Source organism: Streptomyces sp. NRRL F-5135, assembly GCF_000719775.1.
GTDB classification, from domain to species: Bacteria; Actinomycetota; Actinomycetes; order Streptomycetales; family Streptomycetaceae; genus Streptomyces; species Streptomyces hebeiensis.
Map to the genome: position 1 here is coordinate 1 of NZ_JOHR01000031.1, position 51,361 is coordinate 51,361.

The following is a 51,361-nucleotide window of genomic DNA, read 5'->3' on the forward strand; positions in this document are numbered from 1 at the left end:
ACTTGCGGTCCCAGTAGGCGTTCTCCACTTCGATGCGGTCCTGGAGTTCGGCGCGGGTCAGCGTGGACAGGTCCGCGCGGGTGAGTCGCTTGAAGGCTGACACAGCTTCCTCCCTGTATTGGATAACTGTCATTATCAACCATCGAGTTGCGTGATCGCCAGAACTTCCAACGCGACGAAGGGCCCCGCCCGTCGACCGGAACGGGGCCGGCGACACGGTTCGCTATAGCCCGATGTCTTCGCTAGCTGCGTCGGTCCACTTGTCGGCTTCGCGGATGTAGCCCCAGAAGGCCGGAGAGTTCTCGGCGTGCCCGGACTGCTCGCGGATCTTCTCTTCGCGCTTCCCGGCCCGGCGCGAGGTGGTGATGAATCCAGCCCGCATCGAGTGACCCGTCAATCGGACGGAGAGCCCGGCGCGTTCGGCGTTGCGGGCGATAATCTCGCGGACGGCCTCGGGCGACAGGTGTCGTCTGTTGACGTTGCCCCAGACGTCGATGGGCAGGAACGCGGGCCCCGCGATGTAACCTGCGGCGGCGTGCCAGGTGAGCCAAGCGCGGACAGGGCACGTATCGGGGTTGCGGCCGTAGCTGACGACGACGTCGCGGGGCGGTCGACCCTTCACTGCGGGGACGTGGACTTCGAGCCCTTGGCTGACTTGGATGATGCCGTCTGAGCGGAGAGCCGCCACCTCGGCCGAGCGCCCGGCGACGCTGAAGGCCATGAGCCAAAGGGCGCGGTCGCGGAGTCCAGTGAGCCCGTCGGCGACGGCGGCGTTCATCTGCCGGAGCTGTTCGGGGGTGACGGCTGCTGCCTTGCCGCGTCCGCGCGCCTGCCGCTCGGGGTCGTGCTTCAGCGGCTTGAGGGCTTGCCGGGCGGCAACGGTGGCAGCCTTCGGCACTTCGATGCCGTGTTCGTTTCGGGCGGTGACGGTGACGCCGGTGATTCGTCGGTCGATGCTGTTGGGTGCGGCGAGTTTGATGGTGTCGAGCCAGACGACGAACCCAACGAGCGTGCCCTTGGTGACAGCGGTCAAGGGCAGTGGCTGGCCGGAGCGTTCGGCGAGCCAGCCGTGGAACTCGGCCCACAGTGCCCAGTCGTTGGCGTAGCCGCGCTTCGTGTTGTGGGGGCGGATGGCGTCGAGGTGCTTCTCGGCTGCCTCTTCCATGGCGGCGAGGACGGCGAGCGTCGCAGCGTCGTAGACGGCCGGGGCGGCGTCCGGCTGACGCGGGGCGAGGTCGGTCACGACGGCATCCTCTCGTCGCCGACCCGAGTCAGATGGTCTCCGAGCTGCTCGATGACATCGCGGTGCGCAAGGTCGCCAGAGCTGGGCTCCCGGATGCCGCGCCGACTGGAGGTGAGTCGGGCGCTGTACAGAACGGCTTCCTCGTCGAGCCAAGCCGCGACTTCGCGACAGACGGCATCGGCTACTTCCGATCGCGTCGCACCCGGACCTGCCGCCTCGGCGGCGGCGTAGACACGTCTCGTCAACTCTCCGTTGGGCATGTCTAATTGTACCGTTTTTTCGCCCCCGATACGGCATGTTATCGGGGGCACCCATGCCCATCCGCTCGGAGTCAAACCCGGGCTGCGTCAGCCCGGGGAAGCCGACCGAAGGAGCACCGCGGCGGTGGCGTCGTCCCGCTCTCCGTTGCAGCCCTCGCGGGCGGCAGCGGTCAGGGCGTCGGCGAGAGCCTGCGGATCCCGATGCGCGTGCACCAAGGCCTCCAGCTCGGCCTGGTTGACGGTGTCGTGGATGCCGTCGGTAGTGAGCAGCACCAGCGGGTCGGAGATCTCCGCTTCGCGGACGGTGGCCACGACGGCGGTGGAAAGGGCAGCCCGAACCCAGGCGTCATAATGGTGGGCCCGCTCCGGCGGGCCGTCTGGGTGTACCCGCCGGAGGAACTGGCCCATGGTCTGGTCGGTGGAGTACTGGCGGAGCCGCGTGCCGTCCCAGCCCCACGCGCGGGCGTCACCGACCCAGGCGATCCGGGTGGTGTCGTCTCCCGGGTCGGTGACGGCGACTACAGCGACGGCGTCCGGTTCGGGCTCCTCGTCGGCTCCGGGGTCGGCCACCAGTTCGCCGGCACTCAGGAGCCCGGCCAGGGCGCCGCGTCGGGCGGCGACACGGGCGACCACCTCGGCGAGCAGTGCGGACACAGAAGCCACGCGTTCGGAGTGCCCGATGCCGTCCACGACGGCGACCGCCGCGGTTTGGTCGGCCAGTGTGTGCACTGCGGCGGCATCGCCGCTGAGGCCAGCCGTACCCGGTCGGGTCGACAGGGCGACGGTGACACTGATGGGCTCGATCGCTGTCATGCCAACAGCCTACGGAGGCGACCGACGGTGCCCTCAACGTTCGGCTAACGCTTGCGGGGTTGACAGGGTGGGGCGGTGAAGGTCACCGCCCCACCGGCAGCGCATAAGGGAACGTTATGCGCTACCTGGCGCTCAGCTGTCATACCCGGCCGCTACGCTCCCCGTCATGCCTGAAGAGCAGCCGATACAGTTCACCGTCCCCATGAAGCCGTCGTTCAGAGAGGTCGCTACACCCGAGACCGCCGTCGGTAAGCCGATGCGGTGGCGGATGGACGACAGCGTGATGATGCAGGGCGTCGTGGTCGACTGGGCAGACGAACCCGACGGGAGCGTCACGCTCACAGTCGAAGCGTCCGCGCCAGAAGACTGACATGACGAAGCCCCGCCCTCCCGTAGGAAGGCGGGGCTTCTTTCTGCCAGTCAGGCGGCCTTCGACGCCCACGGCCACGCGGCATTCCGCCCGGCTTCGAGGAGCGGCACCATCCGGAAGGCGGCGTCGGTGAGCCCACCGAACGTGTGCCGCTGCCCGCGCCCGGACGGGGCGTGCCCGGCCTGGTAGCCGACGAGGTTCCAGGTGTACAGCGGAGTCGTCTGCGGGATGGACTGGTCGACTTCGACGTGGTCGTGGCCGGCCTGCTCGTCGGTGACGATGACGACGCGGTCATGACGATGGAACTCCTGGCGGAGCGCTGCTGCGGTGTCAGTGCCGCCACCAAGGAACCATCCTCCGTCGCGCCACTTCTTCACGTCGCCGAGGACTGAGCCGCCGCGGGTGAGCGGGAAAGCCTTCGTCTTTGCCCCGGGTGCGTCGTTCATGTAGTAGCTGGCGGAGGAGAAAGAGACGACGTCGGCATCGCTGCATCGCTGGCCAAGGGCAATGCCGAAGAGGGCGGCGGCGTCCCAACGCATGAGGCTGCCGTCGCGGGAGAAGGACTCGTTCATCGAGCTGGACGTGTCGACAAGGATGAGCGTTCGGCCGCCGAGTTGCGGGATGTTCGCTAGGGACGCGGTGAGCGCCTTCTCCAGAGCATGCCCCCAGCTCAGCGAAGGGGCCGCGTTGAACGCGGAGTAGAACCGCATCGGCAGCTGGCGGGACTTGGCGACCTGTTCCGGGTCGGCGAGCCTGGCCGCGACCTGGGCTGCGACGTCGTCCGAGACGCCCGCCTCGTCGAAGTTGCGGAGGTTCCGCAGCAGGGCCATGTAGCCCATGGACGGAATGAGCGCCTCCCACAATTCCGCCTTGTCGACCTTCATGCCAGCCATGGACAGAGCGGCTTCCCACGTGAGGCCGGCGGCCTGCAACTGCTCCGGGTTGAGGAGGATGTTCGGGTCCTGCTGCACGAACTCGGCGAAGGCCAGGTTGCGCGCCAGGGTCGGCAGGCTGTCGGGATCGGGTACGGTGCCGCGCTTGTGGCGCCGGTCGAGCGAGTACTGGAACAGGTCGCCCTGCCAGGGCTTCGCCGGGTCGGGGCTGGCGTGGACGAGGTTGAGGACGTCGCCGAAGCGGTAGCCCTTGGAGTCGGTGTCGTACTTGAGGAGCGACCGCTCGTTGTAGAGGCGCTGTACGGCGTCGGCGATGCCCCGCTTCACCGGCTTGGGGAGCTTGCGGCCGTACTTCGACGTCCAGTAGCCGAGCATCTCCCCCGGCTCGTCGGCCCGCTGGAGTACGGAGTCGATGGCCTGCCGAGAGTAGCCAGCCACGCCGGCTTCGAGGCGGGCCTTCGTGAACTCGGCGGCGCCGACGAGGGATGCGGTGCGCATGTTGGCGTCCGAGCGGAGCCAGCGGAGGAAGGCGGTGCACCAGTCGGGGTCGATGACGGCGACCTGGCGGATGAGCTGTGTGTACCGGTCATCGCGCTGGCCGCCCTTCTCGTAGAAGGTGTCGGTGCCGACGAAGTTGTCGACGGCGAGGAGGAACAGCTCAGACTTGGTGTCGCGGAGGTAGCCGGTGCCGCCCTGGTGGTTGGTAGTGCGCTCCCCGGTTGTGGTCACGGGCGAGTGGGCGGCGGGTCGTGCGCTGCGGTGGTTGAAGCGGGACATGAAAAACCCCTCACGTGGAGGGGAGGTCCAGCAGTGGGGGTGCCCGAGATCAAGGTCGGTGACGGGAACGTAGGTGCTCTACCGATTGAGCTACGGGGGCCGAAGCCTCCGGCGGGACTCGAACCCGCAACCGCCCCATTAACAGTGGAAGTAACCGTCGCCTGCGCACCGGGCACCCCGGTGCTGTGCCTCCCGAGATCAAAGTCGGCGTGCGGCGTGATTCACCCAAAGAAGTAGCCGCGGCCTGCGCACCGGGAGGTGCATGAAGTTGTGCGATCAGAGTACACACAGGCGGCGGCATCAGCGTTGAGTTTTCTGGCGCGCCATCAACCACCCCTCCACTCTTTGGTCACAACTCAGTCACCTCTTGACTGCACACGCAACGCTCCCCCTACATCGCTCGTTACGGTCATCGCTCACGTACCACCCAGGGGGGACCATGAAGACCCGTATCGGCATCGCCGCGCTCGCATGCGCCGCGGCCCTCACACTCGCCGGCTGCAATCCAGAACCCGCCGATAGTCGCAACCCCGCTACCGAGGCACCGCCCAAGGAGCCAGCCAGCGCTACTCCCAGCGCCACGGAGAGCCAGGAAGCAGAGCCCGCCGCCGTGCCCGACTTCGTCGGCATGGGCCTCCAGTCCGCGCAGGACACCGCACAGGCCCAGGGCTTCTACAGCCTGGAGTCGCACGACAGCACCGGGCGAGCACGTCTCCAGGCACTCGACCGGAACTGGAAGGTCTGCAGCCAGAGCGTGAAGGCCGGCAGGACCGTGCCCGTCGACACGACGCTCGACTTCGGCACGGTCAAGCTGGAGGAAGAGTGCCCGGCGGCCGACGAGAAGGAGCCCGAGGCGACGGGCGGGAAGATGCCTGATCTGGGGGGCAAATCGGTGAAGGCGGCTCGCACGGCCCTCGACCCGGGCACCTCGATCACGGTCACGGACGCGAACGGCGACCGGATGGTGCTGATGGAGAGCAACTGGCAGGTGTGCACGCAGGATCCGTCGCCCGGCAAGGCTCTCACCGGGCAGCCGGTTGAGCTGACCGCGGTCAAGTACGAGGAGAGCTGCCCGTGACCCCCCGGAGAGTTCTCCCCGTCGTCGTGCTGGCCCTCATGCTCACCGGGTGCGGCGGAGGTTCCGACAGCAGCGACGCGAAGCCGAAGACCGCAGCGACGGCGAGCGAGCCGGCTGCCGAAGAGTCGCCGACTGAGATGCCGACTGACTGTTCCAATGAGGATCTGAGTCAGGCGGAGTGGATGGAAAGCTGCTCTGGCACAGAAGGGAGCAAGGGCGGAAGTTCGCAGCCCACCACTGCGGGCCCGCTTGAACTTGGCACACCGGTACCCACGACGGGCGACGGTGGGACGGGGGTCCTGGAGATGACGCCCACGACGGTCGTGTACTCGAAGGACGGTGCCGGGAACGATCCGGACAAGGACGTGTTCGCTGTGGTTACGGTGAAGCAGCGGCCGACGACTGCCGCTCCGGCTGCGGAGGTCCCGCCGATGAGTGGCGGTGGCTGGTCGTGGATCGCGCCAGACGGGCAGTCGATCGACGAGGGCAACGGCCAGTCGTTCAACGTCGTCATGGACGACTTCGGCGCGGCCGGCCCCGTGCAGCCGGGCTCGTTCGTATGGGATGCAGCGGTCTTCGATCTCACCGCGGCGCAGGCGAAGGGCGGCACGCTCGTGTACGTCGACAGCGAGGAGACCGCCTTCCGGTGGAAGATTCCTGCCGCAGACAGTGGCCCACAGGTCGCTGAGGTGAAGGAACAGCTGAAGTTCTGACCGGGAGCGCGGCAATGCCCCCACCGCCCGCCGGATGGCGAGGGTGGGGGCATCGTCATGCGATGTTCTCGGGCGGCTGGCCTGGCTCGGGCGGCGGTTCCTCGGCCGGTACGGGCGGCGGGTCGACAACCCCCAGCTCGACCAGGCTTCCTGTGTCTGCGGCCGTCGGGTCTACCTCGGGCATTGCCGGTTCGAAAGGCATGTCGTCGTCACACTCCAGTTCGGTTGTACTCGTCCACCAGGGACGGCGGCTCGGCAGGTGTCACTCCGGCCTGCCTCATCTGCATTGACAGCTCTCCCACATAGCCCGCGAAGGCACGCACAATGGACCGGAGTCTGGTCGTCTCGGTACGCAGCTCCCGTACCTCCGACTGAAGGTCGTCGCGGATCGTCTTGAACGCTTCGAGGTCGACGCGCCGCTGCTCCGGCTCGGCCTGAGCGCGGGCCGCAGCCTGTGTGGCTTCCGCCGTAGCCGATGCGGCAGCCTTCGTGGCCCTCGCCGCGAACAGCCCGGCCAACACCATGCCGACCGTTCCGAATGCCGCCACGAGCCCAGCCCAAACGCTCACGGGCCCTTGCCTCTCCGGGCGCGCCGCGGCACTGGGGGGACCGAATGCTCGGGAACCGTGGCCGCCCACATGATGACCCCGACATGCGAGGTGAGGTACCAGATTGCGACGTAGGCGCCGCGGGAGTAGTGGCCGCTTACCACAGCGGCCGTGTAGGCGACCGCCCACACGGTGGGGGGAATGACTGCAGCAACGAATCCCCAGCGGTCGCGCCCGATCCGCAGGAATGCTGAGCCGCCAGTGATCAGGCCGGCGGCGATCCAGAGCAGCGCCCAGTGGCGGAGCGATCCCGCCATCGTCAGCAGTTCCAGCCCGTCCGGGCGGGGAGGGGCGAGGAGGAAGCTCATGCCCCAGGAAGTTTTGCCGATCCCGAGTATCAGCAGGAAGATGCCGCGGCGTCCTAGCCGGTGGTGCAGCCATTGGGCCGCACGGCACGGCATCTACTACACGTCCGTCGGCCGAGACGCCGCTGCGAGGGGACGCGTCTTGGTGGGCGCAACCTGGGCTCGGGTCAGCAGGGTCAGGGTTGCGAGAACGACGGTGTTGATCGCGCCGACGGTCTCCTGCGAGACCTCGTAGCCGAACGTGGCGACGAGGACGGCGCCAGACGCGACGACTGCGGTGAATGCCTGCGGTGCAATCGGCCGGGTCATCGCTGCAGCAATGGCGCCGAGGATGGCTGTGGCGACGCCGACAATCGCTCCGGCGGTTTCGGCGGACAGGCTGGTGACACCGAGGGCCACGATGAGGCCGAGGACGGCCGACAGGGTGTTCAGGATGACGACAGGCTCACGCCCAAAGATCTGCATGGAGGTCTCGATTCTGCGAGGTCAGGACTTGGCGAGGGTTGCGATGAGGGCGTCGAGCTTCTTCTCGATGCGAGCGAGCTGGACTCCGAGGTCGGTGGTGTCCTTCTCGATGTGGGCGAGGTAGTAGCCGGCCGCATGGTTCACCCGCTCGCCCTTGCCATCGATCTCGGTCAGGGATCCGATGGTCAGAAGGTTCGAGTGGAGTGCGTTGATCTGCTTCTCCGTGGTGGCCGTGGGCGTCTCCTTGGGCGGAGCGGTGGGCGGCGGCTTCGGAGTGGACGGAGTGCTGGCGCCCGGTGACCAGTTGGCGGGGTGCTTAAGCCGCTCGGCGACGTCTGCGCGGAGGGTGGGCATGGAGATGCCGCGAGGGTCGATCTTGTCGGAGGACCATTCCAGGTGCCCGATCACGGAGCGGGCGCCCCAGCCGTGCGCGCGGCAGATCGCGGCCTGCACGCGGACGATCGCGTCGTACTGTGCCCCGGGCCACGGGTCCTTACCGTCGCCGAGGTTCTCGCACTCCCAGCCGTAGAACCTGCTGTTGCCGTCAACGCCGTTGGTGTTGCCCTTGGTCGGCGGGGTGGGCCGGGATCCGAAGGACTCGGCCGTCACCTGCTCCAGCACGCGCGGGTCGCCACCGCCAGCGTGATTGGTGCGGCCCCAGCCGACCATGTGGACAGTTCCGTCTTTGGCGATCATTCCGTGGCAGAGCGGGCCTGGCAGGCTGCTGTAGCCGTCGCGAACGATGCCGACGGTCTTGCTCGTGCCGGAGGTGACGGTGTGGTGAACCATGCTGCCATTCACCGGCCCCCACGCACCCTTCGCGTTGCGGTTGTGGGTGCGCCAGTTGCCGACCTCGACCACCTTCACGCCCTCGGCGCGGAGAGCAGTGAGGACCGCCGCAGCGGACAAGGGTTGCGCCATGAGCCCTCCCAGGGCATGAAAAAGGCCCCAGCCTTCGGCTCGGGGCTCCGGATGTGGCTGTTCAGAGGCTGTAGGTGATGTTGTTGAGGGACACCCAGGGAGGTTGCACTCCGCTCTGGGTGACGATGGCGACGGTTCCGTCCGTGTTGAAGTCGAGCTTCACTGAGAGGGAGTCCGAAGCCACCGCCGAGCACGCCGCTGTGACCGTCCTCCGAGACGCCGGGCGGGCCCCGACCGGCAACGGAGAGTTGAGGAAGTTCCCGTTACTGACCGGGGCGCCACCGCTGTAGGTGACGTTGAGGCCGCCTTTCCACATGACGACCGCCTCGCCGAACAGGTTCACGATTCGGTACTGGGGCACTCCGTTGGAGTTGCCGTTGGCTGTGTAGCCGCTCCTCAGCGTGGGCGTAGACCACGCCTGTGTGCCCGAGGCGACCGCCACCCACGCGGTCCCGTCGTAGACCGTGAGGAGCTTCTCACTGTTCAGCCAGGCCGTCATCCCCGCGACAGGCGCGGTGAGGGCCGCGTTCCTGGCAGTGGCGGAAACGAACCGCATCACGCTCTGGCCGGCCATCAGAAGAAGCCCGTCCCCCATGATCTTCAGATCTGGGGTCTCGCCGTAGTCCAGACTGGTGAACCCCTGCCCGTACTTGTCGGTGATCGACACGATGCCTCCTAGGCGCGGCGAGTCAGGGTGAGGTACGAGTTGGCGTACAGCGTCAAGCCGACAGCGTCCGACGTGTTCTGAGACCAGTTCACCGATACGGACCCGGCGGTGGCTGAGGTCACCACCAGGCCATGCAGGAGCATCGCTCCGTTCGCCGATGACCAGCCGGCGCCGTAGGTCCGTTCGGTTGCGAGGTCTTGCGCGAGGGGGCGCAAAGTGGAGGGCTCTGCGGTCGCAGAGATTGACGGGGCATAGGTACCCCACCATCCCGTCGCCCCGCTTGGGCCAGTGATGCCGAGCTTGAGGTCCCCTGTGAGGCCGGTCGAGTTGTAGACGAGCATCCCGCTGATCTCGTAGGTAGCCGACGCCGCCACGGGTAGCACTAGGTGCGGATCCGCCGATGTAGTGGCCGTGGAAGCCCGAGTGGTGTTCGCGGTCTTGCGGGCGAAGACGCTCTGCCCGACAAGCTGGCCGCCTGACGAAGTGCGGCCGAGCGCGATCCAGTTCCCGGACCCCGCCTGGCTGATGATGATCTGATCCCCGACGGTTGGTGCCGTGTACGAGTCGAGGCAGCGGGCGACGATCGTGCCGACGGCTACCGTGCCGTCGCCCGGGGCCGCAGTGACAGTGCCGGTGCGCCAGTCCGCGCCGCGCACCTGGGGGTCGGTGGCGCCGGCAGTCCGGGAGGCTTGGATGAGGCCGGTCGCAAAGTTGGCGCCGCTCACTTCGGCGGGCATCAGGCGTCTTCCTTCCCGCCGATGGTCTCCAGCGTCGTGGAGCTGAGCCCCAGGTCGATCGAGAAGGACTGGATCTGGTGGAGCTCGCGGTCGCCGTTGCCGTAGGTGACACGGATGACGTCGCCCGGCTCAAGGCACGGGTTCGGGGCGGCCTCGATCGAAACGGTCGCCGCCGGCTTCACGGCGTCCCGTAGGAGCTTCGATGCCGCGGCCACGCACTGCCCGCTCGTTACGAGGAGCGACGACGAGTAGAAGCGGGGCACCCGGCCGAATGGTCCGGCCCAGTAGGTGGGGCTAGTCGGATCGTCGTCCTGGGCGGTCGCACTGACGGCGACGACGTTGTCCTCAGTGTTCTCGCCGGACGCGACGACGACGTTGTAGATGCCGTCCCGGGTGTAGGCACGGTTCGCAGAGATCAGGACCCCGCCTGCACCGGCATCCACAGTCCAAGCGATCGGCGCCGTGGCGATGTCTGGCAGTTCGGCGATGATGAACTGGCCGTCGGCGTCGCAGTACACCTCGGCGCCGATTGCGGTGGCACATGCCTGGACCGCTGCCCATCGGTCCCCCTGTGCGTCCCACGTGGTGGTGCCGAGCGTCGCATCCGACGCCCGGTTGACGATGACCGCGCCCGGCAAGGTCGCCTGGATGAGACCGGTGATCGCGGTGACGGCTGCGGTGCCGCCGCGGGTGCTGTACGGGGTGACGAACCGGTCGTCGACGACGATCGCTTCGAGGCCGCTGCCGCCGATGGTGATGGGCCCGTAGTCCGGGTCGCCCTCGACAGAGTCGACCCTGAATTCGCCGAGCGGCACCGACTCGATGGTGCCGTCGGCGTAGCGGATCCCCCGCAGGATCCTCAGCCGGGCGCCGTAGATAGCCAGCTGCTCCGATGGGCGCACCGGAATGAGGGAAGTGTCCGGCACCGTGACCGTGCACGTCCGACGCACGGCCTGCCCGCGGTCGACGCTGACGCTGCCGCCAGTATGCGGCAGCGTCTGGACAGTGCCGTCACCTCGATGCAGTTGCACCTCCGTGTACGGGGTGTGCGACATGGCCAGAGTCGGCAGGAACCGTGCCGAGGGTGGGCTGTACACAACCGTCCTCCCGTCACACGGTGCGCTGGTCCAGGGCCAGATCCAGAACGGTTGCGTAGCGGGCCAGCAGCGACAGGACGGTCGCGTTCTCCACTAGGACGTCCTGCACGGTCCACGTGGCCGAGCCGGCCACACCGGTCAGTGGCCGGTCCACCTCAATAAGGGGCAGTGTCCATTCCCGCCATGGCTCGGGCGCGTAGGTGGTCACGCGGGGGAAAGCGCTGTTGCCGACCGACACGTACACGTCGCTTTCGCCCATGCCGGGCGCGGCCTGCCACAGCAGCGGGCTCCCGGAGGACAGCAGCAGTCGCAGCGCCTCCCGCTCGCCGTCTATCTGAGACCACAGAACGAGCGGCCCCTCCCTCCCGGACCTCTCGCCCGAGAGGACGATCGCGGTCTGCCGACCGCGAATCCTCATCACGCTCTGCTCGATCGGCTGCTCCCAGTCCGGCGCGGACTTCACCAGCAGCCGCATGTTGAGCTGCGGCCGGGACGGATCCTTCAGCCAGCAGTAGTTCCGGTCCCCGGGATCCACGGTCACCGGGTCGGTCAGCCACCAGCTCACCAGCGTGCCAGTTGAGGCCCTCACCTGCTCGACCCGGTAGGCGACAGGGATACCGAGGGGCGCCTCGTAGTCCTCTACGGAGAACGTGTCATCCGTGACGGGCACCGAGTCCAGCAGCCCCTGGCGTCCGCGGACCAGCGACCTAGACCCGTCGGGCAAGATCCGGTAGACGGTCATCAAGTTCGCGGTGCTCAGTCCCCGCAGGACGAGCAGGATGCTGGCCGTGTCGTTTCTGCCGGTGACCTGGGTGGACGGCAAGACCTGCTGGAGGCGCACATCGTCTACCTGAATGGTGGAGGATGCTGCGGTGGCCGTGAGGATCAGGTCGATCTGTCCAGCGACCGCGCCCGCCGGCGCCGTCATGTCGACGTCGAACCAGTACCACTGCCCGTCGGAGGGCAGGGCCGCAGTAGCGCTGGTGATGGTGCCAAGGTAGGTGTCGGAGGCGTCGTACCAGCGCATAGCCAGGGCGGCTGTCCAGCCTCCCGCCACCCGCTTCAGGCCCGCTCGGGGCTTGAAGTTCAGGAGTTCCTGCACCGGGTACTTCCCGGACCGGAGTGTGCTGGCTGTGGCGGTCACGGAGGTGACGGTCAGGCTGTATGCGTTGCTGAATGCCTGGGCGCCCCAGGGCGTGGACCGGGCGATCGCCGCTGCGCCGGACGCCACCGTCCACTGGCCGATGCCCTGCTCAAAGTTGCTGTCCGAGAAGGTGACGACGTTGTCGTTCGGCTCGCTACTCAGGACGGTTGCGGTACGCGCTTTGACGACCAAGCCGTCGCCACGCACGGCCTGCCCCGCTGTTCCCGACGTGATACCGAACGCCAAAGACGCGGTCGCGGCGGTTGTCGGTGCAACGGCCGACGCGATCTGCCGGTAGGCGCCGGTGCCAGGCGCCGCCAGGATGCTGCGGCTGGCGGAGATCTGGGCGCCGCCGGCATCGTAGAAGCGGAGCTCCACCCACACGCTCGCCGTGGACGTCGGAGGGGACAGGTATCCGAATGCGACGTACTCGGTTCCGGGTGTTACGGGGGGCCGCTCGGTACAGAGAGCGGAAGCGTCGCCGTTGGCGGTGACGGTCAGGGTGACCATCTCGCCGCCGGAGTAGTACCAGTTCACCGGCCACGAGATCATCGGCGCCGTGCGGGACACGGTCCCGTTCGACTCCACGGCCCAGCCCGATGTGTCCACCTCGTACTGCTCGGCATTGAAGCTCAGCAGGTTGCCGGGCAAACGGAGCGGCCAGCCGAAGTACACGTTCTCGTAGAAGGTGTTGACGCCGGCCCCCGTAGGGCTTGACGACAGCAGCACCTGGGCGGCAGTCGCCCCGACAGGAGCAACGCCGCCGACACTGATCCGGTGCCACGTCGATGACGCGGACGCGGTCGTCAGCCCCCAGGTGATGTTGATCTCGCCGCCGCCTGCGTTGAGCCAGCGGATCCCGATCCGTTCGGGGACGCTTGCGCAGGACGCGTCGGCGAACGCCGCATATGTCGTACCCGTCACGACGGGATACGACGAGTAGGTGCGGGCCTGCATCTCCCCCGCAGCCACGCTCTTGACGACCAGGCACCCGTCGCCGCTCCGCCCTCCCGTGCCCAGGTTCAGCGTGCAGTTGGTCTTGGCGAGCCAGCCCGATGTGTTCGGGTCGATCGTCTCCGTCGTCAGCGACAGGAAATTCCCGGGGATCGCCACAGCATCACCTCCGCGGTCGAGCTCTGAGAGCGGTGAGCACCTGGGCGTTCTCCTGCCGGACCACGCCCTTGAAGGTGCCCATGAGCTCCCCCGAGTCGAGGACGAGGGTGCCTGTCATCTCCATCGGCCCATCGGCCCCGCCGCCTCGGGCGGCCATCGACGTGAGCGCGTTCGCCTGCGCCGTGGTGAACACGGGCTCCGGGCGGCCGGTTCCGTTGTTGACCAGACTGATCCCAGGGGGCAAGTAGCCGCCAGAGTCATAGCCCTTGGGCGGCAGGCTCGCGTTGGCCTGCTGAACATTGGTGATGTTGCCGTACCGGCTGACGATGTACCTGATCGAGGCGGCGACGTTCGCCACCGGGTCCAGGATGCCGCGCGACTTCAGCGCCTTCGGCACGTAGGCGTTGAACGTTGGTGGGATCGTCTGGGTTAGCCCCTGGGAAGGGATGCCGTTCTTGGCGTTGATGTCCCACAGATTGATCGCCCGGGGGTTCCAGCCCGACTCGCGGGTGATGAGGGTGTTCATGCCGGCTTGCCACTGGGCTGTCGTGCCCGGAGGCGGTACCCGGGCCGCTGCCAGCGCAGCATTGATGATCGCCAGGTGCTGGCCCTTCGGAATGGTGCCGCCGATACTCCCGAGCGCGGTGACCGATTTCTCGTCGGCCTTCTTCGCGTACCCGAAGATGCTGTCAATGATCTTCGCGGGGATGCGGCGGATCATCTTGCCGAAGCCGGTCTCTCCGCCAGGGAGCTTCTTCAGCAGCGGATCGACGAGATGCTTCACTCCGGCACGCGCCGACGATTCGATGCTGTCCTTAAGCCAAGAAGCACCCTTCTTGATCGTGTCCCAGGGCGCCGAGCCAGCGCCCGCTGCCTTCTTCCCGATCCACGAGAAGATGCCGCCGTCCTTGAACTGCTGGCCCCCAAGGGCTTCTCGGACGCCGGACACGCCTCGGGTAGAGGCAAGCCGGTTCATAGCGGCCACGAAGCCCGGGCCGACAGCGCGCGTCCACTCCGGGCGCATGATGGCCTCGCCGCCACTGAGGGCGAGGCCGCCCCCAGTTGGCGAGTAGAACTGGTGGACGTCCTTGCCCGGCGTGTAGCCCGGGAGCACGCCGCCAGTGGCCCAGCCCTTGGTCTTCATAGGGTCGATCTTCGGGGCCCCGAACGCTGTAGCGATCTTGTTCCAGGTAGGGACGATGCCCGCGTTGTACACCTTGTCGATAACGAAACGGACAGGCCGCTTCGCAATGTTCTGCACCTGAGTCCACTGCTTGTCGATGAACTCCTTCGCAGACCGGAAACTATCGCCGACCGACTTGACCCCCTTCTTGATCCAGTCAAATGCAGGACGCAAAGCCTTGTCCCACAGCCAGCGCCCCTTGTCCGCGATCCACCCGAACACCGGGCGCGCGTACTTGTCCCACAGCTCACGGAACTTGGCACCCAGCAACCGGGATCCTGCTTGGATCGCATTCCAAGCAGGCTTGATGGCGTTGTTCCAAAGCCACAACGCCCGGGAACCGATCCACCCGAAGACGGGGCGGGCGAACTTGTCCCACAGCTCCCTGACCTTCGCGCCGACTGCTCCTGTGCCGGCGCGCCAGGCATTCCAGACAGGCTTGATCTTCGACTGCCAGAGCCACACGGCCTTCTCGCCGATCCAGCCGAAGACTGGACCGAGAACGTTGCTCCACAGCCACGTCGCCCACCGGCCGACTGTCTGAAGCGCCGACCAGATGCCGGAGAAGACGGGCTTGAGCACGTTGTTCCACGCCCATAGTGCGGCCGTCTGAATGCCCGCCCAGACCGCCTGGACGAGGTTCCTGAACCATCCGAAATTCTTGTACGCGTAGACGACTGCCGCGACGAGCGCAACAATCCCAATGATGATCAGCGTGATGGGGTTCGCGTTCATCACAAGGTTGAACGCCAGCATCGCCAGCGTCCACACACGAGTTGCAATGAATGCGAGATACAGGCCCTGGATCAGCCACGGCAGCGTTTCAGCAATCGACGCAATCCCCCGCCCCAGAGCACCAAGAATCTCCAGCACCGGCCCCGACAAAGGGGCGAGTGCCTTCGACACCTGGTAGAACGCAGAGCTGATGTCACCGATCGCCCGAGCAAGGATCGGCCCCTGCCCAGACGCATACGCGAGGAAGCGTTCGAACTCAGGGCTGCCCTTGAGGCCCGTACCCCACTCGGCGAACCGGCCCGTGATCCGCTGCATCGTCGCAGAGATCGTGTCCATGTGCGGCAGAAACGCCTGCACAACACCGGCCATGCCGACGAAGACTCGGCCGAAGCTCGTTCCGAGCCCGGTAACAGCTGGCTCGACCGAGCCCGCCAAATCGGTCTTGAACGACTTCCACCATGGCGACTTGAAGCCCTGGCTCACCTTGTCCTGGAGCTTCGTGATGGCGCGGACCGCGCCCTCAACGAACGGCGTGAGGCCGGGCAGCGAGTTCTTCAGTCCGTTCAGGGCCCGGGTGAAAATCGGCATCACCTGGGGCTGCAACGACCTGGACCACTCACCGAACACGGTACGCAATTGCACGAATGCGTTAAAAGTTCCCCGCGCCGCCGGCGTCATCCCCGCCAGCGCCTTTTGATATTTCGCCTGCGCGATAGCAGCCTGATCCACTCCCCCGGCCGCCTGCTGCGACGCAGAGGCAATCTGACGCTGAGCGGACGCGATCGAATCGGCAGCCGACTGCTGAGCCGCCACCAGCGACTCCTGGGCACGGGCAACCGACCGAGCCCCGTCCTCCTGCACCTTCGAAACGTTCCGGGACGCCTCGGCAACCCGCTCCTGCGCCGCCGCGATGTCCCGCTGATTCTGGACCTGCTGCCGCGCCGCATCCTGCCGGGCCTTCGCCAGCCCCTGCTGCTGGTCGGCGACCGCCGCCTCGGCATCAGCAACCCTCTGCTGAGCCGACTTGACCAGGTCGGATCCCTCCACACCCGCCTTATCCGCGGCCTTCTTCTGATCGGAGAGACTCTTCGTCTCGGCTCGCTGCTCCTTCAGCCGCTGGACCGCCTGGTCGTACTGCAACTGGGCGCGCTGCTGCTCAATGACCGTCGCCTTCGACCCGATCGCCTGAGTGGCACGCAGCCGGCTCTGGGCCTCCTGAACGTCCAGGACCGCGTCCCGCTCCGACAACTGGGCGTTCGCAAGCCTGTCCGACAGGTCAGCGAGCTGTCGGACCGCGTCCGCACGAGCCTGGGTCAAATCCTGCTGGGCCTGCCGTGCGGTCCGCTGCGCGTCCGCCAGCGACTCCTCCGCCTGCACGACCTGCTCAGCCGCCGCCCGCTGCCTGTCTGCCGCCTGCTGAACGGCGTCCGCGAGGCTCTGCCGTGCCGCCTTGACCTGCTGAGCGGCCTGCCGATTGGCCTCCGCCGACGAGCGGACCGCATCCTCGACACCCTCTTCCGCCTGGCTGATCTGACGGGCCGCGTTCCGGTGAGCCGTCGCCAACGCCTGCTGGGCGCCCGCCATCTGCAACGCCTTCGACGCGCCCTGTCCGGTGGCCTGCGCGCCACGGATCGCCGCGGCCGAAGCCGCGTCCTGCGCGGCCTTCTGCGCCTGCAAGGCGCCAGCAATGTTCACGAACGCGGGAACCGCCACTGCGGCCAGAGCACCCACGCCCGCACCCGCGGCGACACCGGCCGCCGCGATCGACCCGATCCCCGCAGCAAGCACCGGGATCGCCGGGATAGCGGCAAGACCGGCGATGGCGACACTCAGCTGGAATACCGCCGCCATGGCGGCGGCAGTATTGACGTTCACGTTGACACGCTTGGCATCCAGTGCCGACGCGAGCGCCCCCACCGCGGCAAGTTGAGCCATAGCGTTGGCCGCGTCGACGCGGACGTCGACATCGGCATCGCTCGCGGACAGGCGTTCCAGGCGTGCCTGGATTTCCGTGATGCGCGCCATCGCTGTGGCCGCGTCGATGTCGATGCCGACACGCTGGTCCCGCAGGGCCGTCAGTTGGCCACGCAGCGACGCGATCTCTGCCTGCGCCGGGGAAGTGTCCGCACCGATGTTGATGTTGGGTAGGGATGCCTCGGCCTGCTGTACGGCCGCACGGAGCCGCTGCCCGAACGTGCCGTCTGTCTCCAGACGAATATGTCCGGGGCGGGCGGAGATCCGGTCAATCTCCTCGCGTACCGCCGCGAGCTGCGCCATTGCTGTGGCCGTGTCCGCCCGGACTGTGACATCGGGGTGCGCGGCGCCGAGCCGACGGAGCTGCTCCTCGATGTCGGTGATCTCGGTGCGGGCTGCCGCAGCGTCGATGTCGACGCCGATGCGCTTACCAGACAGGGTCTCCATGCGGACGCGGAGGGCCTGGAGATCAGCGTCGGCCTCGGATGTGTTGGCGTCGATCTGGATTTTCGGCAGGGAGCGGAACGCGGCTTCGAGGCGCGTCTTCATCGCCCGCGCGAACGCCCCGCCGGCATCCGAGCCTTGGCGGGTGGCGGCGGGGCGCGCCTGCTGCCCGCCCTGGGTGATGCCGTCCCGGAGCGAATCCCGGATCTGGGCCGTGATCCGGGCGGCGATCTGCGAGCCGATCTGCTGCCCGATCCGTGTGCCGATCGCATCCGACACGGCCCCCGACATTGCGGGCCCGAACGCCCGGCCCGCCGAACGGCCCGCATCCTCGCCAGCCCTGGTTGCCGCCGGTACGAGCCCGGAGCGGAGCCGCTGGTAGATGCCCTGGGTGTTGGGGATGACGTCGACCTCGACCGAGCCCACAGAGATCGCCACGGGAGCCTCCTCCCGCGCGTCAGGCCGCGCCCCCGTTGATCAGCTCGAACAGACGCTGGCTGGCCGCCGCGGACATCGACTCGCGTTTCTTCGTCCGGATCACACCCGGCCGGCGCATCGGCTCCGGCGGCCGGGGCTTCGGCCCCTTACCGTCGTGATTGACCTTCGCTAGGACATACGTCAGATACCGGATCGCGTCATTGTTGCTTGCCAGGAGCTGTTCGAGCTGAGACCAGCGGCCCCTCTCCGGCTCGCCCTGCTCCGCCTGCGCCTCAAGCTCCTCCGGCGACAGTTCGTTCCGTAGCGCGGTCATCGTCGCCGACTCGGGTGGCAAGCCCTGGATGAGGACCCGAAGCCGCCGGGGCGTCATCTCGCCGCGCCAGTAGGCGTCTATCTGGTCGGCGTCGCGCGGATACCAGTGCGCGAGATCAGCCTCTACCGCCTCCGCGTGGGCTTCGACGAGCCCGTGGGTCCACCGGATTTTCCCAGCGATTCACCGGAGGACGCGCCAGCGTCCTCCATGAAGGCGTTCATGTCCTCGTTCGTCGGGTCGATGTCGAGGTACAGCTGGTAGGAGTCGGGGGCGAGAATGTCCTGCATGAAGTCGTCCATCTCGCCAGCCCGGAGCTTGCGCATGGTGGACTGGCGCCAGGCGCCCGACGGGACGATGTCGACGTCATGCCCGGCCAGCACGGCGGGTACGTAGTGGCCTTCGGCTTCGGCCTCTTGAGCCTCGGCCGCGCCGACTTCCTCGTCGTCGCGGACGGCGGGCGCCAGATCGCGCGGTGCGCGGGCGGGCCGCGCGGTGGTCTTGCGGGTGGATGTGCGGCTGTTCGCTGCCATGGGCGCGGGCCTCCTCAATCAGGGCGCAGGCAAGGAAAGGTGAAGGATGGGCGAGCCGGCCCGCGCCAACGTGCGGCCCGCCCACCCAGCTCAGGAGCCCGTGTAAGCGGGCGTCGCCGGCAGCTTGTCGACGTGGTAGACCGTGTTGCCTGCCTCGTCCGGGTAGGTGGTGATCGTCCACTCGTAGCCGGACATCTCGTCCTGCTTGAAGGACACGTCGGAGCGGTCGTTGATCTCGCCCTGGGGGACGTAAAAGCCCCGGAAAGATTCGCCGTCGACGACGAGGAACCAGAACGCGCGGCGGTCCGGGACGGGGCTCGCGGTCTCAGCGAACGTGGTGATCCCGTCGACGTCCGGCTCCAGCGCCGCGGCATCGAGACGGTACTGGAGTGACTGGACGGCGACCCGGGAGGTCTCCCACACCGTCAGCCCGAACGTCCGCACGCTCTTGGTGATCTGTGTGCGGAACGGGGAGGTGAGCCCCCACGGCGTGAACTCCTGCGAGTCCTCGTCGAAGCCGTAAGTCAGGCCATCGTCGGAGATCGCGCCGAGCGGCTCCCACGGGGCAACGGGCTGCGACAGAGGCGACGCGAGAGCGGGAGTCCCGACGGGCGATACCCAGCCCCCGCCGTTCGCTCCGACGACCGTCAGGTCCGCAGCGCGGGTGATGTTGACCATGATGTCTCCAGACATGCGAAAGCCCGCGCACGGGCAGGATTGAAGGGGTCCGGCGCGGGCCCAGGCCGGTCAGGAGACCGGATGGCTGTAGATCTGATAAGTGGCCCCGACGCGGCGGAGTCCGGTGTTCTCGTAGGGGCGAACAGCAGGGGGTGGCTGGGAGGTGATCCGTCCGTACACGGCACGACCCGTTGCCGACCCAGCCAGCTCGGTCAGCAGCCAGCCTCTGATCTCGCCTGCGAGTGCGATCGCCTCACCGCGGGTCGCCGCGTACACGTCGATATCCACGAGCGCCCGGTCGACCCGGAAGCCGTCGTCGGAGCCGGCCCGGATGCGCTGAACCTGCACGGTCGGGAGTTCGTCGAGCAGGTGATTATCGACCTCGTCCCGCACCACGACGGACGGACCAGCCTTCGCCTGGAGCCAGCCGATCAAGTCCAGTTCGATGTCGACCGATCCGACGGCGGCCATCAGTCACCACCCGCTGCGGCAGCCCGCACCAGCACGTGGTGCGCGCGGACGCGCTCTGTGCCGTACTCCACGAACCGGGCATAGTAGGCGGTGTTTGTGACCGTCGCTGTCGCACGGTCCTTCCGACGTCCACCCCGGGCTGTTGTCGTCACCACGAAGGACGACTTGTAGTGCCCCGGATGCGGATCCGAAGGTCCGCCCACCGGAGCGATGCTCACCGCCGCGTCGGCGATCCGCTCGGCGCGATACAGCATGTCCGCCTGGATCATCCTCGACTTCAGAAGCTGCCCGACACCCTTCTTGGACATCTTGAACCTGGCAGGCATCATGACCACCTCTACTCACTAGGGGGCAGGCATGGACGTCAAGGGCGTCATGGGAAGCATCCATTTCGACGGCGAATGGATCACCATCGTCAAGAAGGAAGTCGGCCAGCAGCAGCGCGAGTTCCGCATACGTGCCGCCGACGTCACCGGCACCCGGCTCAAGCCCGGAACCCGCCTGTTCCACGGCTACGTCCAGTTCGTACTGCCCGGCAGTGCGCCGGCCGACGAGTCCAAGAGCCTCCTTACGGGAGGTCGTCCACCGCAGTCCGACCCGCACAGCCTGTCTATTCGCCGCAGCGCCAACGACGCGGCAGCCGAGTTGGTCGCCGCCGTAGAGCAGGCCCGCGGCTAGCCAGTGACCCGATCCGCCGCGACCTGCACCGGGCCTCGGGTGCCGGTGAACGGACTACGGCCCCAGTCGCCGGGCTCACCCGTGATCTCGCAGACCTCGCCGCGGATACGAGCCTTATCAGTGGTGCGCACCTGCGTTCCAGGCGGTGCGTACACGGTGTAGCCGACAATGACCGTGTCCCGCCCCTGCTGCTCAGGTCCGCCCACCTGCAGAGTCTGGGCTCGCGGGGTGACCACACACCCGTACACGTCGAACGATTCGTCCGGTCCTGGCAACGGCTGCCCGCGCGGATCACGCCCCGGCGACAGGCCGGTACGCAGGATCCGCACCGTCTCCCCGAACGGGTACGGGACAGGCATCAGGGATACCCCCAGCCTGGTTCGTAGTCCTCGAAGACCCCATAGTCCGCGTCGATCGGCCAGGTAGGTGACGGGTCAGCCGTCACCGGAGTCGGGTCCACGGTGAACGCGCCGCCACGGCCAGCAAGAGACTTGAGCGCAGACTTGTCGGCCTTGGTGAGGTACAGACCGCCCGAGCCGGACGGCCGCTGCACCGACATGGGGCCGATCGTCTCGTAGGACACCTGCTGCGGGTTCACATACGCCCGGCCGGCGACCGACAGGACGACAGCCTCCGCGCCCTCCGGCAGCGGCTTGACGACCGTCTGGCACAGCGCAGTCGCCGTCTGGATCAGCAGGTCAGCGCGGTCGCCCTGGATCTCATCCAGCCCCAGGTACAGGCCAAGCTGTTCGGCAGTCGGAGGAACGAATGCCACGGTCGCCTCCTCAGACCAGGGACTCCACAGCACCGCACCAGGCGGCCAGGTCGACGGCCGGGTCCAGTTCCGCAGACCGGGCCTTGGCCCGCCTCGCCGCCAGCCGGTACTCGGCGGCCGTAAACAGCTTCCGCAGAACCGCCTCGTAGCCGTCGACGTCATTGCGGTCCACGAAGATCCCCGCCTCGCCAAGGGACTCGCACAGGCCCGGGGTTGGATGGGCCACGACAGGAATACCGCTCGCGAGCGCTTCACAGCCGGCCCGTCCCCACGACTCATACGAAGACGGCATCAGCAGCACCCGCGTGCGGGCATACACCTGCTCCCGCATGTCCTCCCCGCGCACGTGCTCGACAACCTCGACGTTGGGCAGGTCGGGCAAGATCTGCACCCCATAGGCGCCCTTCACCGCAAGGAACTGCTGCTTGGGCATCCGCTCGGCCAACGCCTTCAAGACGTGGCCGCCCTTCTCCGAATTGCAGTTGATCAGCGTGATGGCCTTGCCGGGCTTCGTCGCATACTCAGCGGCGAACACCGGAGGCCGCACGATCAGTCTGACAGCCGGACGAACAGACTTGGGGTACTCGGCGAAGAAGAGCTCCGCCTCCCGCTCCATCCAGAGTGAGTTGTACACCGCCAGCGCGGTACCGCCCGCAGCCACATCCCGGAACGTCGGCCGATGCGTGTTGTGGCAGACAACCACCAGTGGCTTGCCGTAGCCGCGGGCTAGCGAAGCCGTCGACGGAACCGTCTCCAGATGCGCCACCAGCACATCCGCCCGTCGCACTGCCAACGAAAAGTCGAGCCTCGACTCCAATGGGATGACCTTGATGCCGCGATACACGTACTCCTGGTGGGCCTTCCCGTATCGGGACAGCCACACCGACACGTCGTGCCCGCGCTCCACCAACGGACGCAGCATCGACACCAGCATGTGCTCGGCACCCGCATTGTGCTCCGGGGGCATCGCATGCACGCGAGCCACGATTCGCAGGGGCTTGGCTGCCCCGCCCGGCGCGGAAGCCGGGACAGCCCTCCCCATCAGGAACCGCTCGGGGTGCCGGTGAACTTCACGAACGCGTCCACGTCGCCCAGGACGAAGCCGTAGTAGGCCTCGGCGAGGATCAGGACGAGGTTCTCCTGGAACGCGGAGTGGACGCCGCCCTCCTCGTCGACGTAAGTGGCCTCGTTGGACACCCGAATGGTGATGTCCATTCCCACGCCATAAGCCGCCTGGGACCAGTCGCCGCCGATCGCACGCAGACCCGTGTCCACCGAGGTGGACTGACGGCGCTGCTTGCCCGACACGCTCCGTGAATAGGCGAGCGGCTCACCGATCAGAGTGCCCGCCGCGGCCATGTTCGTGCCCGGCGTCTGCGTGTCCACCAGGATCGGCCGGCCCGTCGTGTCCGTCGCCAGCAGCAGAGACGGCTTCAGCCGGTGGTCTGCGACGGTTCCGGTGTAGTCCCAGTCGGAGTCGACGACCTCGGCCATACCGTTGACGAAGTCCGCCCAGATACCACCCTGGGCCTGCGTCGCCGTACCCAGCTCCACCGAGTTGGAGGTGGCCGCCAGGTACTCGGTGAAGGGGCCGGTGGCGCCCTTCATCGTCTTGCCGTGGATCGTCGCGTGGTCGAAGGCCCGCGCGAACGCCGTCGGCAGATCCTTCTCCAGCTGGTCGTAGAGGCCGCCTGTGTTCGTCTTCGCGACTTCCATGGCAACCGGGATCAGCACGGCGACCTTCTTGGCCTGCATCTGCTTGACGTCGATGCCGCCGGTCGACAGGGGCTTCTTTGCGGCCTGGCCGACCCAGTCAGCGACCGGGACGTCCATCGGAATCGGCACGGATGTGGTGGCGTCCAGGGCCAGCGGCGCCGGACGGGCCAGTTGCATGACCGCGCTGGCCTCCACCGACTTCTCGAAAATCGGAGCCGTGATCGTGCGTGGCAGCAGTTCGGAGGGAACACTGCTCGTGGTGATAGGGGCGGTAGCCGCCATGATTCCTTCTCTCAGCGGCCACTAAAGCCGCGGCTTGAACCACGCGGCGAACTCGTCGCGTGGGCTGGGGGCCTGCTTTTTGTTGGCGCCGGACGCCTGAGTGCGATCCGGTGCGGGACGCCGCGGGCCCTCCTGGGGCTGGGTCTTCGCCCAGTGCGGCTTGCGCTCCAAGAGCGCGTCGAGGTCCGCCTTGATGGCCGCCTCGTCGATGTCGCCGTCAGAGTCGATGTACGAGTCGAGATCCAGCGCGCCGACCGCGTCTTCCGGGTCCGCGAACCCGGTCATCGCCAGCGCCTGCACCTGTGTGCGCACCAGCCGCTGACGCGTCTTGGTGATCTGCTCCTGCGCCTGCGTCAGCTGGTCGTTGAGCCGCTCGGACTCCGTCTTCTCGGAGTCCTTGATGCGCTGCAGCTCGGCGAGGAGCGGCTCGGCCTTCTTGAGCCGGTCGCGAAGGTTCCTGGCCTCGCTGTTCTTCTTGCGGAGCTCCGCCTCGAACTTGGCTCGGTCGAACGTCTTGTCCTCGGCTCCGGTATCCGCCTCCCGGGCGTCATCCGTAGCCTCGGTGCCGCCCTGCTCCGTGGCCGCCGTCTCCTCGACGGTCCCCTCGGTGCCGGACTCCTGCTGCTCGCTGGTCTGCTCGGTCTCTTCGGGCATGACGAATCGGCCCTCCAGGGGCTGGGAAATGAGAAAGATCGCCACCAGGGCGACCTCGTTGATCAGATGGATTTGGGGAGAGGGTTCGAGTCGTGCTCAGTCAGTGCCTGCCGGAACAGGCGGAGCTGGTCTCCCGGATGGCCTTGGGCATACTCGCGGTAGATCGCATCCCAGCGGGCGGCATGCGGCGACAGCTCGAACCGTTGACCGCGGAAGACGGGGACGATCCCGCAATGGCAGTTGTTGTGGAACTTCACCACCGACGCGTCGCCGGAGAACCGGTCGTTGGCATCCCGGCCCGCGGTCCCAGCCGTCCGGTACACCGAACCCCTGCTGGCCATGAGCTTGCAGAAGAAGCAAGCCCCCAGAGCCGCCGCACGGGCATAGGCGACCGCCTGCGGGTCGGTGTCCACACCCTGCCGGACAGTGGCCCGCCCCTGGTTGGCGACGAGTCGCTGCATGGCGCCATTCGCCTTGACCATCGCTGCGTCCAGACGGGCATCGAGTGGCTCCAACTGAACGGCTGTGGCGTCTGCTTCGTCTCGCGGCCACAGATCCTTCGTGGCCCAGCGCAGCGAGTTCGACGTCTGCTCGGCAGGCGGAGCGTCCGCAAGCGGCACCGTGAACGTGCCGGCCACGCCGGCAGCTTCACGCTCCCCGTCATAGAAGTCGGCAGCCAGAGTGGCCGCGACCTCCGAGTAGCGGGTCACGAGGGTCGTCACCGCCTCGATCCACGTCGGCACCGTGGCCTGAAGCCGTGACGGATCGATGAGCCGGCGGAGCCCGCGCAGATCCCGCAACAGGAGGACCGTGATTCCGGCCTGGGCCCGTCGCCACCGGGCCACGGCAGCGGAACTATCCGAGACTGTCGACGCCAAGGTCGACCTCCGGCGGATTCGCGCTCGCCGGCGCATCGCTCGCGCTGAGTGCAGCAAGGCGATCCAGCAGCGCGTTGCTGCTGGATCGGCCGGCGCTCCGGCGGCGGTCGGCCGCGATGTGCTGGCGCTGCGCCTCCGTGAACCCGGCCATCTCCAGGGTGACGTCCGAATCAGCCAGCAGGATGTTCGCCTGGACGAGCTTCACGGTCGCGTCCACCTGGGCCGCCACTGTGGGCGTCGCCGGGTTCCGCCACACTGTCTCGATCCGCCGGGTCGTGTCGGGCGGTTCTCCGTCGCGCACCCACAGGGCGAGCCGCATGGCCTGCTGCCAGCCCGCACTGAAGCGGCGGATGCGACGTTCTGCCTTCTTGACCTGCCGGTTATCGGCGAACCGGATGGCGTCCGCCGAGGCGGGGTTGTCGCTGCTGTAGCCGAGAACGTGCGGGGCCACCGACATCTGCGACGCCATGATCCGCGCATACAGGTCGATGATCTTCGTCATGCCGGATGGGTCGTGCGCCGGGAACTGACCCACCGTCGGGATGTCCCCGTTCTCGTCCCGCTCCAGGCCCAACATGCGCCCGATGTACGTCTGCCAGGCGTCCAGCGCATTCCCTTCCGCGTCCTGGAACGCCGATTCGGATGCGCCGAGGATGTATCGCTGCGGTGCGCCGAAGAACTCGGCCGCCACCTCCATGCCCATCAGGCGACGGCAGGCCGCATCCGTGATCGACATGACCTCGGGCGTGATCTCGCTTTTGCCGACCCGGTCTGCGGTGCGCTGGCGGTTCGCCAGGCGCACCACTGGGACGACGCCTAGGTCGTGCATATCCCGATCGACGACCTCCCATCCACCCGACGCGTTCGGCAGGCACATCACCGTCTGGTCAGGCAGATACAGGACGAGCATCCGCTCCTCGGGGCCCGACTCGATGTACGAGTCGGCCTGGCACTCGCGCAACGCCGCCGTCCCCATGCGCAGGCGGGCATCCCACATCAGCGTCATGTCCAGCGGCGACTCAGCCGAGATCAGCGGCGGGCAGTCCTCGTCGCAGCTCCCTGATCCGACCGCCAGGTACTCGCGGCCGTACACCAGCGCGTCCAGGTGCGCGAGACTCGACTCGTCGAACAGGTCGTTCGCCTCGGCAATCTCCGTCAGCTCCGACGAGTCAGAGCCATCGGCCCAGCGGAACGCCTCCAGGTCGATGCGCTCCTCCAGACTCTCGACGCCGACCCGCGGCCAGCCGATCACCGTGTGCAGGCTCTTGAGCTGCGGCGGAATACTGATGCCGAGGTCCCGGATGAGCTGCTCACCGTTGAAGTAGGCGTCCCGCAGCAGGAGGGCGTACCGGTCGCGCATCATGTCCGCACGCAGCAGATGGATCAGGGCCAGTTCGTCATCCGACAGCGTCAGCAGAGGCAACTCGGGGATCGAGAGGGTCATCGCAGCACCACCACCCTCCCCTTGCCGACAGCCTTCTTCTTGGCCCGCTTCGGCGAGTTGAGGATCATGCGGCGCAGCATCCGCGCCCCGACCATGCACACCGCGAGGTCAATCTTCCGCGCACTCTCGCGGTGCTCCTTGCCGATCGTGATACCCCAGCGGTTCGTCCGCCGCCGAGCGTTGATCACATGCGTGCGGAGTGTCTTGTGTCCGTCATGCGTCAGCGTCCTCTCCAGGACGTCCGCGTGCGCACGTTTCACCGCTTCCGTGAACGTCTCCTGGTTTCGGGGATCACGCATGTCCCAGCGCACCGCGTGCGCCTTTGGACCCGACAGTACCGACCGCAGGGCCAGCTTCGGGCCCCACGTCTGACCCCACAGGTCGATGTGGGCGTCCCAGTACATCTCGCCGTCGTCGTCATCCTGGCCGGATCCCGGGTCCGCGAAGAACGCCAACACCCGGTACCGGGAAAACGCGTTCTCCACCACGCCGTGAACGTCGTCTCGCGGCACCCGGTACGGCACGAAGCCCGGCGTGTTTGGCGCTGGCCAGTTCGCCGGCTTCTGCCACACGCCCAGCGCGGTGACGAAGCCATCCGACATGCGGCATGCGCACAGGCCGGTCGCATCGTCCGACTTCGACCCGTCGAAGAACAGCACAACCTCGTCGCCGTCGGCGAGCGTCAGATCCTCGCGCTTGCAGGCTTCCCACTCGTAGCGGGCCATCCATGCATCCTCGGCCGCGACGATCTGGTTGTACCAGAACCGCCGTGACCGGCTCGGCGGGTTCCGCGGGTCCAGAATCGACGCCTTCAGCCGGTCAATGTCCAGCCAGGTCGAATCCCCGCGCACCGCCCGCAGCGTCGGCACGATCCACGCCTCGGTCAGCTTCGCCTCGGGCGGCGCCTCAAGCGTGTCGTAGAACAAGCCGGTGTCCACCACGCGGCCCGCTTCAGCGGCCTCGTAGGCGTCCCGAGTGCGCTCCGCCACCGAGTCCTCGCCCGGCTCGAACGCATTCGTGTCCGCCAACGTCCGGGACTGGCCGTCCGCCGACTTGGTCGCGTTGCGCTCAATCACGGCCGCCATCTCGTGGCCCGAGTTCGACTCCAGCCAGTGATGCGTCTCTCCCATGTAGGTGGCCGTTGGCCGCCCACCTTCCAAAGCGCGAGGCGACGATGTCACGGCCTCGATGCGGGCCCGCCCCTTGTCGGCGTAAATGATCTCCTTGCCGAGGTCGATGCGGTACCGCTCGATCGCTCGCTTCGTGAACAGCCCCGGGAACAGAGTCATCGTGTTCCGCGTCTGGTCCTGAGAGACCGCCGCCATCTGAACCCATGCCGCCGGATGCTGCACCCCAAGCGGCTGCCCAGGCGGAACACCCCACTCATTGCCCTCGTCCGCAACCTCACCAAACCGGCACGGGCCGACGAACTCGAAGGCTCCCCACGTCGCCTTCAACGGGTCCTTCCCGTGGCCCTTCAGCCTCTGAAGCACGCCGTCACGCCACCGGAACCGGTTCGTTTCCGGGTCCATCGCGTACCACCACAGCGTCAGCCGGGCTTGCTCGGGTGTGTACTGCCAGGCCTTCCCGACGTAGTGCTGCAGGTACGTGGCCGTCCACGCCAGACACTGCCAGCCCAGCGTGTACTCGGGCAGGACGAACCGTCCGTCCGGGCCGCGCTTCCACGTCGGACCGAGCGTGAACGGCTCGACGACGTCGGGGACCTGCTCCTCAGCCTCCGGCAATGTCACGGTAGGAATCCAGTGGACTCACCGACGCCAGCTTCGGCCCAGCCAGCTTCTTCCGCTCCAGCTCCATCCGAGCCCGGCGACGATCCCCCTCCGTCGTCAGCAGCGACGACATCACCGAGTTCAGTGCCGCCACCAACTGGCCGTTCGGGCCGCGCTCTGAGCAGTCCAGGACGCGGGACATCAGCTCCGCTGCATACCGGGCCACCGCCCAGTCCGACGGCTCATAGAACGCCGCCTGTCCCGACTCACGCAGCGACAGATACCAATCCGTCGCGATCGGATCCCACAGCGGACTCGGCTCCGGCAAGTCCGGCAGACCGTCCGGTGCACCTGACGGCGCCTTGGTGATCGAGTCCTTCTCATTCTTCGAGCGATGGCCCATGCGCTCCTCAGAGCGCTTACCGACAGGTCCACGAGCGCCCATGACGACCTCCAGGGTCAGAGCGCGCCACCAGGGCGCGCAGAGGGCTGGAATCAACGACCCCTCGCAGGACGCCGCCAGGGCGTCAGAGCGAAGCGATCAAACCGGCCGCGTCAGGCAGCTCGGCAAGACTGAGGGGCGTACCCGGAACCCGGTCGCCCACGATGATGTAGCGGCGATCCGAGTACACCTCGACCGCCAACTCCCCCCGGCGAATTCGCCGGCCGTGAGGCACCGCCCCGCGGAACCACAAGTGCAGGCCTGTACCGGACCGGCCGCGCTCCATGTACGTCGGCGGCAACTGATCCACGATGGTCTGCGCCCACGGCAGCACCTGGCCGTCCTCGACGGCGTGGTCCAGGTCGACAACGACCATGCCGTCGCCAGCCGTCAGCACGAAGCCGATACCGTCGCCCGTTCGCGATGCGGCGACCGCGGCATAGTCGGACCAGGACGACGGGTCACTGACCGCAGCGAAGCGGCCATCAACGCGCATCGGCACCTTGTCCTTGTGACGCACCCAACGTGGACGCGACGTCAACTCCGCCGGGATCCGCGCGTGCTGCTCAGCGGCGAGCTTCGCGTCGCGCGCGCGCTTCCGGGCCTGAGCTGCAAGGACGCGGTGAGAGTTCGTGCAGTATCGGCGGTCCGACCGGTGCACGACCGGCAACTCCCCACCGCAGTGCTCGCACCGCTTCAGCGTCCCTGGCATGCAGCCAGTCTACCGGCGGACATTAACGGCTACAGCTCGCTGACCTGCAATGTTACGAAGCCGAGACCGCCGGTCGAGGTGAGGCGCCGAAGGCGACCTCGGCATCGCCCCAGGTCAGCGGCCTTGGAAACCCGGGGGCGATGTCAGGTGCTATACGGCCCCGATCCGGAATGATCACGGGGAGGGGTGATCATCCCCGGGGCGATCTTGCTGGGTGGGTCCTGGATCGAACAGCCATACGCTGGCGCGTGGGTCCTGGCGTGGGCGATTGCGTCGGTCAGGTCCGGCTCGACATTGATGATCAGTTTGTTGTCTTCGACGTCTGTCGGTGTGATCTCCGTCGTGATCGGTACTGCGACGTCGCACTCGGGACAGTGGACCTGGAGCGCACCGACCGCTGCCATGCCTGCTCCCTACCGTCGAGGGAGTGGTGCACCAGCAGCCGATCGACCCGTCGTCCTGGGTGGTCGGTCTGGCCTCTGGTCCACACGCGCAGTCCGGTCCACTGGTGATGGTGTCGTGGTTGACAGTCGCCGATCGCGGTGACGTGCAGCGTCCTGGTCACCGGCTACGCCGACCGATGTTGCGGCGGTCGCCTGGCCAGACACCTGTGCGCTCGAAGTGGAGCCGAGCGCAGTACGCCTTGGCTCGCGGGCCGAGGTACTTGGCCAGTTGGCGTGAGCACCTTGTGTGATCACCGGGCGTGTTCCACCTGATCTTTGCTGCCCCTGCTCCGGTCGCCCAGTACTTCTTCAACTGGGCAGCGGTGCCGCGCCGGCTGCGTGCACCTCGTCCTTTGCTGGCCACAGCTCTCACCCCTTCTGCGGCGCGGGCTCCAGGTCGGCTTGTTCTTCGTCTACCCGCTGGATCTGTGCACCGAGCCCGGTGGGGATGGCGAGGCAGATGCCGTACTGGTCGGTGAAGACGGCCCATCCGTCGGTGACGGTGAGGGTGAGGTGCGGGTCTTCGACGAGGATGTCGTCCTTGCGCTGCTCGCGCGGGTGCACGATCAAGTAGGCGGGCACGGTCACCGCCTCACGAAGCTATCGGGGTAGAGAGCACGGTGTGCCGCGTATCGACGCCGGGTGCAGTACGAGGGCAGCCAGTCCAGCCAGCAGGAAATGTCGTCGCGGCAGACGCGCAACCAAAGGCGACTGGAGGCGCGTTCGGCCCACCACCAAAACTCATGCCGGACAGAGTGCAGGTGGTGGGCCATAGCTCTCACCTCACGAGGGGGTGCCGCGTTCTCGGAGATAGCCAATCGCCCGGAGCATGCGACTGATGTCGTCGCTGAAGTTCCCCAACCCGAAGTTGCAATTCTGGCAGAGCAGGCCCCGGACCTTTCCAGTGGCATGGCAGTGGTCAATGTGCAGTTTCACGTTCGTGCCGCAGATCGCGCACGCCTCGCCGTGGTTTTCCACCAGCTCACGGAATTGGTAGATGGTCAGCCCGTACCGTCTGGCGCGGATGCCTACGTCTGCACACTTCTGTGCGCAGTAGACGCGATCGGCCCTGTCGGTTATAGGGACCAGCCCGTCACACACCGGGCAGTGCTTTTCCACGTAGGCCGCGCCGATGCGGTCCCGCGTGCTGCACAAAGGGGTGCAGAAGATACGCCGCTTGGGGGCGGGACCGCCGCAGTGGAAACATGTGCCGTTGGGTTCGCGCGCCGTGCTCGCTCGGGCCCTCGGGTCCCCGTGCCGATACCACCGGATGTAGTGCGCTTCGCACCACCGGGCGTTCCGGCTCCGGCGAGGTGCCGAGCACTCGTCCAGTTCACACGCCGGGAAGGTCTCCCGCTCTCGCTTGCGCCGCTCGCGGTAGGCCTTGGCGTTGCACGCTTGGCTGCAGTACTTCCGCCACTGCCCGCGCCCAGATGGGACCTCGAAGGATGCGCCGCAGACGGCGCACGTACACATGGGTATGCTCGACATGTCGGCCTGCTTTCACCAGGTCGTCCACGGCCCCGGGAGTGTTACCAGCACTCGCCGGGGTTTTTGTTGCCTCAATTCTACCGGTCATCTCGCAGGATTCCGGGGTGAACTTCCTCTGGGCATGCGCGAGTTGGGCGGGGTTTCTCACGCTGTGCGTCGTTGCCTTGCTTGGATGAGAGCTGCATGTGGCAGGGTGCGCAGACTCCGCGAAGGGCTTCCTTCCGGTGGTCATCCTTCTTCGGCTCGATGTGGTCGCAATGCGTACTCGGGCGCACATGACAGAGTTGGCACGTCGGGTCCCTGAGGAGGATCTCCGCGCGGATCCTCGCCCACTGGGGTGGGAGGCGCCGTCGCCTGTCGCTACCCTTCCAGCCTCCGCTCATCTGCTTCTCGCCGCCCCTTCTCCTGGAGTGCGGCTCGCACGTGCTCGAGCGGGCAGCCCTCGTCGCAGTCGACCTCTTCGCAGACGGGGCAGCAGATGCCGTCCCGGTCTCGTTCGGCTTGGTCTGCGACTTCTCGCATCGTGTCGCGGTCGTCGCCGGAGAACCATTCAGCAGCGGTGCGGAGGGTGGCAGCGGCGGTGACGACTTCGGGAGGCAGATCGCTCATGCGTCCATCCTCCCCTGCCTCCTACTCCTCGGGGCTGCGTTCGGTGTCGCTGCTGACGGCCCATCCTGCGAAGCCGGCCCGCCGGTCGGGCGGGCTGCTGTCGACGATGCCGTACAGCCGGACGGCTGTGTCTTCGGCTTGTGCGAGCGGGTCGTCGTCGGCACCGTGGACTTCGACGGTGATCTCGCGGACGCCGTCGGACAGTTTCACCGTCACGTCAGGCATGGGGCGCCCCGGCGTCGTCGTTGTCGCCCCGGTATTTGGCGAGGGCTTCGTGGACGCGGGTCTCGCTGCTGTCGTTGGAGTCCCACCATTCGACGGCGTGCCAGACGTCGGCCAGCCGATTGAGGCGGACTTCGGCGCGCACGCTCCACTGGTTGAGGAGCACGAGGAGTTCCTCGGTTTCCTTCGCCGCGTCTTCCGCGTAGCCGAGTCCGGCGAGCCGGTCCGCCATCTCTCGCAGGTCACCGCGCTTGCCGACCAGGTCTTCCAGATTGAGGGCGGCGCACGCGTAGTTGTACGACCCGCCACTCATCGCGGGCTCTGCCGCGTCGCGGCGATCGCATCGGCCTGGGCCTTGGCGACTTCGGCCATGACGGTGTCGGTGAACCCGGTGAGGTCGGGTTCGACGCGGAGACGAACGGTGTTGCCGTCGGCAGCATCCTGTACGTGAGTGAGGGTGAGCTCGTTGGCGGGGATGTCGATGGTGTCGGGGGTGACGATGACCCCTCGGGCACCGATCTTGTCGGCGAGTTGTTGCCAGTGGTCTTGCCATGACGCGTCCAGGCCGATGACGTAGCGCTGGGGCGCGCACTCGTCCACGACGAGGATGAACGGCGGTCGCTGGTCGTCGGCGCCTTCGGGGAGTTCGAGGATCTGGAGGCGGGCCATCAGTCGGTCGCCGCCTCATCGACGGGGAGGGCGCCTTGCTCGATGAGATACGTGCCTGCTTCGACGAGGGTCTCGCCGAGCGCTCGGTAGACGTCTTTGAGGTGGAGGGTTTCGTCGCGGAGTGTCACGGTGAGGGTGCCGATGCGGCCGCCGATCGGGGTGGCGCCGGGGAGACAGGTGGTGACTTCTACGGGTGCTTCGATTTCTGCGGCCATGGCGCGGGCTCCCTTCATCGGACCTCGGGTTTGTGTCCGCCCGGCCCCCCACTTGGGCCGGGCGGGCGTGCGGCCCGAGCGCTGGGGGCGCTACGAGGGCCATCCTGCGCTCGACCACCGCGCGCAGGAGTTTCAGGCGGCCAGTAAGGGTGTTGCGTCGATGACTGGCGGCGTGGGGGCGGGTGTGACGAGTTCGCGGGTGTCGCGGTCGCGCCGGGCTTCGGGGAGTTCGGCGAGGTCGTAGAGGACGCCGTTGCGTCGCTGTGGGTTGTGGTGCCGGGTGAGCCGGCCTTCGGTGGCCCACCGGCGGATGGTGGTGGTCGGGCGGCCGGTCCAGTAGGCGGCGAGGTCTTCGGGTACGAGCTGCGGGGGCACTCGATCACCCCCCCCGGGCGCACGAAAGGGCCGCCAGTGGTGGCGGCCCTCCAGACACAGCGAGATCGATTGGAGCAGACGATACGCTCAGGGCTGATCAAATGGCAAGTCGTGTTGCTGAAGCGGCAGTCCGTCTCACGAGAGCTGGTCGATGTCCAGGGCTCCTCGAAAGCGGTGCCCGCACGGCTTCACGTTGATGAGGATCGCTCGCTCGTCCACCTCGAACTGTGGCGGCTCGACCATCGAATCCATCTGCTCCACGACCGCATTGCACTCGGGGCACGCCGGGAGCGGCGGATAGTCGGGCTGCTGGAGAACGCGGTCGATGATGTCGCGCTCGCGTCGCTCAAGAGTCCTTCGGATGCTGGCGACTTGCTCTGAGCCAAGTTCGATGCGACTCACGCTGCTACCCCTTCTCCCTGTTCGGTCTGAGCGAGTACCTGTTCTTGTGCGGCACGGAGTTCCCGCCACTCCCCCAGCGTCTCCCACCGGGTCCCGCAACCTCCGCAGCGGACGCGGTGGGAGGCGCCCGAGGCGGTGAGCGGTGTCCAGCACGGCTCACCGTCGTCACCACGGACGGGGCAGTTGCCGATCTGCACCCGGCCGGGCCGGCGTTCGTCGCGGGCGAGGGCGGCGCATTCGGCGTGGAGCCGTCGGATTTCTTCGATGTCGTCGGCCACTGATTCGTAACTGGAGCACGCCCACAGCAGGTTGTTGCCGAGGAACTCCACCAGCTGCGGCACCGCCTGCGCCGGGGAGCCGCGCCACGGCGCGACTGTCCAGCCGAGCGCCTGCCGCCACGCGTCCTCTACCGCTGCAAGCCGGGTCGCGACACCGCCGGGGCCGACGAGGGCGAGGACGTCAAGCCGTGGTGGGATGGGCGGCGTCTTGGAGCTGGAGGTGCCGGCGTCGGGCCGTCGGGCGCCGCGCATCAACGCTGCGGTGGTGTCGAGTTGCTGGAAGAGGCTGGGGAGTTCGGCTATCCGCTGCGCTGTCTTCTCCTCGCAGGGCCGGCAGGCGTGGCGGCCGAGTTCGACGTTCCACAGTTCGCGTCCGCAGGCGGCGCAGGTCGGCCAGGTGTAGTCGTCGGCGGGGAGGTTGGGGTCGTGCATGGTGTGCGGCTCCTCGGCGGTGGTACGGGAAGCGTGGCCACTACTGGGTCAATTGTGCACGCACAGGTTGACAACGGCGGGGTATGGCCGTGACGGGCATGCGTGAGGCCCGCCACCGGATCATGGCGGGCCTCAAGGCGGGGCGGTCACTGCGTCTGTCGTCGGACGGTCACGTGCTGCCAGAGGTAGCCGCTGATCTGGTCGGTGTCGCCGGGGTTGGTGACGATGGTGGGTGCGGCACTGCGGTCGAGGGCGCGGACGGCGGTTTCACCGTCGTTGTGGATGATGATGTCGCCGATGCGGAGGTCGTCGGCGGGGATGTGCAGGTCGGTCACGGCTGCTCCTTGCTGGTGATCCACCGCTGCCATGCGCCGAGTCCGGCGGCGGCGGCTTTCTCTCGGTTGGTTTCGGCTCGGCTGGACCAGGTGCTGCTGCCGGCGAGCCGCCACCGCCACCCGCTGCGCCGGCCGCCACGGTAGGAGGGTTCGATGACGACGAGCAGCCGGCCGCTGGAGATGACGTGCCAGATTCGGGTGTCCGCCCAGTCGGGGGCTTTGACGAGTTCGGAGGTGTCGATGATGGCGCGGGCCGTCTTCGTCGAGAGGGGGCGGGGCACGTTGTCCTCACTTCCCGGTGAAGTGGTCGGTGCAGTCCGGGCAGAAGTGGTATCTGGGTGCGGCCCAGTGCGCTTCGATTTCGGCTCGGGTTCGGAGGGTCATGTACGGCTCGCGGAATTCATCGCGATCGGTGATTCGGCTGTGGGTGCGGATGTTCGGGTTGCAGCGGGCGCGCTGGTCGGGGCCGAAGCGGTGCAGGTCGTATGCGTCGTCTACTGTGCCCGCCCACTCGCGGACGTCCTCAGTGGCGGTCATCGCTGCGGCCCCGGGTTGGAGAAGTGGTCTTCGACCTCGCAGTCGCCTTCTGGGTGAAAGGGGCAGCAGTCGTCCGGGACGTTCACGTGCTCGAAGTCCTCGTAGCTGTCGTCGTCGCTCATGCTGTTCCTCCGGGTCGGTGGGCCGCCGTGCGTTCGACACAGCGGCCCGTGGCAGGTCAGGGGGTGGGTGCGTCGATCAGGGCACGGCATTCCTGGCACCACTTTTCGTCGGCCGCTTCGAGGTTCAGCGGCACGTCACGGTTCGGCGCCGGTGCCACGATGCCCTCGGTGCTACTGCATGCGATGGCGTGGAAGTCGCAGTCGTCGGTGCAGCGGAGTCCGGCGGGCTTGTGCCAAATGGTCTGGTCGGGTGTCCGGCCGTGGCCGGGGACACGTTCTGGTGTGGCGAGCATGGTTTACTCCTCGGTCTCAGGGGCGTGGGTGATTCGAAGGCGTGCAGCGGTGGCCCGGGTGAATCCGTAGACGAAGTCGCCGCAGCGGACTTCGATACCGTGGGCGTTGATCGCGGTGATGCGGTAGTCCCGTTTACGGTTCTCCGGGAGGGTGGCGGCTTCAAAGTGGACGAAGTCGCCCACCTGGAAGGACTGGCTGTTGATCTCGATCACGGGTATTCCTCGGTTTCGTCGTTGTCGTCGTCCTGCTCGCCCCGCGATCGGTCCCAGGCGGGAGTCTCCTCCCACCACGGGACTGGCAGGGGCGGGGTGGTCACGGGCGAGCCGCCCTGGGCGTCTCGTGGCGGGCGGCGATGAACGCCTCCCGGTGGTTCTCCATCGCCGCGTCACGGCTCGTGGCGCGCTTCGACGACTTGTCGATGACGTAGCCGCCGATCACCATGCCGACGTGCCGCTTGTCGACACTGTCGTCGAACACGACGGTGTCGTAGTAGTCGGCGGCGATACGGATCGTCGACACCGTCAGCTCCTTGTCGCCCGCGATGACGGGACGCTGGGCGACGATCTGCGGGATGCTCACGGGTTTCTCCTATCGGTTCAGGCCGGGCGGGACTGCCCAGCGGGGTTGGTGCCGCGGTTCAGTCGTCGCCGAGGGCGATGGCGTGGACACGGCGGACGGTGAACGGCTCACCCGAGGCGACGCCCTTGCGCTCCATCTCGTCACACAAGTCCAAGACCTTGTTGAGGCGTTCGGCGGTCTCGGACTCCCGCTCGAAGCGGGCCAGGACCTCCACCGCGCCCGCGTGCGTGTGGGTGGCGCACAGAATGTTCAGCAGGTAGTCGCGGGCAGTCATCTGGCGGCGCGCTTCGAGCTTCGCGCGGACACGGGCCTTAGTGGCTGCCTTATCTTCGGCGTTCATGAACATCTCCTGTCGATACGGGCCAGTCGTGCGGGTGCACGGCCGGCGGGGGTCGGGGTTAGGCGGGTGTGTGTGGCGGTGCGGGCCTCCAGGGCGGCGATCCGGGCCGTCGCCTCCCGCAACTCGGCCTTCAGCCGCTGCACCGCCGACGGCGGCGCCGACCCGATGTCGGGGCGGGCTCCGGGGCGGGCATCCGGGGGGTGCGGGACGGCAACGGAAGCCGGTAGGAGTAGCCGTCCGCCGGCGGGTTGTACTTGCACCAGGTGGCGGTTTCGGTCCGCCACTTCTGTGCGGCGACCGCGCCCCGTCTCGGGACTTCCGCCACGATCGTCGACGAGCCGCCCGGCCCGTCGAGGACCAGACGCACCCACAGCACGGGCAGAGTGATCGCGGACATGAGGGCTCCTCAGGCGGTGAGGCGCAGGTTGCGCTTTCACGCGTTGCGTTCACTGCGTTTCACCTGGCGGCGGACCGTCTTGCGGCCCTTGCCAGGCTGGCTAGCCGCAGCAGTAACAGTCGTGGCCTCCGGGGCCGTTCGGGCAGTGACGGCCGATCATGCGGGGCATCGGGTTCTCCTAGCTGTGGCGTCTCATGACGTTGGTGTCGTGGCGGTCGTTGCTTGGTCATCGCGCAAGCGGTTGATGGTGCGGGCCACGACGTCGTGGAGGTCGTCGGCCGTGCGGCCGGGTGCGTCATTCCAGACCGTGACGTCGTCCACTCCGAGGGTTTCCGCTAGGGCAGCCGTGGCCGCATCTGCGAGAACGCTCGGCCCGTATGCCGTGGGAGGACGCGGATCACCTTCGGCCGCGATATTGATAGCCCCCCGCGCGCAGACACGGCACTGGCTGGGGTCCAGGTCATCGCCGTACTCCTGGTCGGTGTCGTGGAAGGTAGAGGCGTCGCCCTGGCACCAGCCGTTGGTGATAAGCACGGTGAGGGCCTTGTCGAGGACGTCGGCGGTCTCCGCCTGGGTGGGCACGTAGGGCGGAATGGGCAGCTGCGGACCGTCGAAGCCGTCGAATGAGCCGTCATGGGCGTAGATGGCGTCGACGATGGTCTTGGTGAGGGTCGCGTTCGGGCTGGTCCAGTCGGCCTTGCCCTGGATCGCCTTGACGAATGCCTGTGCGGTCGACGGGCTGGCCCACGTTGCTGGCATGCGTCGGTTGGACGGTGGATGGATGACGAAGCAGGCGTCGGGGTGGTCCGGGAAAAGTGGCGCAGGCGCAGCCCTGATGACGAGGCCGGGGACATCGGTGGGGCGGGCAGTCACTTCTCGTACTCCTTCCGGCTTGGGGGATGGTTGGGGTTCCGTAGCCCTGCGGCGCGACCGTGGCAGGCCGCGGGGCTTCTTCCTGGCACCAACCTCGCGAGATGGCACACCTAGTTGGCGAACGGGCAGTCGGGGCGGGGGCAGGAGCAGCGGACCAACTCGTGCGTGTCCATCCGCGAGACCAGCAGGTACGGCCGGCCGAGGTTCGAAACCTTCACGTGCATGAAAGAGAAGGGGATCCCGTCGATCTCCCGGTTCCAGGCGTGCCGGACGCGGTTCTCCATCTCACCTGTACGCGGACCGATCTTCATGGAGTGCTCCTCAAGCAGGGTGGTCTGGCAGGTCGGGGCGTTCTCAGGCGGCATTCCAGAGCCGGTCGGCGGCGATGGTGTGCGCGGCGGCGAGGAGCCGGCGGGCGGGCCTGGCGCCGAGCCGCGCAGTCAGGTCGGCCTGCGCGTCCGCGTCGTCGACCGTCGGGTCGAGAAGGAGTTCGGCGACCTGGTCGGGCGTCGGGATGGTGCGGGCCGCCACGGACTCCGGGTCGAGTGCTGTGACGTGGTCGTGGCCGACGTGCAGCGCGACAGGCTCGTACAGGCCGGGCACATGCAGTTCGTAGCCGCGGCAGCTCAACTCGTCGCAGTCGCAGCCGTATACCTGGAACTCGGAGATCCCGATGTCGGAGAACGTCATGGCGAAGGTGCCGTGGTAGCGCACGGGGGTGCCGTTGCGGAGCCGCGTCGGCGCGGTCGGCGCCTTGTACGGCTCGGGCTCGACGTCGGCAGGGAGGCCCTGTCCGGCCTGCTGTCGGGCGTTGACGATCTGTGCGGCACCGTGGCGCAGGTTGCGCGTCCAGCCGGCCGGGAAGTAGTCGCCGTTCACCACGTCGTACCACTCGACGTGCACGCGGGTGCCCGCGCCCTGGAAGAGGAAGCCGACAGTGCCGGCCTTAGGGTGGACGACCTTCCAACCGCGCATGGTGAGGCGGAACTGTTCCTCGTGCCAGCCGCGGGTGTTGAGCGCGTCGGTCGCCCACTCCCACTCGGCCAGCTCCGGGGGGAGCATGCCCACGAGTTCGACGGTGACGTCTCCGACGGCGCGTAGGACCATTTCGTCCGCGTTGTTCCGCTCGCCGGCGGTGACGTTGCGGGTGGTGAAGGAATAGGCCTTCATGCGGGTCCCCCTCGGTCTGGTGTGTGGTGGTTCGGCGGGCCCGACCTCCCCTGGTCGGGCCCGTGGGTGGGTCAGGCAGTGAGTCGAGCGGCCAGCGCGCGCAGGTCGCCCATGGTGAGGCCGGTGCGGACGCCGTCGCCGTAGATACCGTTCGTCGCCTCGATCATCAGCCGGTTGTCCGGCTCGTCGGCGTACACCGTCAGCACGTGGGCCAGTGCCTCCTCGGCGGTGGCGGGGGCGTCGCCGTACTGCTCCATCGCCTCGCGGCGGATGCTGTCCATGGCTCGGGACATGTCGACCTCCTCGGTTCGTGTATATGCACCATACCCCCTAGTGCATATACACAGCAAGTCTTATGGTGGAACTCATGCATATACATCCCTACGATGGGTCCATGGCCAAGCAGAACACCGAGCGGCACACCCCACTCCGACCGCTACGGATCCCCGACGACGAGTGGGAAGCCCTCGGCAATGCCGTCGGCGAGCGCAACCGAACTCGCCTCATCCGGGAGTACATTCGCTGGTACCTGCGCTGGCCCGACAGTCCCCAGCCGTCCCGTCCACCCGAGCAGATCGGCGCCCCCGGTATCACTAAGAAGAGCGACCAGCAGAAGCAGGAAGAGTCCTCGTGACCGGCCTCCCAGAGTGGCTGCGCGCGCAGCTCGACGAGGACGAGCGGATCGCGCGGGCAGCGACAGCAGGCCCATGGCGGCACAACCCCGACAAGCATCACCGCATCGTCGGCACGTCCCTTCTCGAAGAGGCCGTGTTCGCCGGGCCGTCAGGCGACGATGCGATCTGCGTAGCGGCGACCGGAGAGACGGATGATCGGCAGAGCACGAAGGACGCCATCCACATCGCCGCGCATGCTCCGACGCGGGTGCTGCGCGAGATCGACGCCAAGCGGCGGCTGCTGGACTGGCTGGAACGCAAGAACGAGTGGGCCCTCGACAACAACCTGTGGTCCTGGGATGACGACGAGGCGCTCCTCCTGCTCGCCCTCCCCTACGCGGACCGGCCAGGCTACCTCCCGGAGTGGCGGCCGTAACGGCTTCCCGGATTCCCGCACAGCCCCGGTTGCCGCACGCCAGACTGCTGTCATGGACTCCGAGGTCAGCTACATGGTGCGCGGCGCCACCCGGGACGCCTGCCAGGAGGCTCTCGACCGGTTGTGCCGGCTGCTGGATGCGTCGCCGACGACCCGGCCCACGGATACGGTCGGCCGCGGCTGGGTGGCGCGGGCCGTACCCGCTCCCTCGAAGGCCCCGACTGCTGGCAGCAGTCGGGGCCCTGTCGCGTCGGGCTAGGTCAGCAATCGGCTGGCCTGTTTCTCTTGCGCCTGCTATCGGCGGAATACCGCCGGGGTCTCCTGGCAGGAGTTCGCGTGCGCCCGGCCGTTCTTCTTAGCAGCCTTCTCCTGGGAGTGGGATTCTGACCAGGGGCAGGCCGTGCAGGCCGCCGTCCAGAAGGTTCCCTTACCTTCGACGCCGTCTCGGTCCGACTGCGTGACGGCTACGACTCCTCCGGTTTCGGACTTGGTGGGGTATCGCTCGATGATCCGGTCCTCGTAGGGCATGGGTATCTCCTTTGCGGTTGGCAGTTTGGGTTCGCTCGGTGCGGATGCGGGTGGGGCGTGGCGCCGACCAAAGAGGCGGTCTGCGCAGGGCAGGCACTTGCTGTCAGGTGTCAGGTCCATTCCCAGGTTTCGCCGGCTCGTGCTGCGCGTTGGGCGGAGTCGGCGAGGAGGGTGGCGAGTTGGGCCCAGTCCGGGTCCATGGATCGGTGGGTGGCTGCTTTGGTGAGGAGGCTGCTGACGCGTGCGGCCTTTGCGGGTGGGGTGGACACGGGCACGTCCAGTCGCCGCGCGTCGAATAGGTAGGCGATCTCTCGCCATTCGCTGCTGGTGAGTGCGTGGGCGAGGTGCTGGCCGAGGTTGGCGATGGTGGTCGCGGACCGGGTTGACGGCATACCGTGGCTGATCGAGATTCCCATCAGCGCTCTCCGTTCTTCCGGGCCTCGTACTTGGCTGCGGCGTCGCTGATGGCCTGTGAGCGGGTGGCGCTGAGTTCGGATTGGACGATCGCGCGGCCGGTGGTGTTGTCGACGATGGCGGCGAGCCATGTCTTGTTGGGTGTCGCGAATTCCGTTGCCGGGTTGTCGGGCATGCGGCCGTGGGTCTGGAAGACGTCCCACCGGTGGTTGTTGTCGAGGTTGACGGTCATGGTTAGTCCTCCTGGAAGCGCTTGGGCAGACGGTTCTCGGCTTCGATGACGGCGTCGTTGAGCCGCAGGAATTCGTCGGTCTCGTAGTCGATGCCGGCGTCGACTTCGCGGGCGGTGTTCTCGTACAGGGCGGCTTCGGCTCGGCGGTGGGCGGCGAGCAGCCGGTTCTCTTCGGCGTAGACGCGGAGTTCCTTGGCCGTGCGCTTGGGCATGACGGGGTTCTCCTACTGGTTGCGGGCGTGGGCGAGTTGGGTCGCGCGGTCGAATGCGGCGAGGACGGGCTGCGGGCCGCGCTGGACGGCGTTCCAGGAGGGGATGGTTTCGGCGCTGCGGAAGTCCCTCTGGATCGCTTCCAGTAGCAGCACGCAGGCGCCGTCGGCTTCACTGCGACTGCCGGCTTCGAGTCGGATGGCCCGGACCGGGCAGATGGCGCCGCGGTCGTCGTACAGGTTGTCGCGGCACCAGCCGTCGGCCTCGATGCGGAGGCGGGCCCGGTGCAGTAGGGCGGCGATCGGCGTCCGGTAGGGGCGCGGGATCGTGGCCTGCGGCAGGTGGGGCACTGTGATCTCAACGGGCGGGGTGGCTGGGACGTGCGCGGTGTTGACCTCGAAGGCGACTGCGGCCTCGTCGAGGCGGACGTTCATCGAGGCTTCGGTCAGGGCGAGTCTGGTGTCGAGGTCGAGCGGGGTGGGCGCCTTCGGCGGGCTTGCCGGGGCGCGGGTGATCGTGGTCATGTGGGGTTGCCCTTCTGTGCGTGAGCGCGCTGGGTGGGAGGGGCGCCCCTGGTCGCTGCCAGGCATTCGAGGGGCGCCCCTGGCTGAGTTAGTGGCTGCTACAGCGGCGGACCGTTTCGATCACGTCGTTGTCGCCGCTGATCACGTAGCAGTCGCAGCGTCGGCACTCATGGATGCCGCCGCCGACGTGCTGCATCGGTCGTCCGCAGCAGCTGAGGCTGCCTGTCCGCTGGCCGACTTTGGCTGTTTCTACGGTTGCCATTGGTTCTCCTTGTTTGATCTCGGATTGGGCGGGGAGGAAAGGCGCCCCGACTCAGTTACTGGCTGCCGTGCGGGGTGGTGGCCATGACGCGGCTCATGGCGACGAGGTCGGCCTTGTTGCCGCTCTGAGTGATCTCGATCGTGATGTTGTTGATCGCGTTGTCGTCGCCACGCTTCCAGGCGTCGATGAAGCGGCGGACGGCGTCGGTCTGGGCGGTCATGAGATCTCCTTGATCGTTGTCAGACGCGCCAGGATCCGAACCGGCGGCGCGTGCGGGGGTTGGATCCGTCTGCGACCTGCTTCTCCAGGCCGCGGATCTCAACCTCGTCGAGGGGCGCCTCGTAGCCGTGAGGCAGCGGGCCGGCGACCTGCGGGGCGGGCTGGTGGACGCCGCGGAGTCCGGTCGGCTTCTCCGTGTAGACGGGCCCGGATCGGAGGACGAGTCCTTCGACGGACAGGGAGCCGCTGATCATCCAGCCGGGCATGAGGGGGTGCCGGTGGGAGACGGTGTACTCGTCGTACAGGTGCTTGTCTTCGTAGGGGGCGACGTGCCTGGATACCTCGCGGATGACGTACAGCTTCTGGCCCTTGCGGACGTCGCGGTCAGCGCGCTTCGCGTCCCTCTTCGTGCGCTGGTAGACGGTCATGATGTTCTCCTTCGGGGTGGTTTTTCTGGTGTTTTGTCGCCAGTGATCAGGGCTGCTCAGCTTGGAAAAGCACAGGTCAGGGCTGCTCAAGCGGCTGATCAGGCCCTGCTCAGATCAGACCCTGAGCAGGGCCTGATCAGGTCACTGAGCAGCTCCGACCTGCGAGTTTGCGGACCGATCAGGGCTGAGCAGGACCTGATCAGGGGTGCATACTTCACATAGCGGTCACAACAGGCTGCGGAGTCGATCACGCTTGAAGCCGCGCGGATTCTGCTCGTCGCCGATCGGACCGAGCGTCAGCGGCGCGCCTCCGCCCGCCTTCTTCATCAGCGCCTTGAACTCGTCGATGCCCAGCCCTGCGTACTCGGGATCGAACTCTTGAAGGGCCACAAGCAGCACCTCCGTCTTCATCCGATCGACGCGAGCCTTCTCCATGACCGCGATCGCGTCCCGGACGACGAGCCACGCCGACTCGTCCACTGGCTCCGATCCGACGGGCGGCTCGGCGTCACACAGGCGCAGCAACTGCTCCCAGGTGAGGAGCGTGACGGGCGCCGGTTTCTTCACGATGCCGCCCTTGTCGTACTCCGGTTCGACGTATTCGGGCAGGTCCACGCCGCGCATGGCGTCGAGGCTGTCCTGGTCGGGGTCGAGGAGTCCGGCTTCCAGTCGCTCTGCGGCGAGCTTCCGCAGAACATCGGACGGCGCCTCGTGGACGGCGTACTCGATCGGCTCGTCGGCCATGCCGGGCACGCCCTGGACGAAGATGTGGCCGGCGTCCTTCGGGTCTGTGTCAGTGGCGGGGCTGAGCTTGTGCGGCAGGTAGCCCTCGCGGACGGAGTCGTCGCCGAACACGGCCCGGGTGTCGCCGACCTTGCAGGGGCCTACGGCCTTGAGGGCCATCATCTGGGCGATGCTCTCCCCGAGGTAGCGGGCGGTGCCGCCCTGCGACGCGTACTGGACCACGATGAGCTCCTTTCGGCCGACGAGGAGTAGGTCGAAGGCGAGGAGCTTGCCGAGGTCGGACAGCTTCGGGAACTCGTCGATGAAGATGGTGAAGGCGGGATACTCAGGGCTGGCCTTCCACTTCTTGCCCATGCCGAGCCTGGCCCGGAGCCGGGCGCGCGCCTTCGACATGACCAGGAAGAACAGTAGGACGGCTTCGATCTGCTCGTTGGATCGGGCCGTGATGCGCACTGCGTCGCCGAGGTCTTCGAGGCCGTCGCCGTGCGGGTCGCAGTCGATGGTGATGTTGTCGTAGCAGGCGGTCGTGCCCTCGGCGAGGGCCTGGAGAATGCCAGTCTTTCCGCCGCCGGACGCTGCGACCCATAGACCCATCACTCCGGCGAGGGACAGTTCGAGCGGGTCGCCGCCGACGCTGGTGCCAACCCGGAACTTGTCGGTGATCGACAGGGACTTGGGTGCCCGGTACGGCAGGCCGGGCGCGGTGGCAAACGGATTGCCGTCGACGAGGCGGAGGATCGCGCAAGCCCGGCGGGCCTTGAGCGGCTGCGGTCGGACACCGTTCGTCGGCAAGTCGAACCTGGTTTCCAGGGCGCCGCTCTTATCGATGATCGCCTCGGGGGTGCCTTCGGTGACGCGAACGGTGCACTGCCAGCCCCACGGCTGGCGGGTCACCTCGCTGACTTCAGCGACCGGTACTCGCTCGGCCTGGAGGGCGAGCAGCACGCACATGGCGGCCTGCTCCTCGGTCTCCGCCTGGCCGAGCGGGAACGGCACAGCTCCTTCGGGCAGTTGGTCCACGGTGACCGCGCCGCGGCCAAGGGTGACCTCGCCTGCTGGCAGTCCGGGAATCGCCGCTGGCGTGGCCGGTGCTTTCGAGCGGTCCCGTCCGTGCCAGGCGCCGGTGGCGAAGCCGGCCGCGGCAAGTGCCATGTCGATCCACAGGCCGCCGGTAACGACACCGACGGTGACGGGTGCTCCGACGGCGATGGCCCCGGCGACGCTCCTTCCGGCGTGGATGAGGCGGTGGCGCCGGTAGTCGGCGCGCCGGTCTCGGATGGTCTCCTTGAGCTTGGTCTCCCTGTCGACGTCGCCGCCGGATTCCTGGAGGGCGGTGCGGGCGGAGCGGATCATATGCGGGTAGTCGTCGCGGTGCGCGTCGAGCCACCGGCGGAGCAGGTTGAGGTAGCCGTGGCCGGCCTGCGGGATGTACAGCCGGTTCCCGATCGCGTGCCGCTTGGCGCGGTCGAGGCGGGTTGCCTGCGACTCGATCCAGGCGGGCCGTACCGGGGCCGCGGGGCGGTCAATGACGGTGCCCTCGATGGGGCCGTCGACCACTTCGGCGGGAGCCTCGGGGGCGTCCTTGACGAGGCTGAGCGCGGGCCGCTCGGCGGGCATCTCGGGGTAGGCGGCGGTGCTCACTTCGGCTCCTCGGCAGACGTCTTCTTTGCGGCGGTTGAGCGGCGCAGCAGCTCGCCATGAGCACGGCCCGCGGCCCGGTGATAGGGCGGCGTGTCCTTGGGCTTCCGCACAGGCGGAACGGGCCTATAGCCAGAGCGGGGTGTTTGGATCCCTAGCTGGGCGTTCTTGGTCTTACTGAGGGCGCTGACGGGCTTCTTCTGGCGGGCCGCTTCAACCCTCATCTCCGCCGCGTTCCGCATGCGGATCGTCTCCGCTGACTCGCCAGGATCGGCGCCCTCGACGTCGCGCTTAGCGCGCTTCCAGATGGCCTCGGTGATGACCTTCTCCCCAAGGTCCGCGGCGAGCTTCAGCGCGTGCCGGTGGACCTCCGGGAACTGGCTGGCGCGCGCTTCGTCCAGCTGTTTGACGGCGTCCCGCGCGGCGTTCTCCAGGTGGGCCTGCCGCTCAGCTTCGAACAGCTTCGCAGCGGCCTTTTCGGCGGCCTCTGCCTTGGCTGCCTTCGCGGCGGCCCTGCGCTCGCGACGGGTCGGTACGCCGTCGCGCTTTCGGATGCGTCCGTGCTCGTGGAGGTCCCACACGCCGGGGCCGGCGATGGACGCGAACGCGGTTCCGATAGCGGTCGCCGGGTCGAACGCGGCCAGCCCGTGCCACAGGTTGATGCCGGCCGCGATGAACGCGAACAACCAGGAGACCAACCGGTAGTGCCAGTGCGGGCGGTGCGCGGCGACAGCCGCTGCGGCGCCCTTGGTGACGACGAGCGCGGCACCTTCAAGCATCAGCGGTGCGATGACCAGCCACCACGCCTTCGGGTCCCAGAACGCGGCGATCTGTACGGGCAGGGCGACGACGGCGCACACGGCATAGAAAGTGATCGCGTACCGTCGCCAGTTGCTGGCCGCCTTGGCGATCGCTTCCGCCGAAGCAGCGTCGGCTTTCTGCTGCTCCTCCTCGGCCTTCCGGGCTGCCGCCTCCTGCCTCTCGGCTTCCTTCTGCTTCCGGTTGGACTCGGCGATCCGGGCGTTGCGGGCGGCTTGTTCTTCCGCGGCGCGGGCTTCGGCTTTGTCGTTGGCGAGCTTGAGCTTTCGGGCTTCCTCGGCCGCCTTGATGAGGACGGCTTCAGCCTCGGCTTCGGCCTTGATGCGGCGCTCCTCGGCTTCGGCCGCCGCACGCTCACGGATGGCGGCGGCTTCGGCGAGGGCCACGTGATCGACGGCCGGCTCAGCAGGCTTGGGCTCGCGGGGCGGCGTGGGCGTGGCCTGGGGGTCGGTGGGCCGCCACTCGCCGTAGATGGGCATGGCGGGGCGCTGGTGGCCGTTCACCTGGGGCGGGGCGGTGCTCACGGTCGATGTCCTTCCTGGGTGGTCAGGCGGCGGTCTGGTGATCGGTCTGGACGGTGAGTCGGCTGGGGCGTGGCTGCTGTTGGTCGAGCCAGGCGTCGAGGAGGATCGCGGCGGCGACGAGGGCGACGACGGCGATACGGATCCCGGGCGGCGGTGCGAGACCGAACAGCCAGGCGAGGCCGGCGACGAGGATCGCGATCCGGGCCCGACGCACAAGATCAGGCAGGTAGTAGGTCACGGAGGTCTCCAGAGGGGGCGGGTTGGGTTGGGATCAGCTGTCGGGGTGGCCGTTGCACCAGCCGCACGCCTCACTGCATCGCTCCAAGCGGCGCCCGAGGATGATCCCGGCGACGGCGTTACCGATCTTGGCGCCCTTCACGCCGCCGACCCTCTCGCCGGCACGGATCAGTCCGTCTGCGGCGGTGTCGAGCTTCTCGGCGGTCTTCCGGCCGAACAGTCCCATGGGCGTTCCTCTCGATTGGTGGGGTGGTGCGGGAGTGCCCCGGGCCGGATTCGATCGCCAGCCCGGCGGCGCGGCTGGTGGCGACAGGAGCGACCGGATCAGTCCTCGGTGTTGTCGGTCGGCTCCGGCGGGAGTCGCATGGAGAAGGTGATTGTGAAGTCGCCGTTCTCCTCGATCTCGATCTCGCTGCCGGTCTCCGGGTTGATCAGGGCCATGGGGGTTCCTCTCGGGGTCAGTGGTCGAGGCCCGGGACGCGGGCGGTGATGCGGGCGGTCAGGGACGGCCCGTCGAGCACGCGGTCCCACCTGGCGGCGAGGTCTTTGGCGTCGGCTAGGTCCTGGTCCATGACGGGGTCGCCACCGCGGCAGTCGGCGCGGGCCTTGTCGTCGGCGACGACGCCGACCCAGCCGGCCATCGCGCGGCGGGCGTTCTCCTTGCCAGACATGGGGGTCCTCCGTTCAGCAGTCGACGACGGGCTTGTGGATGTCGCGGTGCTGGCCGGCGGCCTGGAGTTCGCGCTGGCCCTTCCTGGCGGCGGCGATGTCGGCGGTGATCTCCTGCCGGGTCTGGTCGGCGCTCTGGTTCTTGAAGAAGTGGCGGCTGGAAGACATGCGGTTCTCCTTATGAGGTGGGGTGTGGGCAGGCTGGTCAGGCGGTCTTGAGGTGGAGGTTGGTCCAGGTGTCGAAGTCGACGCCCGTCCACTGCTCCACGGGGGTGTCGGCGTGTTCCTGGTCGAAGTGCTGGCGGCCCTGTTCGGTGGTCCAGTGCCAGTGGCTGGTGTCGGTGACGGGCTGGGTGGCCATGGGGTGGTGCTCCTTCCGGGGCTGTTCGGGGCGGGTGGTCTGGTCGTGCTCGGGGCTCAGTCGCCGTAGTTCTCGGGGAGTCCGTGGCGTCGGAGCCACTCGCCCGGCGGTGTCCGGCCGTCTGTCGGCTCGGCGGCCGGGCACCGCGCGGTCATGCGGCGGTCAGGTACTGGCGGCCGATGTCGTTCAGCACGTCGTCCAGAACGGGCGTCTCGCCGGGGTGGCGGGCGTCGTAGTCGGCGGCGAGAGCCTCGATACGGGCCAGCTCCAGCTGGTCGCGGTTGTCGAAGGCGATCTCGTACCGGGTGGCGAGGCTGCGGCGGGCCTGCTGGTCGGCCTCGTAGGCGTCCAGGTCGGCGGAGATCAGGCGCAGGTGCGGAGACATGAGTGGTCCTCTCAAGGCATGGCTGGTGGAGCCGACGACGGTCGGCAGAGGTGGAGGTTGAGTGCCGGGCTCGGAGCGAGGGCTTCCGTGCCCACGGCGGGCGGTGGGCTTAGCGGGTGCCGGCCTGCGCGTTGCCCTCGGAGCGGGCCGTGCCGAGCTGCGTGGTTGCCGCGCCCTGCCCCTGGGCGTTGCGGCGGTCGGCCGCACACGCCTGGACAGTGGCTGGCTGGGTGGTGATCGGGTTCGGGCGGGGCTTCCGGTCGTCGGCCACGGTCACCAGCCGCGCTGCTGAATGAACCGACGACGGGCGGCCGTACCGGCGGGCGGGGGCTTCGGTGCCGTCTGCTGCGGGATCACCGTCATCCGCAGACGCCCGGCAACGATCCGGCCCGATGCGAACCCGCGGCGCGGCTCATCCGCTGGCGCGGCCGTCAAGGTCACGGTCACGACGCCACCTCGCTCAGACCATGCGTGCGGGCGTACTCGGCGCCGGCCGCGAGAAGCCCAGCCACATCATCGGCCGTGCGACCCAGCCGCCCCGACCAGGACATAGCCCGCGCCCGCTCGACACCAGTACGGGCCTGCACGACCAGGTCGAGAACTCGGTCAGCAACCGCCATCACATCGCTGTCGCCAGCCGTTGAACGGCTCGTGCGGAGCATCGCGATGTACAGAGTCAGCGGCCCGCGGTCTTCACCGAACGCGTCCCTGGCGAGATCGATCAGGTGCCGCAGCAGAGACTTCGTGGACGCCTCCGGGGCGATCTCGCCCACAGAGGCTGGCGTCTCCTCGATCACTCGCGTCCAGCCGTCCCTGGCGAGCCGGGCAGCGACTGCCTCCAGGAAGACGGCCACGGCGTCACCGGTGACGGGCTCGCCCGAACCGGCAGTCCAGAAGCCGGGGGGCACGGCACCGGCTGCCGCAGATAAGACGGTAGTGGGGGTGATCGTCGCGGCAGGCGCGACGGTACGATGCTGCACAGCCATCAGGGTCTCCTTCATAGACCTTGTCTGGTCAGGTCCTGCCTTGGTGTGTGGAAGCCCGAGGCAGGGCCGTTCTGCATTTCACAAGGGGGGCGGTGGAAGACGCCTCCCCGAGTGGCACTCCACTCACCGTAGCGTCTTCTCTGGACCGTGGCAATCCACTGTGGGACGATTCCTTCATGCCAGCCGGAGTCCACCTCAAGAGAGCCCGCACATACCGCCCCGACCCGGAGCTATACGAGCAGGCCAAGAACGCTGTCGCCGAGGTTGGCTCCGACATGAACAGCCACATCATCGCCTTCTTGCGCTGGCTCACACACGAAACCGACGACCTCCCAGAGCGGCCACCTCGCAAGGAGGAAGACCCGACCTGACGCAACTCAGGAGCGGCGGATTTCGTCATGCCTCCAAGTCAACTCCCGCGCGACACCACGGACCATGAAGCCGCAATGCGGCAGCAGTGCACGCCCCCGCGCGGCAGAGCAGTAGCAGTGCAGCCGTGACGCAACACCCCAGCAATACGACGGCGGGAGCCAGATAGTGAACGTCGTGGAGACCTGGACCGGCCATGCAGCTTGCGCCCTCCAGGCCGCGCTCCGCATGACCAACGAAGGGTTCGCCGCACATCTCGGCGTGGCGGTCCGCACGGTCGCCGGGTGGCACAAAGACCCGGAGATCGTGCCCCGATCCGAGACGCAGCAGATCCTCGACATCGCCTACGAAAGGGCCGACGCCAGCGTGCACCGACGGTTCAGCGGCCTATCCCGACCGCCATCAGGGCCAGCCCCAGCGCAGGCGCTTCGGGTAGCGATCGCGGTGGTGGTGCGGGGGAACGATGTGCTCCTCGTCCGCCGGCGCGGTGACGACACGCTGACCTGGCAGTTCCCGGCAGGCATGGTCAAGCCGGGCGCGGCAGCATCAACGATCGCCGAACAGGAGACACACGCGGAGACCGGAGTGCACTGCACTGTCCGCGAACGGCTCGGGGAACGCGTCCACCCGGTAACCGGGGTGATTGCCGACTACCACCTATGTGACTATCTCGCTGGCGACGCCGTGAACCGGGACGAACTGGAGAACATGGCTGTCGCCTGGGTTCCCCGGACGCAGCTCCACCGCTTCATCCCTGCAGACCGCATCTACCCGCCGATCACGGCCGCCTTGGAGGGCGCAGCATGAGCGAGAACGACCAGCCCAAGCCCGGCATCAGCGCGGCGATCATCGTCCACGACGGGCGCACACTCATGATTCGCCGCCGGGTGAAGGAAGGCGAGCTGATGTGGCAGTTCCCCGCCGGCGCCATCGAAGCCGGGGAGACGGCCGAGCAGGCCGCAGTACGGGAGACGCAGGAGGAGACCGGCCTGACGGTCGAAGCTATCAAGCTACTCGGCGAGCGGATCCACCCGAAGACGGGCCGGCTCATGTCCTACACGGCCTGCGAGTGGCTCGCCGGTGAGGCGATCGTCGGCGACGAGGAAGAGATCAGCGAAGTCGCCTGGGTGAAGCACGGCGAGATCCCCGAATACGTGCCTTACGGGCTGTTCGAGCCGGTGCAGGAGTATCTCGACGGAGCCATCGGCGGCACCGCGTAGCCGAACCCAGCAGACAGGAAGCCCCGCCCGAATGGGCGGGGCTTCTGCGTGACCCGAGCTCTCCGGCTTCGCCAACTTCCCCGTCATGCACTGGAACTGCACCGTCACCACATCGCGCTCAGCACATCAGCCGGAACACGATGGCAACATCAACTCCCGGAAACGAAGGGCCACTCGTGAGCGAGCTATTCGAGCGCACCCTGGCTGATCAGCCCAAGCGGGGGCGTGTTTCGGCCAGAAGTCATGGCTTGCAGAAGTACATATGGGAATCCAATTGCGCAACATCGAGGGCTTCCCGCTAGCGGGAAACGTGATGGTCAGGGGGTTAAGGTGACACATAAAACCTGACCTGACCTGCCGTGTTGCATCAAGTCGCGGTCTCCATAACGGACAGAAACCTGCATCCGGTTTCCCTCGTCCTGACCCGTGGCGCGTTCTAGCGTTCGTGTCCTGCCGGTCTCATCAGCTGGCACAGCAA

78 protein-coding genes are annotated in these 51,361 nt (G+C 67.6%); 10 read left to right on the forward strand and 68 right to left on the reverse strand.

The window, feature by feature from the left end; all coding sequences use genetic code 11:
• Nucleotides 1–223: 223 nt before the first annotated feature.
• Both IG02_RS0134200 and IG02_RS0134210 read right to left on the reverse strand, forming a co-directional pair.
• A complete protein-coding gene (locus tag IG02_RS0134200) occupies nt 224–1,243 on the reverse strand; it encodes a tyrosine-type recombinase/integrase (protein ID WP_030757140.1) in 1,020 nt (339 codons plus the stop codon).
• A gap of 347 nt (nt 1,244–1,590) precedes the next feature.
• On the reverse strand, nt 1,591–2,316 hold the full coding sequence (locus tag IG02_RS0134210; protein ID WP_030757144.1) for a SpoIIE family protein phosphatase: 726 nt from the start codon (nt 2,314–2,316) through the stop codon (nt 1,591–1,593).
• Nucleotides 2,317–2,482: 166 nt separating this feature from the next.
• On the opposite strand from IG02_RS0134210, the gene IG02_RS0134215 reads away from it, so the two are divergent.
• Entirely contained in the window at nt 2,483–2,686 is a 204-nt protein-coding gene (locus IG02_RS0134215) for a hypothetical protein (RefSeq protein WP_030757146.1), read from the forward strand.
• A gap of 50 nt (nt 2,687–2,736) precedes the next feature.
• On the opposite strand, the gene IG02_RS0134220 is transcribed toward IG02_RS0134215, so the two are convergent.
• Complete coding sequence (locus IG02_RS0134220; protein ID WP_030757148.1) at nt 2,737–4,356, reverse strand: TROVE domain-containing protein; 1,620 nt, start codon at nt 4,354–4,356, stop codon at nt 2,737–2,739.
• A 439-nt stretch (nt 4,357–4,795) separates the two neighbouring features.
• Here IG02_RS0134220 and IG02_RS0134225 point away from each other — a divergent pair, with 439 nt between their 5' ends.
• Both IG02_RS0134225 and IG02_RS0134230 read left to right on the forward strand, forming a co-directional pair.
• Nucleotides 4,796–5,434 (forward strand): PASTA domain-containing protein, encoded by a 639-nt coding sequence (locus tag IG02_RS0134225; protein ID WP_063756890.1) that lies wholly within the window; start codon nt 4,796–4,798, stop codon nt 5,432–5,434.
• On the forward strand, nt 5,431–6,147 hold the full coding sequence (locus IG02_RS0134230) for a hypothetical protein (RefSeq protein ID WP_030757152.1): 717 nt from the start codon (nt 5,431–5,433) through the stop codon (nt 6,145–6,147). Before IG02_RS0134225 ends, IG02_RS0134230 begins: the two co-directional genes overlap by 4 nt.
• A 209-nt stretch (nt 6,148–6,356) precedes the next feature.
• On the opposite strand, the gene IG02_RS0134235 is transcribed toward IG02_RS0134230, so the two are convergent.
• From IG02_RS0134235 to IG02_RS0134300, 14 genes are all read right to left on the reverse strand, one after another.
• Nucleotides 6,357–6,695: a hypothetical protein gene (locus IG02_RS0134235; RefSeq protein WP_234315011.1), complete on the reverse strand. Its 339-nt coding sequence runs from the start codon at nt 6,693–6,695 to the stop codon at nt 6,357–6,359.
• 17 nt (nt 6,696–6,712) lie between these two features.
• Complete coding sequence (locus IG02_RS0134240) at nt 6,713–7,063, reverse strand: hypothetical protein (RefSeq protein ID WP_234315012.1); 351 nt, start codon at nt 7,061–7,063, stop codon at nt 6,713–6,715.
• A 96-nt stretch (nt 7,064–7,159) separates the two neighbouring features.
• Complete coding sequence (locus IG02_RS0134245) at nt 7,160–7,525, reverse strand: hypothetical protein (RefSeq protein WP_030757161.1); 366 nt, start codon at nt 7,523–7,525, stop codon at nt 7,160–7,162.
• 21 nt (nt 7,526–7,546) lie between these two features.
• Complete coding sequence (locus IG02_RS0134250) at nt 7,547–8,446, reverse strand: N-acetylmuramoyl-L-alanine amidase (RefSeq protein ID WP_078855053.1); 900 nt, start codon at nt 8,444–8,446, stop codon at nt 7,547–7,549.
• 61 nt (nt 8,447–8,507) lie between these two features.
• Entirely contained in the window at nt 8,508–9,113 is a 606-nt protein-coding gene (locus tag IG02_RS0134255) for a hypothetical protein (RefSeq protein ID WP_051766107.1), read from the reverse strand.
• A gap of 8 nt (nt 9,114–9,121) precedes the next feature.
• A complete protein-coding gene (locus IG02_RS38080; RefSeq protein ID WP_051766108.1) occupies nt 9,122–9,850 on the reverse strand; it encodes a hypothetical protein in 729 nt (242 codons plus the stop codon).
• Nucleotides 9,850–10,905 (reverse strand): DUF5047 domain-containing protein, encoded by a 1,056-nt coding sequence (locus IG02_RS0134265; protein ID WP_234315013.1) that lies wholly within the window; start codon nt 10,903–10,905, stop codon nt 9,850–9,852. Before IG02_RS0134265 ends, IG02_RS38080 begins: the two co-directional genes overlap by 1 nt.
• 55 nt (nt 10,906–10,960) lie before the next feature.
• Entirely contained in the window at nt 10,961–13,204 is a 2,244-nt protein-coding gene (locus IG02_RS0134270) for a hypothetical protein (protein WP_030757178.1), read from the reverse strand.
• Between the two features lie 4 nt (nt 13,205–13,208).
• Complete coding sequence (locus IG02_RS0134275; RefSeq protein ID WP_030757181.1) at nt 13,209–17,978, reverse strand: transglycosylase SLT domain-containing protein; 4,770 nt, start codon at nt 17,976–17,978, stop codon at nt 13,209–13,211.
• Between the two features lie 19 nt (nt 17,979–17,997).
• Entirely contained in the window at nt 17,998–18,312 is a 315-nt protein-coding gene (locus IG02_RS0134280; RefSeq protein ID WP_234315014.1) for a hypothetical protein, read from the reverse strand.
• 101 nt (nt 18,313–18,413) lie between these two features.
• Entirely contained in the window at nt 18,414–18,821 is a 408-nt protein-coding gene (locus IG02_RS0134285) for a hypothetical protein (RefSeq protein WP_051766110.1), read from the reverse strand.
• A 90-nt stretch (nt 18,822–18,911) separates the two neighbouring features.
• Nucleotides 18,912–19,499: a hypothetical protein gene (locus IG02_RS0134290; protein WP_030757202.1), complete on the reverse strand. Its 588-nt coding sequence runs from the start codon at nt 19,497–19,499 to the stop codon at nt 18,912–18,914.
• A 69-nt stretch (nt 19,500–19,568) separates the two neighbouring features.
• A complete protein-coding gene (locus IG02_RS0134295) occupies nt 19,569–19,970 on the reverse strand; it encodes a hypothetical protein (protein ID WP_030757204.1) in 402 nt (133 codons plus the stop codon).
• Complete coding sequence (locus IG02_RS0134300) at nt 19,970–20,278, reverse strand: HK97 gp10 family phage protein (RefSeq protein ID WP_234315015.1); 309 nt, start codon at nt 20,276–20,278, stop codon at nt 19,970–19,972. The genes IG02_RS0134295 and IG02_RS0134300 overlap by 1 nt, the downstream gene beginning before the upstream one ends.
• A 49-nt stretch (nt 20,279–20,327) precedes the next feature.
• Between IG02_RS0134300 and IG02_RS0134305 the strand changes: the two genes are divergently transcribed.
• A complete protein-coding gene (locus tag IG02_RS0134305) occupies nt 20,328–20,648 on the forward strand; it encodes a DUF4429 domain-containing protein (protein ID WP_030757210.1) in 321 nt (106 codons plus the stop codon).
• Here the strand turns inward: IG02_RS0134305 and IG02_RS0134310 are convergent.
• The 34 genes from IG02_RS0134310 to IG02_RS0134495 all read right to left on the reverse strand — a co-directional run bounded on the left by IG02_RS0134310 (nt 20,645) and on the right by IG02_RS0134495 (nt 39,357).
• The gene (locus IG02_RS0134310) at nt 20,645–21,007 is read right to left on the reverse strand and encodes a hypothetical protein (RefSeq protein ID WP_030757213.1); all 363 of its coding nucleotides are present in this window, start codon (nt 21,005–21,007) and stop codon (nt 20,645–20,647) included. The genes IG02_RS0134305 and IG02_RS0134310 overlap by 4 nt on opposite strands.
• Complete coding sequence (locus IG02_RS0134315) at nt 21,007–21,423, reverse strand: hypothetical protein (RefSeq protein ID WP_030757216.1); 417 nt, start codon at nt 21,421–21,423, stop codon at nt 21,007–21,009. The genes IG02_RS0134310 and IG02_RS0134315 overlap by 1 nt, the downstream gene beginning before the upstream one ends.
• Nucleotides 21,424–21,433: 10 nt before the next feature.
• Nucleotides 21,434–22,390 carry a glycosyltransferase family 4 protein gene (locus IG02_RS0134320; protein WP_324604768.1) on the reverse strand — a complete coding sequence of 319 codons (957 nt, stop codon included), beginning with the start codon at nt 22,388–22,390 and terminating at the stop codon, nt 21,434–21,436.
• A gap of 74 nt (nt 22,391–22,464) precedes the next feature.
• Nucleotides 22,465–23,421, reverse strand: a complete 957-nt coding sequence (locus IG02_RS0134325) for a phage major capsid protein (protein ID WP_030757224.1) — start codon at nt 23,419–23,421, stop codon at nt 22,465–22,467.
• Between the two features lie 21 nt (nt 23,422–23,442).
• Nucleotides 23,443–24,120, reverse strand: a complete 678-nt coding sequence (locus IG02_RS38085; protein ID WP_051766115.1) for a hypothetical protein — start codon at nt 24,118–24,120, stop codon at nt 23,443–23,445.
• Nucleotides 24,121–24,137: 17 nt separating this feature from the next.
• Nucleotides 24,138–24,875, reverse strand: a complete 738-nt coding sequence (locus IG02_RS0134335) for a hypothetical protein (protein WP_234315016.1) — start codon at nt 24,873–24,875, stop codon at nt 24,138–24,140.
• 55 nt (nt 24,876–24,930) lie between these two features.
• On the reverse strand, nt 24,931–26,397 hold the full coding sequence (locus IG02_RS0134340; RefSeq protein ID WP_030757234.1) for a phage portal protein: 1,467 nt from the start codon (nt 26,395–26,397) through the stop codon (nt 24,931–24,933).
• The gene (locus tag IG02_RS0134345; protein ID WP_051766117.1) at nt 26,394–28,148 is read right to left on the reverse strand and encodes a terminase; all 1,755 of its coding nucleotides are present in this window, start codon (nt 28,146–28,148) and stop codon (nt 26,394–26,396) included. The genes IG02_RS0134340 and IG02_RS0134345 overlap by 4 nt, the downstream gene beginning before the upstream one ends.
• Nucleotides 28,129–28,530 (reverse strand): hypothetical protein, encoded by a 402-nt coding sequence (locus tag IG02_RS0134350; protein WP_234315017.1) that lies wholly within the window; start codon nt 28,528–28,530, stop codon nt 28,129–28,131. The genes IG02_RS0134345 and IG02_RS0134350 overlap by 20 nt, the downstream gene beginning before the upstream one ends.
• A 124-nt stretch (nt 28,531–28,654) precedes the next feature.
• Nucleotides 28,655–29,281 (reverse strand): bifunctional DNA primase/polymerase, encoded by a 627-nt coding sequence (locus IG02_RS0134355; protein WP_030757243.1) that lies wholly within the window; start codon nt 29,279–29,281, stop codon nt 28,655–28,657.
• A 143-nt stretch (nt 29,282–29,424) separates the two neighbouring features.
• Nucleotides 29,425–29,685, reverse strand: a complete 261-nt coding sequence (locus IG02_RS38090; protein ID WP_051766120.1) for a hypothetical protein — start codon at nt 29,683–29,685, stop codon at nt 29,425–29,427.
• A 408-nt stretch (nt 29,686–30,093) separates the two neighbouring features.
• Nucleotides 30,094–30,306, reverse strand: a complete 213-nt coding sequence (locus IG02_RS0134370; protein ID WP_030757248.1) for a hypothetical protein — start codon at nt 30,304–30,306, stop codon at nt 30,094–30,096.
• Between the two features lie 201 nt (nt 30,307–30,507).
• Nucleotides 30,508–31,215, reverse strand: coding sequence for an endonuclease VII domain-containing protein (locus IG02_RS44035; RefSeq protein WP_078855054.1), 708 nt, complete (start codon nt 31,213–31,215; stop codon nt 30,508–30,510).
• 360 nt (nt 31,216–31,575) lie between these two features.
• Nucleotides 31,576–31,824 carry a hypothetical protein gene (locus IG02_RS0134390; RefSeq protein WP_030757254.1) on the reverse strand — a complete coding sequence of 83 codons (249 nt, stop codon included), beginning with the start codon at nt 31,822–31,824 and terminating at the stop codon, nt 31,576–31,578.
• Between the two features lie 21 nt (nt 31,825–31,845).
• The gene (locus tag IG02_RS0134395; RefSeq protein WP_158712433.1) at nt 31,846–32,049 is read right to left on the reverse strand and encodes a hypothetical protein; all 204 of its coding nucleotides are present in this window, start codon (nt 32,047–32,049) and stop codon (nt 31,846–31,848) included.
• Nucleotides 32,042–32,359, reverse strand: coding sequence for a hypothetical protein (locus IG02_RS0134400; protein WP_030757260.1), 318 nt, complete (start codon nt 32,357–32,359; stop codon nt 32,042–32,044). The genes IG02_RS0134395 and IG02_RS0134400 overlap by 8 nt, the downstream gene beginning before the upstream one ends.
• Nucleotides 32,356–32,715: a hypothetical protein gene (locus IG02_RS0134405; RefSeq protein WP_051766124.1), complete on the reverse strand. Its 360-nt coding sequence runs from the start codon at nt 32,713–32,715 to the stop codon at nt 32,356–32,358. Before IG02_RS0134405 ends, IG02_RS0134400 begins: the two co-directional genes overlap by 4 nt.
• Entirely contained in the window at nt 32,715–32,930 is a 216-nt protein-coding gene (locus IG02_RS0134410) for a hypothetical protein (protein WP_030757266.1), read from the reverse strand. The genes IG02_RS0134405 and IG02_RS0134410 overlap by 1 nt, the downstream gene beginning before the upstream one ends.
• 132 nt (nt 32,931–33,062) lie before the next feature.
• Nucleotides 33,063–33,305, reverse strand: a complete 243-nt coding sequence (locus tag IG02_RS0134415; RefSeq protein WP_030757270.1) for a hypothetical protein — start codon at nt 33,303–33,305, stop codon at nt 33,063–33,065.
• 135 nt (nt 33,306–33,440) lie between these two features.
• Complete coding sequence (locus IG02_RS37275; RefSeq protein ID WP_037805106.1) at nt 33,441–33,707, reverse strand: hypothetical protein; 267 nt, start codon at nt 33,705–33,707, stop codon at nt 33,441–33,443.
• The gene (locus IG02_RS0134425) at nt 33,704–34,417 is read right to left on the reverse strand and encodes a hypothetical protein (protein ID WP_030757273.1); all 714 of its coding nucleotides are present in this window, start codon (nt 34,415–34,417) and stop codon (nt 33,704–33,706) included. The genes IG02_RS37275 and IG02_RS0134425 overlap by 4 nt, the downstream gene beginning before the upstream one ends.
• 146 nt (nt 34,418–34,563) lie before the next feature.
• Nucleotides 34,564–34,752 carry a hypothetical protein gene (locus IG02_RS0134430; protein WP_030757277.1) on the reverse strand — a complete coding sequence of 63 codons (189 nt, stop codon included), beginning with the start codon at nt 34,750–34,752 and terminating at the stop codon, nt 34,564–34,566.
• The gene (locus IG02_RS0134435; RefSeq protein ID WP_030757280.1) at nt 34,749–35,033 is read right to left on the reverse strand and encodes a hypothetical protein; all 285 of its coding nucleotides are present in this window, start codon (nt 35,031–35,033) and stop codon (nt 34,749–34,751) included. Before IG02_RS0134435 ends, IG02_RS0134430 begins: the two co-directional genes overlap by 4 nt.
• 7 nt (nt 35,034–35,040) lie before the next feature.
• The gene (locus IG02_RS0134440) at nt 35,041–35,289 is read right to left on the reverse strand and encodes a hypothetical protein (RefSeq protein ID WP_030757283.1); all 249 of its coding nucleotides are present in this window, start codon (nt 35,287–35,289) and stop codon (nt 35,041–35,043) included.
• Nucleotides 35,286–35,411 carry a hypothetical protein gene (locus tag IG02_RS43575; protein ID WP_267958560.1) on the reverse strand — a complete coding sequence of 42 codons (126 nt, stop codon included), beginning with the start codon at nt 35,409–35,411 and terminating at the stop codon, nt 35,286–35,288. The genes IG02_RS0134440 and IG02_RS43575 overlap by 4 nt, the downstream gene beginning before the upstream one ends.
• Nucleotides 35,412–35,467: 56 nt before the next feature.
• Nucleotides 35,468–35,704 carry a hypothetical protein gene (locus IG02_RS0134450; RefSeq protein WP_030757286.1) on the reverse strand — a complete coding sequence of 79 codons (237 nt, stop codon included), beginning with the start codon at nt 35,702–35,704 and terminating at the stop codon, nt 35,468–35,470.
• Nucleotides 35,705–35,707: 3 nt separating this feature from the next.
• The gene (locus tag IG02_RS0134455; RefSeq protein ID WP_030757289.1) at nt 35,708–35,917 is read right to left on the reverse strand and encodes a hypothetical protein; all 210 of its coding nucleotides are present in this window, start codon (nt 35,915–35,917) and stop codon (nt 35,708–35,710) included.
• 100 nt (nt 35,918–36,017) lie between these two features.
• A complete protein-coding gene (locus tag IG02_RS0134465) occupies nt 36,018–36,284 on the reverse strand; it encodes a hypothetical protein (protein WP_030757291.1) in 267 nt (88 codons plus the stop codon).
• Nucleotides 36,285–36,342: 58 nt separating this feature from the next.
• Entirely contained in the window at nt 36,343–36,624 is a 282-nt protein-coding gene (locus IG02_RS0134470) for a hypothetical protein (RefSeq protein WP_158712434.1), read from the reverse strand.
• A gap of 130 nt (nt 36,625–36,754) precedes the next feature.
• Nucleotides 36,755–37,021, reverse strand: coding sequence for a hypothetical protein (locus tag IG02_RS0134475; RefSeq protein WP_030757296.1), 267 nt, complete (start codon nt 37,019–37,021; stop codon nt 36,755–36,757).
• A 192-nt stretch (nt 37,022–37,213) separates the two neighbouring features.
• Nucleotides 37,214–37,894: a DUF6197 family protein gene (locus IG02_RS0134480; protein WP_030757299.1), complete on the reverse strand. Its 681-nt coding sequence runs from the start codon at nt 37,892–37,894 to the stop codon at nt 37,214–37,216.
• 110 nt (nt 37,895–38,004) lie between these two features.
• Nucleotides 38,005–38,205, reverse strand: a complete 201-nt coding sequence (locus IG02_RS0134485) for a hypothetical protein (protein ID WP_158712435.1) — start codon at nt 38,203–38,205, stop codon at nt 38,005–38,007.
• Between the two features lie 43 nt (nt 38,206–38,248).
• On the reverse strand, nt 38,249–39,064 hold the full coding sequence (locus tag IG02_RS37280; protein WP_037805107.1) for a hypothetical protein: 816 nt from the start codon (nt 39,062–39,064) through the stop codon (nt 38,249–38,251).
• 71 nt (nt 39,065–39,135) lie between these two features.
• Nucleotides 39,136–39,357 (reverse strand): hypothetical protein, encoded by a 222-nt coding sequence (locus IG02_RS0134495; protein ID WP_158712436.1) that lies wholly within the window; start codon nt 39,355–39,357, stop codon nt 39,136–39,138.
• Nucleotides 39,358–39,458: 101 nt separating this feature from the next.
• Here IG02_RS0134495 and IG02_RS0134500 point away from each other — a divergent pair, with 101 nt between their 5' ends.
• From IG02_RS0134500 to IG02_RS41905, 3 genes are read left to right on the forward strand one after another with little or no spacing between them, the layout of a single operon-like run.
• Nucleotides 39,459–39,698: a hypothetical protein gene (locus IG02_RS0134500; protein ID WP_158712437.1), complete on the forward strand. Its 240-nt coding sequence runs from the start codon at nt 39,459–39,461 to the stop codon at nt 39,696–39,698.
• The gene (locus IG02_RS0134505) at nt 39,695–40,114 is read left to right on the forward strand and encodes a DUF6221 family protein (RefSeq protein WP_030757312.1); all 420 of its coding nucleotides are present in this window, start codon (nt 39,695–39,697) and stop codon (nt 40,112–40,114) included. Before IG02_RS0134500 ends, IG02_RS0134505 begins: the two co-directional genes overlap by 4 nt.
• 52 nt (nt 40,115–40,166) lie before the next feature.
• Entirely contained in the window at nt 40,167–40,373 is a 207-nt protein-coding gene (locus IG02_RS41905) for a hypothetical protein (protein WP_158712438.1), read from the forward strand.
• Between the two features lie 35 nt (nt 40,374–40,408).
• Here the strand turns inward: IG02_RS41905 and IG02_RS0134510 are convergent, their stop codons facing one another.
• The 17 genes from IG02_RS0134510 to IG02_RS0134600 form a co-directional block, all read right to left on the reverse strand.
• Nucleotides 40,409–40,642: a hypothetical protein gene (locus tag IG02_RS0134510; RefSeq protein ID WP_030757315.1), complete on the reverse strand. Its 234-nt coding sequence runs from the start codon at nt 40,640–40,642 to the stop codon at nt 40,409–40,411.
• A 110-nt stretch (nt 40,643–40,752) separates the two neighbouring features.
• A complete protein-coding gene (locus tag IG02_RS0134515) occupies nt 40,753–41,058 on the reverse strand; it encodes a hypothetical protein (RefSeq protein WP_030757318.1) in 306 nt (101 codons plus the stop codon).
• Nucleotides 41,058–41,288 (reverse strand): hypothetical protein, encoded by a 231-nt coding sequence (locus tag IG02_RS0134520; protein ID WP_030757320.1) that lies wholly within the window; start codon nt 41,286–41,288, stop codon nt 41,058–41,060. Before IG02_RS0134520 ends, IG02_RS0134515 begins: the two co-directional genes overlap by 1 nt.
• Nucleotides 41,289–41,290: 2 nt before the next feature.
• Complete coding sequence (locus IG02_RS0134525) at nt 41,291–41,500, reverse strand: hypothetical protein (RefSeq protein ID WP_030757322.1); 210 nt, start codon at nt 41,498–41,500, stop codon at nt 41,291–41,293.
• A gap of 12 nt (nt 41,501–41,512) precedes the next feature.
• Nucleotides 41,513–42,022: a DUF6197 family protein gene (locus tag IG02_RS0134530; protein WP_051766125.1), complete on the reverse strand. Its 510-nt coding sequence runs from the start codon at nt 42,020–42,022 to the stop codon at nt 41,513–41,515.
• A gap of 317 nt (nt 42,023–42,339) precedes the next feature.
• Complete coding sequence (locus IG02_RS41910) at nt 42,340–42,504, reverse strand: hypothetical protein (protein WP_158712439.1); 165 nt, start codon at nt 42,502–42,504, stop codon at nt 42,340–42,342.
• Nucleotides 42,505–42,523: 19 nt separating this feature from the next.
• Nucleotides 42,524–42,931 (reverse strand): hypothetical protein, encoded by a 408-nt coding sequence (locus IG02_RS0134545; protein ID WP_030757328.1) that lies wholly within the window; start codon nt 42,929–42,931, stop codon nt 42,524–42,526.
• 225 nt (nt 42,932–43,156) lie between these two features.
• The gene (locus tag IG02_RS0134550) at nt 43,157–45,316 is read right to left on the reverse strand and encodes a hypothetical protein (RefSeq protein WP_051766127.1); all 2,160 of its coding nucleotides are present in this window, start codon (nt 45,314–45,316) and stop codon (nt 43,157–43,159) included.
• Nucleotides 45,313–46,656: a hypothetical protein gene (locus IG02_RS37285; RefSeq protein ID WP_037805108.1), complete on the reverse strand. Its 1,344-nt coding sequence runs from the start codon at nt 46,654–46,656 to the stop codon at nt 45,313–45,315. Before IG02_RS37285 ends, IG02_RS0134550 begins: the two co-directional genes overlap by 4 nt.
• Before the next feature lie 22 nt (nt 46,657–46,678).
• Nucleotides 46,679–46,894: a hypothetical protein gene (locus IG02_RS0134560; RefSeq protein ID WP_030757334.1), complete on the reverse strand. Its 216-nt coding sequence runs from the start codon at nt 46,892–46,894 to the stop codon at nt 46,679–46,681.
• Nucleotides 46,895–46,927: 33 nt separating this feature from the next.
• Complete coding sequence (locus IG02_RS0134565) at nt 46,928–47,119, reverse strand: hypothetical protein (RefSeq protein WP_030757336.1); 192 nt, start codon at nt 47,117–47,119, stop codon at nt 46,928–46,930.
• 232 nt (nt 47,120–47,351) lie between these two features.
• Nucleotides 47,352–47,564, reverse strand: coding sequence for a hypothetical protein (locus IG02_RS0134575; RefSeq protein WP_030757339.1), 213 nt, complete (start codon nt 47,562–47,564; stop codon nt 47,352–47,354).
• A gap of 13 nt (nt 47,565–47,577) precedes the next feature.
• The gene (locus tag IG02_RS41915) at nt 47,578–47,730 is read right to left on the reverse strand and encodes a hypothetical protein (RefSeq protein WP_158712440.1); all 153 of its coding nucleotides are present in this window, start codon (nt 47,728–47,730) and stop codon (nt 47,578–47,580) included.
• Between the two features lie 37 nt (nt 47,731–47,767).
• Nucleotides 47,768–47,923, reverse strand: coding sequence for a hypothetical protein (locus tag IG02_RS41920; RefSeq protein ID WP_158712441.1), 156 nt, complete (start codon nt 47,921–47,923; stop codon nt 47,768–47,770).
• A 151-nt stretch (nt 47,924–48,074) separates the two neighbouring features.
• Nucleotides 48,075–48,308 (reverse strand): hypothetical protein, encoded by a 234-nt coding sequence (locus tag IG02_RS0134590; protein WP_030757342.1) that lies wholly within the window; start codon nt 48,306–48,308, stop codon nt 48,075–48,077.
• A 109-nt stretch (nt 48,309–48,417) separates the two neighbouring features.
• The gene (locus IG02_RS41925; protein WP_158712442.1) at nt 48,418–48,585 is read right to left on the reverse strand and encodes a hypothetical protein; all 168 of its coding nucleotides are present in this window, start codon (nt 48,583–48,585) and stop codon (nt 48,418–48,420) included.
• 166 nt (nt 48,586–48,751) lie between these two features.
• Nucleotides 48,752–49,294: a hypothetical protein gene (locus tag IG02_RS0134600; protein WP_158712443.1), complete on the reverse strand. Its 543-nt coding sequence runs from the start codon at nt 49,292–49,294 to the stop codon at nt 48,752–48,754.
• Nucleotides 49,295–49,470: 176 nt separating this feature from the next.
• Here IG02_RS0134600 and IG02_RS0134605 point away from each other — a divergent pair, with 176 nt between their 5' ends.
• The 3 genes from IG02_RS0134605 to IG02_RS0134615 all read left to right on the forward strand — a co-directional run bounded on the left by IG02_RS0134605 (nt 49,471) and on the right by IG02_RS0134615 (nt 50,883).
• The gene (locus tag IG02_RS0134605; RefSeq protein WP_030757348.1) at nt 49,471–49,665 is read left to right on the forward strand and encodes a hypothetical protein; all 195 of its coding nucleotides are present in this window, start codon (nt 49,471–49,473) and stop codon (nt 49,663–49,665) included.
• A 166-nt stretch (nt 49,666–49,831) separates the two neighbouring features.
• Nucleotides 49,832–50,470: an NUDIX hydrolase gene (locus IG02_RS0134610; RefSeq protein ID WP_030757350.1), complete on the forward strand. Its 639-nt coding sequence runs from the start codon at nt 49,832–49,834 to the stop codon at nt 50,468–50,470.
• Nucleotides 50,467–50,883: an NUDIX hydrolase gene (locus IG02_RS0134615; RefSeq protein ID WP_030757352.1), complete on the forward strand. Its 417-nt coding sequence runs from the start codon at nt 50,467–50,469 to the stop codon at nt 50,881–50,883. The genes IG02_RS0134610 and IG02_RS0134615 overlap by 4 nt, the downstream gene beginning before the upstream one ends.
• The last annotated feature ends 478 nt before the right edge of the window (nt 50,884–51,361 follow it).

Excerpts from the sequence above, each read along its gene's own strand:
- IG02_RS0134265 (WP_234315013.1), bottom strand. The coding sequence starts at position 10,905 with ATGTCGCACACCCCGTACACGGAGGTGCAACTGCATCGAGGTGACGGC.
- IG02_RS0134340 (WP_030757234.1), bottom strand. The coding sequence starts at position 26,397 with ATGACCCTCTCGATCCCCGAGTTGCCTCTGCTGACGCTGTCGGATGAC.
- IG02_RS43575 (WP_267958560.1), bottom strand. The coding sequence starts at position 35,411 with ATGAGCGACGACGACAGCTACGAGGACTTCGAGCACGTGAACGTCCCG.
- IG02_RS0134545 (WP_030757328.1), bottom strand. The coding sequence starts at position 42,931 with ATGACCGTCTACCAGCGCACGAAGAGGGACGCGAAGCGCGCTGACCGC.
- IG02_RS41910 (WP_158712439.1), bottom strand. The coding sequence starts at position 42,504 with ATGACCGCCCAGACCGACGCCGTCCGCCGCTTCATCGACGCCTGGAAG.
- IG02_RS0134295 (WP_030757204.1), bottom strand. The coding sequence starts at position 19,970 with ATGGCCGCCGTCGGATCGGTCGACATCGAACTGGACTTGATCGGCTGG.
- IG02_RS0134305 (WP_030757210.1), top strand. The coding sequence starts at position 20,328 with ATGGACGTCAAGGGCGTCATGGGAAGCATCCATTTCGACGGCGAATGG.
- IG02_RS0134215 (WP_030757146.1), top strand. The coding sequence starts at position 2,483 with ATGCCTGAAGAGCAGCCGATACAGTTCACCGTCCCCATGAAGCCGTCG.
- IG02_RS0134350 (WP_234315017.1), bottom strand. The coding sequence starts at position 28,530 with ATGGGCCATCGCTCGAAGAATGAGAAGGACTCGATCACCAAGGCGCCG.
- IG02_RS38080 (WP_051766108.1), bottom strand. The coding sequence starts at position 9,850 with ATGCCCGCCGAAGTGAGCGGCGCCAACTTTGCGACCGGCCTCATCCAA.
- IG02_RS0134500 (WP_158712437.1), top strand. The coding sequence starts at position 39,459 with ATGGCCAAGCAGAACACCGAGCGGCACACCCCACTCCGACCGCTACGG.
- IG02_RS0134590 (WP_030757342.1), bottom strand. The coding sequence starts at position 48,308 with ATGTCTCCGCACCTGCGCCTGATCTCCGCCGACCTGGACGCCTACGAG.
- IG02_RS0134220 (WP_030757148.1), bottom strand. The coding sequence starts at position 4,356 with ATGTCCCGCTTCAACCACCGCAGCGCACGACCCGCCGCCCACTCGCCC.
- IG02_RS0134450 (WP_030757286.1), bottom strand. The coding sequence starts at position 35,704 with ATGCTCGCCACACCAGAACGTGTCCCCGGCCACGGCCGGACACCCGAC.
- IG02_RS0134355 (WP_030757243.1), bottom strand. The coding sequence starts at position 29,281 with ATGCCAGGGACGCTGAAGCGGTGCGAGCACTGCGGTGGGGAGTTGCCG.
- IG02_RS0134400 (WP_030757260.1), bottom strand. The coding sequence starts at position 32,359 with ATGAGTGGCGGGTCGTACAACTACGCGTGCGCCGCCCTCAATCTGGAA.
- IG02_RS0134250 (WP_078855053.1), bottom strand. The coding sequence starts at position 8,446 with ATGGCGCAACCCTTGTCCGCTGCGGCGGTCCTCACTGCTCTCCGCGCC.
- IG02_RS0134565 (WP_030757336.1), bottom strand. The coding sequence starts at position 47,119 with ATGGGACTGTTCGGCCGGAAGACCGCCGAGAAGCTCGACACCGCCGCA.
- IG02_RS0134320 (WP_324604768.1), bottom strand. The coding sequence starts at position 22,390 with ATGCCCCCGGAGCACAATGCGGGTGCCGAGCACATGCTGGTGTCGATG.
- IG02_RS37280 (WP_037805107.1), bottom strand. The coding sequence starts at position 39,064 with ATGAAGGCCTATTCCTTCACCACCCGCAACGTCACCGCCGGCGAGCGG.
- IG02_RS0134495 (WP_158712436.1), bottom strand. The coding sequence starts at position 39,357 with ATGTCCCGAGCCATGGACAGCATCCGCCGCGAGGCGATGGAGCAGTAC.
- IG02_RS0134440 (WP_030757283.1), bottom strand. The coding sequence starts at position 35,289 with ATGACCGCCACTGAGGACGTCCGCGAGTGGGCGGGCACAGTAGACGAC.
- IG02_RS0134410 (WP_030757266.1), bottom strand. The coding sequence starts at position 32,930 with ATGGCCGCAGAAATCGAAGCACCCGTAGAAGTCACCACCTGTCTCCCC.
- IG02_RS0134285 (WP_051766110.1), bottom strand. The coding sequence starts at position 18,821 with ATGGCAGCGAACAGCCGCACATCCACCCGCAAGACCACCGCGCGGCCC.
- IG02_RS0134485 (WP_158712435.1), bottom strand. The coding sequence starts at position 38,205 with ATGAAGATCGGTCCGCGTACAGGTGAGATGGAGAACCGCGTCCGGCAC.
- IG02_RS41915 (WP_158712440.1), bottom strand. The coding sequence starts at position 47,730 with ATGTCTTCCAGCCGCCACTTCTTCAAGAACCAGAGCGCCGACCAGACC.
- IG02_RS0134575 (WP_030757339.1), bottom strand. The coding sequence starts at position 47,564 with ATGTCTGGCAAGGAGAACGCCCGCCGCGCGATGGCCGGCTGGGTCGGC.
- IG02_RS0134395 (WP_158712433.1), bottom strand. The coding sequence starts at position 32,049 with ATGCCTGACGTGACGGTGAAACTGTCCGACGGCGTCCGCGAGATCACC.
- IG02_RS0134600 (WP_158712443.1), bottom strand. The coding sequence starts at position 49,294 with ATGGCTGTGCAGCATCGTACCGTCGCGCCTGCCGCGACGATCACCCCC.
- IG02_RS0134605 (WP_030757348.1), top strand. The coding sequence starts at position 49,471 with ATGCCAGCCGGAGTCCACCTCAAGAGAGCCCGCACATACCGCCCCGAC.
- IG02_RS0134210 (WP_030757144.1), bottom strand. The coding sequence starts at position 2,316 with ATGACAGCGATCGAGCCCATCAGTGTCACCGTCGCCCTGTCGACCCGA.
- IG02_RS0134325 (WP_030757224.1), bottom strand. The coding sequence starts at position 23,421 with ATGGCGGCTACCGCCCCTATCACCACGAGCAGTGTTCCCTCCGAACTG.
- IG02_RS38090 (WP_051766120.1), bottom strand. The coding sequence starts at position 29,685 with ATGGCAGCGGTCGGTGCGCTCCAGGTCCACTGTCCCGAGTGCGACGTC.
- IG02_RS0134520 (WP_030757320.1), bottom strand. The coding sequence starts at position 41,288 with ATGACCGTCAACCTCGACAACAACCACCGGTGGGACGTCTTCCAGACC.
- IG02_RS0134525 (WP_030757322.1), bottom strand. The coding sequence starts at position 41,500 with ATGCCCAAGCGCACGGCCAAGGAACTCCGCGTCTACGCCGAAGAGAAC.
- IG02_RS0134475 (WP_030757296.1), bottom strand. The coding sequence starts at position 37,021 with ATGTCCGCGATCACTCTGCCCGTGCTGTGGGTGCGTCTGGTCCTCGAC.
- IG02_RS0134245 (WP_030757161.1), bottom strand. The coding sequence starts at position 7,525 with ATGCAGATCTTTGGGCGTGAGCCTGTCGTCATCCTGAACACCCTGTCG.
- IG02_RS41905 (WP_158712438.1), top strand. The coding sequence starts at position 40,167 with ATGGACTCCGAGGTCAGCTACATGGTGCGCGGCGCCACCCGGGACGCC.
- IG02_RS0134615 (WP_030757352.1), top strand. The coding sequence starts at position 50,467 with ATGAGCGAGAACGACCAGCCCAAGCCCGGCATCAGCGCGGCGATCATC.
- IG02_RS0134405 (WP_051766124.1), bottom strand. The coding sequence starts at position 32,715 with ATGGCCCGCCTCCAGATCCTCGAACTCCCCGAAGGCGCCGACGACCAG.
- IG02_RS0134515 (WP_030757318.1), bottom strand. The coding sequence starts at position 41,058 with ATGGGAATCTCGATCAGCCACGGTATGCCGTCAACCCGGTCCGCGACC.
- IG02_RS0134225 (WP_063756890.1), top strand. The coding sequence starts at position 4,796 with ATGAAGACCCGTATCGGCATCGCCGCGCTCGCATGCGCCGCGGCCCTC.
- IG02_RS0134470 (WP_158712434.1), bottom strand. The coding sequence starts at position 36,624 with ATGAACGCCGAAGATAAGGCAGCCACTAAGGCCCGTGTCCGCGCGAAG.
- IG02_RS0134290 (WP_030757202.1), bottom strand. The coding sequence starts at position 19,499 with ATGGTCAACATCACCCGCGCTGCGGACCTGACGGTCGTCGGAGCGAAC.
- IG02_RS0134390 (WP_030757254.1), bottom strand. The coding sequence starts at position 31,824 with ATGAGCGATCTGCCTCCCGAAGTCGTCACCGCCGCTGCCACCCTCCGC.
- IG02_RS0134300 (WP_234315015.1), bottom strand. The coding sequence starts at position 20,278 with ATGTCCAAGAAGGGTGTCGGGCAGCTTCTGAAGTCGAGGATGATCCAG.
- IG02_RS44035 (WP_078855054.1), bottom strand. The coding sequence starts at position 31,215 with ATGTCGAGCATACCCATGTGTACGTGCGCCGTCTGCGGCGCATCCTTC.
- IG02_RS41920 (WP_158712441.1), bottom strand. The coding sequence starts at position 47,923 with ATGGCCACCCAGCCCGTCACCGACACCAGCCACTGGCACTGGACCACC.
- IG02_RS0134425 (WP_030757273.1), bottom strand. The coding sequence starts at position 34,417 with ATGCACGACCCCAACCTCCCCGCCGACGACTACACCTGGCCGACCTGC.
- IG02_RS0134530 (WP_051766125.1), bottom strand. The coding sequence starts at position 42,022 with ATGACCACGATCACCCGCGCCCCGGCAAGCCCGCCGAAGGCGCCCACC.
- IG02_RS0134240 (WP_234315012.1), bottom strand. The coding sequence starts at position 7,063 with ATGAGCTTCCTCCTCGCCCCTCCCCGCCCGGACGGGCTGGAACTGCTG.
- IG02_RS0134310 (WP_030757213.1), bottom strand. The coding sequence starts at position 21,007 with ATGCCTGTCCCGTACCCGTTCGGGGAGACGGTGCGGATCCTGCGTACC.
- IG02_RS0134510 (WP_030757315.1), bottom strand. The coding sequence starts at position 40,642 with ATGCCCTACGAGGACCGGATCATCGAGCGATACCCCACCAAGTCCGAA.